The sequence below is a fragment of the Cupriavidus sp. IK-TO18 genome (assembly GCF_015549295.1).
GTDB lineage: Bacteria > Pseudomonadota > Gammaproteobacteria > Burkholderiales > Burkholderiaceae > Cupriavidus > Cupriavidus oxalaticus_A.
In genome coordinates, this window is the sequence record NZ_JADGMP010000036.1 from 112906 (window position 1) to 169103 (window position 56198).

The 56198-nt window shown below is 68.3% G+C and carries 50 protein-coding genes and 2 pseudogenes (2 of these 52 only partly in view); 28 read left to right on the forward strand and 24 right to left on the reverse strand.

The window, feature by feature from the left end; genetic code table 11:
- The 4 genes in view from fdhD to IPF36_RS29040 are tightly spaced (at most 42 nt apart) and all read right to left on the reverse strand, a layout consistent with a single transcriptional unit that may run on beyond the window.
- Window positions 1-654, reverse strand: partial view of a formate dehydrogenase accessory sulfurtransferase FdhD gene (gene fdhD / locus IPF36_RS29025; RefSeq protein ID WP_135704630.1) — the 5' portion only. It extends 219 nt beyond the left edge of the window; the window shows 654 of its 873 coding nt (coding positions 1-654); the start codon lies at window positions 652-654; the stop codon falls past the left edge of the window.
- A gap of 15 nt (window positions 655-669) precedes the next feature.
- Complete coding sequence (gene fdhF / locus IPF36_RS29030) at window positions 670-3561, reverse strand: formate dehydrogenase subunit alpha (protein ID WP_195431717.1); 2892 nt, start codon at window positions 3559-3561, stop codon at window positions 670-672.
- Between the two features lie 42 nt (window positions 3562-3603).
- Window positions 3604-5205, reverse strand: a complete 1602-nt coding sequence (locus tag IPF36_RS29035) for an NADH-quinone oxidoreductase subunit NuoF (protein ID WP_195431718.1) — start codon at window positions 5203-5205, stop codon at window positions 3604-3606.
- A complete protein-coding gene (locus IPF36_RS29040; protein WP_135704625.1) occupies window positions 5202-5717 on the reverse strand; it encodes a formate dehydrogenase subunit gamma in 516 nt (171 codons plus the stop codon). Before IPF36_RS29040 ends, IPF36_RS29035 begins: the two co-directional genes overlap by 4 nt.
- A gap of 159 nt (window positions 5718-5876) precedes the next feature.
- Here IPF36_RS29040 and IPF36_RS29045 point away from each other — a divergent pair, with 159 nt between their 5' ends.
- The gene (locus tag IPF36_RS29045) at window positions 5877-6971 is read left to right on the forward strand and encodes a substrate-binding domain-containing protein (RefSeq protein WP_133093874.1); all 1095 of its coding nucleotides are present in this window, start codon (window positions 5877-5879) and stop codon (window positions 6969-6971) included.
- Here IPF36_RS29045 and fdxA read toward each other — a convergent pair.
- The 3 genes from fdxA to IPF36_RS29060 form a co-directional block, all read right to left on the reverse strand.
- Entirely contained in the window at window positions 6968-7297 is a 330-nt protein-coding gene (gene fdxA, locus IPF36_RS29050) for a ferredoxin FdxA (RefSeq protein WP_133093873.1), read from the reverse strand. The genes IPF36_RS29045 and fdxA overlap by 4 nt on opposite strands.
- Window positions 7298-7527: 230 nt before the next feature.
- A complete protein-coding gene (locus IPF36_RS29055) occupies window positions 7528-7995 on the reverse strand; it encodes a hemerythrin domain-containing protein (protein ID WP_133093872.1) in 468 nt (155 codons plus the stop codon).
- A 435-nt stretch (window positions 7996-8430) separates the two neighbouring features.
- Complete coding sequence (locus IPF36_RS29060) at window positions 8431-8688, reverse strand: hypothetical protein (protein WP_135704619.1); 258 nt, start codon at window positions 8686-8688, stop codon at window positions 8431-8433.
- Window positions 8689-9024: 336 nt separating this feature from the next.
- On the opposite strand from IPF36_RS29060, the gene IPF36_RS29065 reads away from it, so the two are divergent.
- The 4 genes and pseudogenes from IPF36_RS29065 (at window position 9025) to IPF36_RS29080 (ending at window position 15622) form a co-directional block, all read left to right on the forward strand.
- Window positions 9025-9675 (forward strand): recombinase family protein, encoded by a 651-nt coding sequence (locus IPF36_RS29065; RefSeq protein WP_135704617.1) that lies wholly within the window; start codon window positions 9025-9027, stop codon window positions 9673-9675.
- 60 nt (window positions 9676-9735) lie between these two features.
- Window positions 9736-10704 carry a chemotaxis protein CheB gene (locus IPF36_RS29070; protein WP_195431719.1) on the forward strand — a complete coding sequence of 323 codons (969 nt, stop codon included), beginning with the start codon at window positions 9736-9738 and terminating at the stop codon, window positions 10702-10704.
- 39 nt (window positions 10705-10743) lie between these two features.
- Window positions 10744-14854, forward strand: a pseudogene (locus IPF36_RS29075) (CheR family methyltransferase).
- A gap of 264 nt (window positions 14855-15118) precedes the next feature.
- Window positions 15119-15622, forward strand: a complete 504-nt coding sequence (locus tag IPF36_RS29080; RefSeq protein WP_195431774.1) for a hypothetical protein — start codon at window positions 15119-15121, stop codon at window positions 15620-15622.
- Between the two features lie 20 nt (window positions 15623-15642).
- Here the strand turns inward: IPF36_RS29080 and IPF36_RS29085 are convergent.
- The 8 genes and pseudogenes from IPF36_RS29085 to IPF36_RS29120 form a co-directional block, all read right to left on the reverse strand.
- Window positions 15643-16589: pseudogene (locus IPF36_RS29085) on the reverse strand (glycosyltransferase).
- On the reverse strand, window positions 16582-17679 hold the full coding sequence (locus IPF36_RS29090) for a glycosyltransferase family 9 protein (protein WP_195431771.1): 1098 nt from the start codon (window positions 17677-17679) through the stop codon (window positions 16582-16584). Before IPF36_RS29090 ends, IPF36_RS29085 begins: the two are co-directional and overlap by 8 nt.
- A gap of 35 nt (window positions 17680-17714) precedes the next feature.
- The gene (locus tag IPF36_RS29095; RefSeq protein ID WP_195431720.1) at window positions 17715-18701 is read right to left on the reverse strand and encodes a glycosyltransferase family 2 protein; all 987 of its coding nucleotides are present in this window, start codon (window positions 18699-18701) and stop codon (window positions 17715-17717) included.
- The gene (locus IPF36_RS29100) at window positions 18688-20457 is read right to left on the reverse strand and encodes a carbamoyltransferase C-terminal domain-containing protein (RefSeq protein WP_195431721.1); all 1770 of its coding nucleotides are present in this window, start codon (window positions 20455-20457) and stop codon (window positions 18688-18690) included. The genes IPF36_RS29095 and IPF36_RS29100 overlap by 14 nt, the downstream gene beginning before the upstream one ends.
- The gene (locus tag IPF36_RS29105) at window positions 20438-21724 is read right to left on the reverse strand and encodes a glycosyltransferase family 9 protein (protein ID WP_195431722.1); all 1287 of its coding nucleotides are present in this window, start codon (window positions 21722-21724) and stop codon (window positions 20438-20440) included. Before IPF36_RS29105 ends, IPF36_RS29100 begins: the two co-directional genes overlap by 20 nt.
- On the reverse strand, window positions 21721-22350 hold the full coding sequence (locus tag IPF36_RS29110) for an HAD-IIIA family hydrolase (protein ID WP_195431723.1): 630 nt from the start codon (window positions 22348-22350) through the stop codon (window positions 21721-21723). The genes IPF36_RS29105 and IPF36_RS29110 overlap by 4 nt, the downstream gene beginning before the upstream one ends.
- Entirely contained in the window at window positions 22347-23120 is a 774-nt protein-coding gene (locus IPF36_RS29115; RefSeq protein ID WP_135704602.1) for an SDR family oxidoreductase, read from the reverse strand. The genes IPF36_RS29110 and IPF36_RS29115 overlap by 4 nt, the downstream gene beginning before the upstream one ends.
- A gap of 39 nt (window positions 23121-23159) precedes the next feature.
- Window positions 23160-23783 carry a hypothetical protein gene (locus IPF36_RS29120; protein ID WP_255519933.1) on the reverse strand — a complete coding sequence of 208 codons (624 nt, stop codon included), beginning with the start codon at window positions 23781-23783 and terminating at the stop codon, window positions 23160-23162.
- A gap of 391 nt (window positions 23784-24174) precedes the next feature.
- Here IPF36_RS29120 and IPF36_RS29125 point away from each other — a divergent pair, with 391 nt between their 5' ends.
- Genes IPF36_RS29125 through IPF36_RS29140 form a run of 4 tightly spaced genes read left to right on the forward strand, consistent with a single transcriptional unit; the run spans window position 24175 to window position 28226 of the window.
- Entirely contained in the window at window positions 24175-25446 is a 1272-nt protein-coding gene (locus tag IPF36_RS29125) for a glycosyltransferase (protein WP_133093860.1), read from the forward strand.
- Window positions 25447-25468: 22 nt separating this feature from the next.
- Complete coding sequence (locus IPF36_RS29130) at window positions 25469-26503, forward strand: UDP-glucuronic acid decarboxylase family protein (protein ID WP_195431724.1); 1035 nt, start codon at window positions 25469-25471, stop codon at window positions 26501-26503.
- 43 nt (window positions 26504-26546) lie between these two features.
- On the forward strand, window positions 26547-27302 hold the full coding sequence (locus tag IPF36_RS29135; RefSeq protein ID WP_135704595.1) for a PIG-L deacetylase family protein: 756 nt from the start codon (window positions 26547-26549) through the stop codon (window positions 27300-27302).
- Between the two features lie 30 nt (window positions 27303-27332).
- Window positions 27333-28226, forward strand: a complete 894-nt coding sequence (locus IPF36_RS29140; protein WP_195431726.1) for a glycosyltransferase family 2 protein — start codon at window positions 27333-27335, stop codon at window positions 28224-28226.
- Window positions 28227-28232: 6 nt separating this feature from the next.
- On the opposite strand, the gene IPF36_RS29145 is transcribed toward IPF36_RS29140, so the two are convergent.
- On the reverse strand, window positions 28233-30926 hold the full coding sequence (locus tag IPF36_RS29145) for an ABC transporter transmembrane domain-containing protein (RefSeq protein WP_195431728.1): 2694 nt from the start codon (window positions 30924-30926) through the stop codon (window positions 28233-28235).
- Between the two features lie 171 nt (window positions 30927-31097).
- Here IPF36_RS29145 and IPF36_RS29150 point away from each other — a divergent pair, with 171 nt between their 5' ends.
- Entirely contained in the window at window positions 31098-31703 is a 606-nt protein-coding gene (locus IPF36_RS29150) for a UdgX family uracil-DNA binding protein (protein ID WP_195431772.1), read from the forward strand.
- 6 nt (window positions 31704-31709) lie between these two features.
- Here IPF36_RS29150 and IPF36_RS29155 read toward each other — a convergent pair whose 3' ends face one another.
- Window positions 31710-32015: a hypothetical protein gene (locus IPF36_RS29155; RefSeq protein ID WP_135704590.1), complete on the reverse strand. Its 306-nt coding sequence runs from the start codon at window positions 32013-32015 to the stop codon at window positions 31710-31712.
- Window positions 32016-32278: 263 nt separating this feature from the next.
- Between IPF36_RS29155 and IPF36_RS29160 the strand changes: the two genes are divergently transcribed.
- Both IPF36_RS29160 and IPF36_RS29165 read left to right on the forward strand, forming a co-directional pair.
- Window positions 32279-32689, forward strand: coding sequence for a hypothetical protein (locus IPF36_RS29160; protein ID WP_195431730.1), 411 nt, complete (start codon window positions 32279-32281; stop codon window positions 32687-32689).
- A 96-nt stretch (window positions 32690-32785) separates the two neighbouring features.
- Complete coding sequence (locus tag IPF36_RS29165) at window positions 32786-33328, forward strand: DUF4142 domain-containing protein (protein WP_135704588.1); 543 nt, start codon at window positions 32786-32788, stop codon at window positions 33326-33328.
- Between the two features lie 86 nt (window positions 33329-33414).
- On the opposite strand, the gene sodB is transcribed toward IPF36_RS29165, so the two are convergent.
- Window positions 33415-33993, reverse strand: a complete 579-nt coding sequence (gene sodB, locus IPF36_RS29170) for a superoxide dismutase [Fe] (RefSeq protein ID WP_133093854.1) — start codon at window positions 33991-33993, stop codon at window positions 33415-33417.
- Between the two features lie 246 nt (window positions 33994-34239).
- Window positions 34240-35625 carry an exodeoxyribonuclease VII large subunit gene (xseA, locus tag IPF36_RS29175; RefSeq protein WP_135704586.1) on the reverse strand — a complete coding sequence of 462 codons (1386 nt, stop codon included), beginning with the start codon at window positions 35623-35625 and terminating at the stop codon, window positions 34240-34242.
- A gap of 1076 nt (window positions 35626-36701) precedes the next feature.
- Here xseA and IPF36_RS29180 point away from each other — a divergent pair.
- From IPF36_RS29180 to IPF36_RS29210, 7 genes are all read left to right on the forward strand, one after another.
- Window positions 36702-37322, forward strand: a complete 621-nt coding sequence (locus IPF36_RS29180; protein ID WP_133093852.1) for a MotA/TolQ/ExbB proton channel family protein — start codon at window positions 36702-36704, stop codon at window positions 37320-37322.
- Between the two features lie 18 nt (window positions 37323-37340).
- Entirely contained in the window at window positions 37341-37787 is a 447-nt protein-coding gene (locus tag IPF36_RS29185) for a biopolymer transporter ExbD (protein ID WP_133093851.1), read from the forward strand.
- 241 nt (window positions 37788-38028) lie between these two features.
- Window positions 38029-39138 carry a tetraacyldisaccharide 4'-kinase gene (gene lpxK, locus IPF36_RS29190; protein ID WP_133093850.1) on the forward strand — a complete coding sequence of 370 codons (1110 nt, stop codon included), beginning with the start codon at window positions 38029-38031 and terminating at the stop codon, window positions 39136-39138.
- Window positions 39119-39325 (forward strand): Trm112 family protein, encoded by a 207-nt coding sequence (locus tag IPF36_RS29195; protein WP_133093849.1) that lies wholly within the window; start codon window positions 39119-39121, stop codon window positions 39323-39325. Before lpxK ends, IPF36_RS29195 begins: the two co-directional genes overlap by 20 nt.
- Before the next feature lie 39 nt (window positions 39326-39364).
- On the forward strand, window positions 39365-40174 hold the full coding sequence (kdsB, locus tag IPF36_RS29200) for a 3-deoxy-manno-octulosonate cytidylyltransferase (protein ID WP_195431731.1): 810 nt from the start codon (window positions 39365-39367) through the stop codon (window positions 40172-40174).
- A gap of 394 nt (window positions 40175-40568) precedes the next feature.
- The gene (gene adk, locus IPF36_RS29205) at window positions 40569-41234 is read left to right on the forward strand and encodes an adenylate kinase (protein WP_133093847.1); all 666 of its coding nucleotides are present in this window, start codon (window positions 40569-40571) and stop codon (window positions 41232-41234) included.
- Between the two features lie 213 nt (window positions 41235-41447).
- On the forward strand, window positions 41448-42206 hold the full coding sequence (locus IPF36_RS29210) for a 3-hydroxyacyl-CoA dehydrogenase (RefSeq protein WP_133093846.1): 759 nt from the start codon (window positions 41448-41450) through the stop codon (window positions 42204-42206).
- Window positions 42207-42220: 14 nt separating this feature from the next.
- Here IPF36_RS29210 and IPF36_RS29215 read toward each other — a convergent pair whose 3' ends face one another.
- Window positions 42221-43138 carry a LysR family transcriptional regulator gene (locus IPF36_RS29215; RefSeq protein ID WP_133093845.1) on the reverse strand — a complete coding sequence of 306 codons (918 nt, stop codon included), beginning with the start codon at window positions 43136-43138 and terminating at the stop codon, window positions 42221-42223.
- A gap of 92 nt (window positions 43139-43230) precedes the next feature.
- Here IPF36_RS29215 and IPF36_RS29220 point away from each other — a divergent pair, with 92 nt between their 5' ends.
- Window positions 43231-44256, forward strand: coding sequence for a bile acid:sodium symporter family protein (locus IPF36_RS29220; RefSeq protein WP_133093844.1), 1026 nt, complete (start codon window positions 43231-43233; stop codon window positions 44254-44256).
- A gap of 56 nt (window positions 44257-44312) precedes the next feature.
- Here IPF36_RS29220 and IPF36_RS29225 read toward each other — a convergent pair whose 3' ends face one another.
- Both IPF36_RS29225 and tsaE read right to left on the reverse strand, forming a co-directional pair.
- A complete protein-coding gene (locus tag IPF36_RS29225) occupies window positions 44313-45812 on the reverse strand; it encodes an N-acetylmuramoyl-L-alanine amidase (RefSeq protein ID WP_133093843.1) in 1500 nt (499 codons plus the stop codon).
- Window positions 45806-46339, reverse strand: coding sequence for a tRNA (adenosine(37)-N6)-threonylcarbamoyltransferase complex ATPase subunit type 1 TsaE (tsaE, locus tag IPF36_RS29230; protein WP_195431740.1), 534 nt, complete (start codon window positions 46337-46339; stop codon window positions 45806-45808). The genes IPF36_RS29225 and tsaE overlap by 7 nt, the downstream gene beginning before the upstream one ends.
- A 16-nt stretch (window positions 46340-46355) precedes the next feature.
- Here tsaE and queG point away from each other — a divergent pair, with 16 nt between their 5' ends.
- Entirely contained in the window at window positions 46356-47582 is a 1227-nt protein-coding gene (gene queG, locus IPF36_RS29235) for a tRNA epoxyqueuosine(34) reductase QueG (RefSeq protein WP_255519934.1), read from the forward strand.
- On the opposite strand, the gene IPF36_RS29240 is transcribed toward queG, so the two are convergent.
- Window positions 47575-48468, reverse strand: a complete 894-nt coding sequence (locus IPF36_RS29240) for an AEC family transporter (protein ID WP_135704576.1) — start codon at window positions 48466-48468, stop codon at window positions 47575-47577. The two genes, queG and IPF36_RS29240, sit on opposite strands and share 8 nt — an antisense overlap.
- A gap of 308 nt (window positions 48469-48776) precedes the next feature.
- Here IPF36_RS29240 and IPF36_RS29245 point away from each other — a divergent pair, with 308 nt between their 5' ends.
- The 7 genes from IPF36_RS29245 to IPF36_RS29275 all read left to right on the forward strand — a co-directional run bounded on the left by IPF36_RS29245 (window position 48777) and on the right by IPF36_RS29275 (window position 55085).
- A complete protein-coding gene (locus IPF36_RS29245; protein WP_240745978.1) occupies window positions 48777-49331 on the forward strand; it encodes a chalcone isomerase family protein in 555 nt (184 codons plus the stop codon).
- Between the two features lie 134 nt (window positions 49332-49465).
- Window positions 49466-50434, forward strand: a complete 969-nt coding sequence (locus IPF36_RS29250; RefSeq protein ID WP_135704572.1) for a tripartite tricarboxylate transporter substrate binding protein BugE — start codon at window positions 49466-49468, stop codon at window positions 50432-50434.
- A 108-nt stretch (window positions 50435-50542) separates the two neighbouring features.
- Window positions 50543-51034, forward strand: a complete 492-nt coding sequence (locus IPF36_RS29255) for a methylated-DNA--[protein]-cysteine S-methyltransferase (RefSeq protein ID WP_195431745.1) — start codon at window positions 50543-50545, stop codon at window positions 51032-51034.
- A gap of 74 nt (window positions 51035-51108) precedes the next feature.
- Window positions 51109-51987, forward strand: a complete 879-nt coding sequence (gene xerD / locus IPF36_RS29260) for a site-specific tyrosine recombinase XerD (protein WP_255519940.1) — start codon at window positions 51109-51111, stop codon at window positions 51985-51987.
- A 34-nt stretch (window positions 51988-52021) separates the two neighbouring features.
- Complete coding sequence (locus IPF36_RS29265; protein WP_133093835.1) at window positions 52022-52513, forward strand: aminoacyl-tRNA deacylase; 492 nt, start codon at window positions 52022-52024, stop codon at window positions 52511-52513.
- 155 nt (window positions 52514-52668) lie between these two features.
- Complete coding sequence (plsY, locus tag IPF36_RS29270) at window positions 52669-53277, forward strand: glycerol-3-phosphate 1-O-acyltransferase PlsY (RefSeq protein WP_133094214.1); 609 nt, start codon at window positions 52669-52671, stop codon at window positions 53275-53277.
- A 155-nt stretch (window positions 53278-53432) separates the two neighbouring features.
- A complete protein-coding gene (locus IPF36_RS29275) occupies window positions 53433-55085 on the forward strand; it encodes an amidase (RefSeq protein ID WP_255519935.1) in 1653 nt (550 codons plus the stop codon).
- A 270-nt stretch (window positions 55086-55355) separates the two neighbouring features.
- Here the strand turns inward: IPF36_RS29275 and IPF36_RS29280 are convergent, their stop codons facing one another.
- A protein-coding gene (locus IPF36_RS29280) for an ATP-binding protein (RefSeq protein ID WP_133093834.1) crosses the window boundary here: on the reverse strand, window positions 55356-56198 show its 3' portion. It continues 429 nt past the right edge of the window; the window shows 843 of its 1272 coding nt (coding positions 430-1272); the start codon falls outside the window, past its right edge; it ends in the stop codon at window positions 55356-55358.

Here is a 56198-nt window from a genome sequence, read left to right on the forward strand (position 1 = left end):
CACGGCGCCCGTGGAGATGTCCTCGCCGCTGCGCGCCAGCGCGCCGGCCAGCTTGTCGAGGGCGTTGTGGCGGCCCACGTCTTCGCGCACCAGCGATACGTGGCCATCGGCGCGCAGCCACGCGGCGGCATGCGTGGCGCCGGTGTGGCGCTGCAGTGCCTGGCGCAGCTGGAGCTGCACGAACGCGGCCTGGATCACGTCGGTATGGAAGCTGCCGTCGCTGCGTACCGGTGCCGGGGTGCGCATCACCTGCTCCAGCGATTCCGTCCCGCACAGTCCGCAACCGGTGCGCCCCGCCAGCGAGCGGCGGCGCTCCTTCAGCTGCATGAACGCTTCCGAGGCAATTTCCAGCCGCACCGCGATGCCGTGCTCGCGCGTGTCGACTTCGATGTCATAGACATCGCGCGCCGTCGGCACGATGCCTTCGCTCAGGCTGAAACCGAGCGCGAAGTCTTCCAGGTCGGCCGGCGTGGCCAGCATCACCGCATGCGAGATGCCGTTGTATTCCAGCGCGACCGGTACCTCCTCGGCCACCTCGTCGGGGCTGAGCGAGATTTCGCCCTGCCGCCAGCGGCTGACGGCAAAGGTGCTGTGGGTCGGCATCTCGTCCAGCGCCACTGGATCGGCCTGCGGTGACTGCATGCAGCGCATCATGATGTCGCCCTCCGCTTAGTTCGCCGCCTGCGCCGCGGTTTGTGCCGGATCCGCGCTGGCGGCTTCCAGCAACTGCAGCTGCTGCGTGTTGAAGTCCTGGTACTGCTGCTGCCACGCCGACGGTTGCGCCACCGGCATCACCTGCACCGCGGTGACCTTGTATTCCGGGCAGTTGGTGGCCCAGTCCGAGTTGTCGGTGGTGATCACGTTGGCGCCGGATTCCGGGAAGTGGAAGGTGGTGTAGACCACGCCCGGCTGCATGCGCTCGCTGACGATGGCCCGCAGCACCGTATCGCCCGCGCGGCTCTGCACGCCGACCCAGTCGCCGTCCTTGATGCCGCGCTCTTCCGCGTCGTGCGGATGGATTTCCAGCCGGTCCTCGGCGTGCCAGTAGACGTTGTCGGTGCGCCGCGTCTGCGCGCCCACGTTGTACTGCGACAGGATGCGCCCGGTGGTCAGGATCAGCGGGAAGGCGCGCGTGATCTTCTCGGTGGTCGGCACGTACTTGGTGATGATGAACTTGCCCTTGCCGCGCACGAAGGCGTCGATGTGCATGGTCGGCGTGCCTTCCGGCGCGTCGGCGTTGCACGGCCACTGGATGCTGCCCAGCTCGTCGAGCCGCTTGTAGCTGACGCCGGAGAACGTCGGCGTCAGGCGCGCGATCTCGTCCATGATCTGCGACGGGTGGGTGTAGTCCATCGGGTAGCCGAGCGCGTTGGCCAGCAGGATGGTGGCTTCCCAGTCGGCGTAGCCGGCCTTGGGCGGCATCACCTTGCGCACGCGCGAGATGCGGCGTTCGGCATTGGTGAAGGTGCCGTCCTTCTCCAGGAACGACGAACCCGGCAGGAACACGTGCGCGTACTTGGCGGTCTCGTTCAGGAAGATGTCCTGCACCACGATGCATTCCATCGACGAGAGCGCCGCGGACACGTGCTGCGTGTTCGGATCCGACTGGACGATGTCCTCGCCCTGGCAGTAAAGGCCCTTGAAGCTGCCACCAAGCGCGGCCTCGAACATGTTGGGAATGCGCAGGCCCGGCTCGGGGCTGATCTCGACATTCCACGCGGCCTCGAACATGCCGCGCACGGTCGAGTCCGACACGTGGCGATAGCCAGGCAGCTCATGCGGGAACGAGCCGATATCGCACGAGCCCTGCACGTTGTTCTGCCCGCGCAGCGGATTCACGCCCACGCCCTCGCGGCCGATATTGCCGGTGGCCATGGCCAGGTTGGCGATGCCCATCACGGTGGTGGAACCCTGCGCATGCTCGGTGACGCCCAGGCCGTAATAGATCGCGGCGTTGCCGCCGGTGGCATACAGGCGCGCGGCAGCGCGCAGCTGGTCGGCTGGAATGCCGGTGACGGATTCCATCGCCTCGGGCGAGTTCTCCGGCAGCGCGACAAAGTCGCGCCATTGCCCGAAGGCACGATCCTCGCAGCGTTCGGCGATAAAGGCTTCGTTGAGCAGCCCTTCGGTGACGATCACGTGGGCCAGCGACGTCACCAGCGCGACGTTGGTTCCCGGACGCAGCTGCAGGTGGAAATCAGCGCGGATATGCGGCGAGTCGACCAGGTCGATCCGGCGCGGGTCGACCACGATCAGCTTGGCGCCGGCACGCAGGCGCTTCTTCATGCGCGACGCAAACACCGGGTGGCCGTCGGTCGGGTTGGCGCCGATCACCATGATCACGTCGGCCTTCTCCACCGACTTGAAGGTCTGCGTGCCCGCCGATTCGCCCAGCGTCTGCTTCAGGCCATAGCCGGTGGGCGAATGGCACACGCGCGCGCAGGTGTCGACGTTGTTGTTGCCGAAGGCGGCGCGCACCAGCTTCTGCACCAGGTAGCCCTCTTCGTTGGTGCAGCGCGACGATACGATGCCGCCGATCGAATCCTTGCCGTGCTGCGCCTGGATGCGCTTGAACTCGGAAGCCGCGTAGCCGATCGCCTCTTCCCACGACACTTCGCGCCACGGGTCGGTGATCTTCGCGCGGATCATCGGCTTGAGGATGCGGTCCTTGTGCGTGGCGTAGCCCCAGGCAAAGCGGCCCTTGACGCAGGCGTGGCCTTCGTTGGCCTTGCCGTCCTTGTACGGCACCATGCGCACGACCTCGTTGCCCTTCATCTCCGCCTTGAACGAGCAGCCCACGCCGCAGTAGGCGCAGGTGGTGACGGTGCTGTGCGAGGCCTGGCCCAGCTTGATGACCGAGGTCTCGGTCAGCGTCGCGGTCGGGCACGCCTGCACGCAGGCGCCGCACGAGACGCAGTCCGAGTCCATGAACGACTGGCTGGTGCCGGGCGACACGCGCGAGTCAAACCCGCGGCCGCTGATGGTCAGCGCGAAGGTGCCTTGCGTTTCCTCGCAAGCGCGCACGCAGCGGTTGCAGACGATGCACTTGGACGCGTCGTAGGTGAAGTACGGGTTGGACTCGTCCTTCTTCAAAGCCGTGTGCGTGGCAATCGGATTCGCCTCGGGGCCGCCGTCGTTGTAGCGCACCTCGCGCAGGCCCACCACGCCGGCCATGTCCTGCAGCTCGCAGTTGCCGTTGGTCGGGCAGGTCAGGCAGTCGAGCGGGTGGTCCGAGATATACAGCTCCATCACGCCGCGGCGCAGGTCGGCGAGCTTGTCGCTCTGCGTCTTCACCTTCATGCCGGCTTCCACCGGCGTGGTGCACGAGGCCGGGTAGCCGCGGCGCCCCTCGATCTCGACCAGGCACAGGCGGCACGAGCCGAAGGCCTTGAGGCTGTCGGTCGCGCACAGCTTGGGCACGGCGATCTCGGCTTCCATCGCTGCGCGCATCACCGACGTGCCGGCGGGCACGGTGACGCTGACGCCGTCGACTTCAAGGGTGACCATCTCGGTCGATTCGCTGGCGGGGGTACCGAAGTCGATTACATCGCGGCAGTCCATCTTTGTCTCCCGTGTTCTGTTCTGGCGTCAGACTGTGTCGGCTTATGCAGCCTTGGCCGCCGTCGTGGTCCGATTGGGGGCGAGGCCGAAGTCCTCGGGGAATTCATTCAGTGCGGACAGCACCGGGTACGGCGTCATGCCGCCCATGGCGCAGAGCGAGCCGTAAAGCATGGTGTCGCACAGGTCGCGCACCAGTTGCACGTGCCGGATGACGCTTTCCTGCGGTTGCTCGCCAGCGATGATGCGGTCCATCACCTCGACGCCGCGGGTCGAGCCGATCCGGCACGGCGTGCACTTGCCGCAGGATTCGATCGCGCAGAACTCCATCGCGTAGCGCGCCTGCTTTGCCATGTCGACGGTTTCGTCGAACACCACGATGCCGCCGTGGCCGACCACGCCGCCGAACGCGGCATAGGCCTCGTAGTCCAGCGGCACGTCGAAGCGCGTCTCCGGCAGGTAGGCGCCCAGCGGCCCGCCCACTTGCACCGCGCGGATGGCGCGGCCGCTGCGGGTGCCGCCGCCGTAGTCAACCAGCAGTTCGCGCAGCGTGACGCCGAACGCCTTTTCCACCAGCCCGCCTTGCTTGATATTGCCGGCCAGCTGGAACGGCAGCGTGCCGCGCGAACGGCCCATGCCGTAGTCGCGGTAGTACTGCGCGCCGCGCGCCAGGATCACCGGCACGGTGGCCAGCGAGATTACGTTGTTGATCACGGTGGGCTTGCCGAACAAGCCCTCCAGCGCCGGCAGCGGCGGCTTGGCGCGCACCACGCCGCGCTTGCCTTCCAGGCTTTCCAGCAGCGCGGTTTCCTCGCCACAGACATAGGCGCCGGCGCCCTTGCGCACTTCGAGGTGGAAGCGCTTGCCGCTGCCGCGCAGATCGTCTCCCAGCCAGCCGGCCGCGTTGGCGATGGCAATCGCGCTTTCCAGCACGGCGATGGCGTGGGGGTATTCGGAACGGCAGTAGATGTAGCCCTGCTCGGCGCCCACCGCGAGGCCGGCGATGGTCATGCCTTCGATCAGCATGAAGGGGTCGTCTTCCATCACCATGCGGTCGGAGAACGTGCCCGAGTCGCCTTCGTCGGCATTGCAGACGATGTATTTGATGGCCGACTGCGCGCCCAGCACCGTCTTCCACTTGATGCCGGTCGGGAAGGCGGCGCCGCCGCGGCCGCGCAGGCCGGAATCGGTGACCTCCTGCACGATCTCGGCGGGCGCCATCGACAACGCGCGCTCCAGGCCGGCAAAGCCTTCGTGCGCGCGGTAGTCGTCCAGCGACAGCGGGTCGGTGATGCCGATGCGTGCAAAGGTCAGGCGCTCCTGCTTCTTCAGGAACGGGATCTCTTCGGTCAGGCCGTGCGCCAGCGCATGCGCGCCGCCCTGCAGCAGGCCCGCGTCGAACAGCGCCGGCACGTCTGCCGCGCTGACCGGGCCATAGGCCACGCGCCCCGCTTCGGTCTGCACCTCGACCAGCGGCTCCAGCCAGAACATGCCGCGCGAGCCGTTGCGGACGATTCGCACGGCTTCGCCGCGGCGGGCCGCCTCGCGTTCGATCGCGCGGGCGACTTCATCGGCGCCGAGCGCCAGCGCGGTGGAATCGCGCGGCACGAAGATGGTGTTGACGGTGGGATTGACAGCGGCGCTCATGCCTGGACCTCCGCGGTTTCGTTGGCGGCCTGCGCTTCGCGCAGCGACCGCACCAGCGCATCGAAGCGCTTCGCATCGACATAGCCGTGCAGCCGCTCGCCGACCATCACGGCCGGGCCGCACGCGCACTGGCCCAGGCAGTACACCGGCTCCAGCGTGACCGCGCCGTCGGCGGTGGTTTCATGGAAGTCGCAGCCAAGCGCCCGCCTGGCATGCTCGGCCAGCGCCTCGGCGCCGACCGCCTGGCACGCTTCGGCGCGGCACACCTGGATCACGTGGCGGCCGGCCGGCTGCTGGCGAAAGTGGTGGTAGAAGGTAATGACGCCATGCACCTCGGCGCGCGACAGGTTCAGCGCGCGGGCGATTACCGGGACAGCGGCGTCCGGTATATGGCCCTGCGTGTCCTGGATCTCGTGCAGGATCGGCAGCAATGCGCCCGGCATGTCTTGCCGCGCGGCCACGATGGCGTCAATCGTGGCCGCGCAGGCCTGGGCGTTGGGAGTATCTGGCATGGCGTCTCCTGTGGGGTCGCTTGGGGGCTCGCAGCATGGCCGCCAGGATCCCTCTATATGCTATTTTTTTCCTATTTACGGGCCTCCATCCCTGCCGTTGGGCCCGTGGATGCAATATATGAGAGTGACAACGGTCCATCAATAAGCTATTTTTTTCATATGCTTCGCATCTCGATCCTCCCCCACCTGCAAATCCGCGACGACGGCACCCCCGGCGCCGAGGCCCTCGACGTGTCGCGGCTGGTCGCCCTGCTAAGCCATGTCGGGGAATCGGGCAGCATCAGTCACTCCGCGCAGGCGGTGTCGCTGTCTTACCGCTACGCCTGGGGCATCCTGCGCGATGCCGAGGCCCTGTTCGGCGGCCCGCTGATCGACAAGACCCGCGGGCGCGGCAGCGCGCTGACGCCGCTGGCGCAGCAACTGGTGTGGGCCAGCAAGCGCATCGGCGCGCGGCTGTCGCCGACGCTGGACAGCCTGGCCTCCGAGCTGGAAATCGAACTGAAGAAGCTGATGGAGCAGTCCGAGGCGGCAGTGCGGCTGCATGCCAGCCACGGCTTCGCGGTGGCGGCACTGCGCGACTTCCTCGACGAGCAGCACGTGCGGCACGACCTGAAGTACTGCGGCAGCGTCGAGGCGGTGGCGGCACTGGCCGAGGGCGCATGCGATATCGCCGGCTTCCATGTGCCGGTGGGCGAGTTCGAGCACGGCATGTGGCGCCACTTCACCACCTGGCTCAAGCCCGACACGCACTGCCTGGTGCACCTGGCGGTGCGCAGCCAGGGACTGTTCGTGCGGCCGGGCAACCCCCTCGGGATCCGCACGCTGGAAGACCTGACCCGGCGCGAGGTGCGCTTCGTCAACCGGCAGGTGGGCTCGGGCACGCGGCTGCTGCTCGACCTGATGCTGGCCGCGCGCAACATCGACCCGGCACGGATCGAGGGCTACAGCAACGGCGAGTTCACCCACGCCGCGGTGGCGGCGTACATCGGCAGCGGCATGGCGGATGTGGGCTTCGGCGTGGAAACCGCGGCGCGGCGCTTCGGGCTGGAATTCGAGCCGGTGATCAAGGAGCGCTACTTCTTCGCCATCGAGAAATCGATGCTGCGCAGCGCAGCGCTGTCGGGCGCGGTCGGCGCGCTGACCAGCGAGGCGTTCCGCCAGCGCGTCAATGCGCTGCCGGGCTATGACGGCGCGCTGACCGGCAGCGTGCTGACGCTGGACGAAGCGTTTCCCGACTACGCCGGCACGCGCTAGCGCACCAGCAGCCCCAGGCGGTCAGGATGGTCCGCCCATTGCTCGTGGCCGGCGATCGGGCCCTTGGCCTGCAGCAGCGGCGGCCAGTCGGGCCGGCGCGACAGTTCGGCGTTCAGGGCGATGAAATGGCGCTTGTCGTCGGGCAGGTCATGCTCGGAATAGATCGCGCCCACGGGGCACATCGGCACGCACATCGAGCAGTCGATGCACTGGTCGGGATCGATGGCGAGGAAGTTGGGCCCTTCATGGAAGCAGGTCATCGGGCAGACTTCGACGCAATCGGTATGGCGGCACTGGATGCAGGCATCCGTCACGACAAAGGTCATGGGCAGGACAGTACGGCGGTACGGCTGTGAAGACCGCGCCATATTAGCCGCGTGCCGGCCGCGACGGGACGCGCTGCCTTGTGCGACTCTTTCAAATCGACTGATGTCCGCCCCTTTCGGGTCTGCTCCGGAGCGAGCATTGACGGGACCGGTGGGAGTCGTCTGGCGGTTAACGAACGCGAGCGGTGGCAGTTCACCAGCCACCGCTCGCGACCGGCGCGGGAAGCCGATCAGGCGGTTTCCTGCATCAGTTCTTCCTTGCGCGCCGCCAGGGCCCGTGCCACGTCGCGCAGGTTGATTTTCTCCCTGATCACGTTCTTGAACAGTTCGCCTTCCTCCTCCTCGATATGGTGGGCGACATACTCCGAGAGCACCGTGAAGCTGGCTACGAGCATATCGCCGGCCGGGTCTTGCTCGATCGCCGCGATCAGGTCCTTGGCGACCTGGTGCTCGACCTGGGCTTCGTCCAGCATGTCGTCGATGTCATCGCTGGCGCCGCGCAGCGCCGGGTAGAAAATCTCTTCCTCGATTGTGGCATGCACGGTCAGCTGGTGACAGGCTTCGAGCGCGATCGATTCCTTTTCATCGCGGTCCTCGGTGTCCTTGAACGCCTTGAACAGCTTCTTGACCGCGCGATGATCGTCCATCAAGGCGCCGAGGGCCTCGGCCTGGTCTGCGGGGATCTTCGACTTGTCCACGATTACCTCCTGGGAGCTTGAGGGGGAAGCCGGTCGCACCCGGCTTTGCCCCCCGTCAGCAGGTTCTGTGCCCAGCCAGCGCACCGCCGGGCCGTGGCAAGGGCGGGCACGGACCCGGCACGCGTGCGCGGCAAACATTGCAATTCCTGCGCGAAAGGGTTGTTATTCGTGCCCGCCAAGGCGCGCGCCGCCGCGGCCGGGCTAAAGCGCGTGGCGCCAGGTGCGCGCAGGTGCCGACGGCGCTGCACGCGCAGGACAGGAAGACCGGAAACACTGGAACGCCGGATGGCGCGGGCGTTGGCCGCCAAGGCGCGGCCGACGCTCGAGGCACTGCCTTCGAGCTGGCCGGGATCATGACGCCAGAGGTATCGCCCTGGCTTGCGGATCAGGCTCGCGGATCAGGCTTGCTGACGATGTGTATCACCCTGGCCACGGCTACGTTCTCGCCGCGGCAGGCTTGCGCGCGCCGGCACGCACGTCGGTGTAGCCACGCACTCGCATGTCGACCCAGACCTTGCCCCAGGCTATGCCTTCGGCAATGGCACGCTCGCGCGTCGGGTGGCAGCCCAGCGGCCCGGAGCTGTTCACCGGCGCACCGTCGTGCTCGACCAGACCGGACGCTTCAAACAGCCCGTTGGCGCCCGCGTGTGCCGTGCCGTGAACGAGATAGCCGAAATAATGCTGCGCTGTCATCGCCAACTCCTTGCCGCGGAGATACCGCTGGTCATCGCGATTGCCGTCGGTGTGGGCGCAGGGCACGCCGGGCACCAGGCATCCGGCGCAGGCCCAGCTCGCACTTATTGAACATCCTAGCCGAGGCGGGCATGTCACAGAGCGCCCAATTCAGGTACGTAAAACTTGCTTTACGTACATGTGAAGAATGCACACATCAGCACGTTAACCGTCACTATCTTGCCGCCCCCGCTGCTGGGACGAGTTTTGCTAATCAGAAGAAACAGGTCGCCTGCCGGATGCCGGGAGGGACGCCCGCCGCGCGACCGGAGACGAAAACCAGAACGAGGAATCCTCATGACGTCTACCTTCATCTACTCGAACCGCGCCCGTGACCTCGAAACGATGGAAGACGAATTGCGCATAGCCGACCGGGCCGGCTATACCGTCGACCTGCGCCGCGCCTTCTGGGAGTGCGAGCCGGCCTCGGTGCCCGCGGCCGAACGGCCGCGGCTGCTGTCGCTGCTGCAACGGGTGCGGGCCGGCGATACGCTGGTGACGATGCAGCTGAGCTGCCTGGGCTGGAGCGTGCAGGAAGTGCTGGGCACGATCCGCAGGTTCCGCCTGCTCGGGGTGGCGCTGCATTGCGTGCAGCTCAGCCGCGCCAACCTGGCCAGCGCCGCGCCGCCGGAGGCAGTCATGGTGCTGCGCGCAGTGGCCGCGCTGGAGGGCAGCACGCGCAGCGCGCGCGTGCGCGACAGCCTGGCGGCGGCCAAGGCCATGGGCCGTGCGGTCGGCCGCCCGCCCAAGCACAAGCCCGACGAGCGCGATGCCATCCTGCGCTCGCTGGCGGACGGCCAGTCGGTCAGCGAAACCGCGCGGCGCTTCAACACCTCGCGCCAGACCGTGCTGCGGATACGCGCCGCGGCGCCGGCCATCGTGCAGCCATCCGACACCGGCGCCGCTGCCGCGCCCGAAGCGCCGGCAGAGGTATCCACCGCGGAATAGACCAGCAGCCTGCCGATCCCCCTTGCTGCGGGCAGCGGCCTGAAACCAACCCGAGATCCCATGAAGCGCGACACCATAGTCCTGGGCACCTCTACCGGCGGCGTCGACGCGCTGCGGGAAATCGCCGCCGGATTGCCGCCGGACCTGGATGCGGCCGTACTGGCCGTGCTGCACATCGGCGCCAACCAGAGCATGCTGCCCGACATGCTGGCCAGCGCCGGGCCGCTGCCGGCCCGCCATGCCCGCGATGGCGAACCGCTGCGGCCCGGGGCGATCTATGTGGCGCCGCCCGACCAACACCTGATGATCGTCGACGAGCATGCGCAACTGGTGCGCGGGCCCAAGGAGAACTTCGCGCGGCCGGCGATCGACCCGCTGTTCCGCAGCGCGGCCGTGGCGCGCGGCAACCGTGTAGTGGCGGCACTGCTCACCGGCCAGCTCGACGACGGCGCGGCCGGCCTGCGCGAGGTGCGCCAGTGCGGAGGCGTGACCATCGTGCAGGATCCCGACAGCGCTTTCGCCGCCGACATGCCGCGCAACGCCATCCGCGCCTCGCCGCCCGACTACGTGCTGCCGCTGGCGGCGATCGCGCCCAAGCTGGTGGAACTGGCCGGCTCCGCGGCAGGTCCGCCCGCCGACCCGCCCGAATCGCTGCGCATCGAGCACGGCGTAGCGCTGGGCCCCTCCTCGATCGAGGCCGTGGAAAAGATTGCGCTCCCGTCGGCGCTGACGTGCCCGGAATGCGGCGGCACCCTATGGCAAGTGCGCGACAGCATGCCGCCGCGCTTCCGCTGCCACACCGGCCATGCCTTCGGCATTTCAACACTGCGCCACGCCGCCAATGGCGCACTCGAACACACCCTCTTCGAGGCCTTGCGCGCGCTGCACGAACAGCGCGAGCTTTACACGCAGATTGCGGCGTATCATACGCAAGTCGGCGAAACTGGCGAATCACGCCGGTATACCGAGGCAGCGGGCCGCGCTGCAGCGTCCGCGAAGCGCATCGAAGGCTGGCTTCGCGAGGGATAGCGCCGCATCCGGCCGGCGCACTAACTTATCCACGCAGCGATGGCCAAGAATCGTGAACGCCCCCTGCCCAGCCAGCTCGCCTTTCCCGTAGTCGGGATGGGCGCGTCGGCCGGGGGTATTGAAGCCCTGATCCAGGTGTTCGATGGACTGCCCGCCAGCACCGGCGCAGCCTTTGTCCTGGTCGTCCATCTCTCTCCCGACCACGCCAGCAACCTGGCGCCCGTGCTGCAGGCACGCACCACCATGCCGGTACGGCAGGTCACCGACACCACGCGCATCGAAGCCAACCACGTCTACGTGATTGCGCCCAACCATAGCCTGACCATGATCGACGGCTACCTGCGCGTGGGCCCGCAGGAACGCCGCGACGTCCGCAGCGCGGCCATCGACCTGTTCTTCCGCTCGCTGGCCGATGCCCATCGCCAGCGCGCCGTGTGCGTGGTGTTATCCGGCGCCGGCTCCGACGGCTCGGTCGGCCTGACCCGCATCAAGGAGCTGGGCGGCATCGCCATCGCCCAGGAGCCGGAGGAAGCCGAATACTCGAGCATGCCGCGCTCAGCCATCAGCACCGGCCTGGTCGACTTTGTGATGCCGGCCAACGAGATCCCGCAGCGCCTGCTCGACCTGTGGAATACCGCCAGCCATATCCAGCTGCCCAAGCCGCCCGAGGACGAGGACGCGCCCGAGCCCGCGCCGCAATCGGAAAGCAACGAGCGCGCGCTGCGCGAGGTGATGGTGATCCTGCGCACCCGCACCTCGCATGATTTCCGCCACTACAAGCGCGCCACGGTGCTGCGCCGCATCGAGCGCCGGCTGCAGGTCAATGGCCTGACGAACCTGCAGCAATACCGCGACTACCTGCACCTGCATCCGGAAGAAACGGCACCGCTGCTTCAGGACATGCTGATCATGCGTGACCAACTTCTTCCGCGACAAGGAAGCGTTCGACGTGCTGCGCGCCGACGTGCTGCCGCGCCTGTTCCAGGACCGTCCCGACAGCGACTCGATCCGCGTGTGGGCGCCTGGCTGCGCCACCGGCGAAGAAGCGTATTCGCTGGCCATGCTGCTGCAGGAAGCTTCGTCGCAGACACCCTACCAGCTGCCCTTCCAGGTCTTTGCCACCGATATCGACGAGCGCGCCGTGGCGATCGCGCGCAACGGGCTGTACCCGGAACCGATCATCGCCGACGTCGAGCCGGCGCGGGTACGGCAGTTCTTCACCAAGGACGGCACGCACTACCGCGTGCGCAAGGAACTGCGCGAGCGCGTGCTCTTCGCACTGCACAACGTGCTCAGCGATCCGCCGTTCTCGCGGCTGGACCTGATCTGCTGCCGTAACCTGCTGATCTACCTGGACCGCGACGCGCAGGCCGAGATCCTGCGCACCTTCCATTTCGCGCTGCGCCCGGGCGGCTACCTGTTCCTGGGCAGCTCCGAAGCCGCCGACAGCGTCAGCAACCTGTTTTCGGTGGTCGACAAGAAGGCCCGCGTCTACCGCGCCAACGTCGCGGTGCGCGCCGAAACTCCGTTGCCGCTGTCGGCCGGCATGCTCAATGCGCGCTCGCCGGTGGCGGTGCTGCAGCCGTCCGGCAAGCGCAAGTTCTCCTTCGGCGACCTCCACCAGCGGCTGATCGAGCAGCACGCGCCGCCGAGCGTGCTGGTCAGCCGCGATTCCGAGATCGTGCACCTGTCGGACCGCGCCGGGCGCTTCCTGCAGTACGCCGGAGGCATGCCGTCGCACAACATCATCGGCGCGGTGCGCCAGGAACTGCGGCTGGAACTGCGTACCGCGATCTACCAGGCGCTGCAGAGCAATCACAGCGTCGAGGCCAGGCGCGTGCAGCTCGAACGCGACGGCAGGCATTTCTTCGTCAACATGACCGCGCGCCCGGTACACGACGCCGAAGCCAATGGCGACTTCGTGCTGGTGCTGTTCGACGAGGTCGAGGACAGCATGAGCGCAGCGCCGCGCGGCCAGGCCCCCGACGAGCGCGACCCGATGATCGCGCAGCTCGAACGCGAACTGCATCGCACCAGGGAACAGCTGCAGGTCACCATCGAGCAGTCCGAGACCTCGACCGAGGAGCTGAAGGCCTCCAACGAAGAACTACAGGCGATCAACGAGGAACTGCGCTCGACCACGGAGGAGCTGGAGACCAGCAAGGAAGAACTGCAGTCGATCAACGAAGAGCTGACCACCGTCAACGCCGAGCTCAAGTCCAAGGTCGAGGAAACCGGCAAGATCAACGACGACCTGCAGAACCTGATCATGGCCAACGATATCGGCACGGTCTTCGTCGATCGCAACCTGTGCATCAAGCGCTACACCCCGCGTGCCACCGACGTCTTCAGCATCATCCCGTCGGACATCGGCCGGTCGCTGCTCGATATCACCCACCGGCTCGACTACGACAAGCTTGCCGACGATGCCGGCGAAGCCTTCGACTCCCTGCGCCTGATCGAGCGCGAAGTCAAGAGCAACGACGGCCGCTGGTACCTCGCGCGCTTCCTGCCGTACCGCACCACCGAGGACCGCATCGAGGGCGCGGTGCTGTCGTTCATCGACATCACGTCGCGCCGCGCCGCCGAAGAGCGCCTGAGCGAAGGCGAGAAGCGCATGAATATCGTGGCGGAAAGCACCCGCGACTACGCCATCATCACCTACGACGACGAAGGCCACGTCACCAGCTGGAACACCGGCGCGGAACGCATCTTCGGCTATACCGAGGCGGAGATGCTCGGACAGGAGGCGGAAGCCCTGTACACGCCCGAAGACCGCGCCGCCCGCGTCGCACAGGAAGAAATGGCGCAGGCGCGCCTGTACGGCCGCGTTGAAGAAGACCGCTGGCACCAGCGCAAGGACGGCAGCCGCTTCCGCGCCAGCGGCGTGCTGTCGCGCCTGGACAAGGGCGGTTTCAGCGGCTTTGCCAAGATCATGCGCAATCTCGACGAAGTGGCGCTGACGCGGCTGGCCACGCGCACGGGGCGCGGGGTGGGCGACGAGCCCGTCGACGCGCGCGCCGGCGAACGCGCCGACGCGCGTGCCGAGCGCGTGCGCGACGAGTTCCTGGCGGTGGTGTCGCACGAACTGAAGCATCCGCTCAACCTGATCAGCGCCAGCGCCGAGCTGATCAGCCGTTCGCCCGAAGCGCGCGGCAACCCGGTGATCCAGCGCGCCGCCGGCACCATCCGGCGCACCGTGATCGGCCAGGCGCACATCATCGACGACCTGCTCGACATGTCGCGCCTGCGCACCGGCAAGCTGTCGATCGCGCGCGCGCCGGTCGACTGGGGCGAAGTGGTCGACCGCGTCTGCCGCGCCATCGAGGAAGAGGCCGGGCGCAAGGACATCGCGCTGGAGCGCAGCTTACCGGCCCGCCCGCTGATGATCGACGCCGACCTGACCCGGGTCGAGCAAGTGGTCTGGAACCTGGTCAGCAATGCGCTCAAATACACCAGCGCCGGCGGCAAGATCACGGTCTCGCTATCCAGAGCGGGCGGCGACGGCGTGCTGGAGGTGCGCGACACCGGCGTTGGCATCGACGCGCAGAACCTGCCGCATATCTTTGACATGTTCCGCCAGGGCACTGTGCCGAGCGCGCGGCAGGGCGGCCTAGGCATTGGCCTGTCGCTGGTACGCGAACTGGTGACCATGCAGAACGGCACGGTGCGCGCGAATTCCGACGGGATCGGCAAGGGCTCGGTGTTCACGGTAACGCTGCCGCTGCGCGAAGAAATCGCTACCGACACCGCGCCGGCGCCGGCGCCCTCGCTGCCGCTGAATGGCACCGAGATCCTGCTGGTCGACGACGATTCCGGCACGGTCGAGACGTTCAAGCTGCTGCTCGAAATGGAAGGCGCCAGCGTGTCGGTCGCCACCAGCGGGCAAGAGGCACTGGACCGTCTCGGCGAGCATTGCCCCGACCTGCTGCTGTCCGACATCGGCATGCCCGGCATGTCGGGACTGGATTTCATTCGCGCCATCCGCCGCCAGCCGCACCTCCACAAGCTGACCGCGATTGCATTGAGCGGCTATGGCCGGCCGGACGATATCCGCGAGTCGATGCAGGCAGGCTTCGACGCCCACCTGACCAAGCCGGTCTCGCTGGAGGCCTTGCTGAACGCCATCCGGGAATTGCGCGTTGCCTGAAGCACCGCGGCGTACGTTTTGCGTGCGTTTTTTTTGCGTTTCGCCGGGTGCGCCAACGAACGTAGCGCCGGATTTACGCGCAACGTTGCAATAATCCCTGCAGGCCAGGCGCCGCCCTCACCGGCGCCCCGCCTGCCGTCACGATGGCGCGTTGGAACGCTCCTTGCAGCGCTACCAGTGAGCGCGCAAGCGCAACAGACCCCGGCACCGCGGCCCGACTTCATGCTTCGCATAAGTGGCAGACGCGGGCGCCGCCCCACCGCCATGACCTTCTTCCTGCATCACGACGCGCCTGCGGAGACCGAGTCCGCGACTGGCGTCACTTCCGCGCGATCCCCCGGCTTACAGCCCCACGCCAGACGCCCCGCGCGGCCCACAATATTCCTCGAAGCCCTGCTGGCGACGCGCCTGGAACTGCTGAGCCGCGACCGCGTGTGGCCCGCGCATACCATGGCGCAACGAGAGCGGGTTCTATTGACGCTCTGGGCGCAACGGCCCGAAGACCTTTTCGAGCAGCATGGCACCGCCGACAGCATCGAGCATTGCTTGCACGAGGCGTTTGCCAGCGCCGAAGCGGGCTCGAAAGTGCAGGCCGCGATGGCGTTGAAACGCGCGTACTACCTGGTTTGCTGCACGGTCTCGGCCAGTACATCGGTGCGCGGAGGCGCAAGCGCGGCGCCGGACGGCGATGGCAATGGCAATGGCAATGGCAATGGCAATGGCAATGGCAGCGCCAACGGCAGTGGCCGTACCCACGACAAGCGCTGAACGGATGCGCTGCCTCCGGCTTATCCCGCCACCGTACGCAGGGCCTCATCCCATTCCGCAACGAAGCGCCCGATGCCGAAGCGCTCGCGCGCCAGCCGGCAGCCACGCTCGCCCCATGCGCGCGCCAGCTCCGGATCGTCGAGCAGCTCGCGCATCACGCTGACCAGCACGTCCAGGCGCGTGTCGACGTAGCCGTTGCTGCCGCTCTGGATCACCGTGGCGAGTTCCGCGGTCGCCAGCCCCACCACCGGTACGCCCAGCGTCATGGCCTCCACCACGGCCAGCCCCAGGCTGGTATAGCGGATCGGATTGAAGAAGAAGCGGTAGCGCGCGACAAAGGCGGCCAGTTGCGGATTGGGTATTTCACCGAGCCCTCCCGCCTGCTGCGCCGCCATGCCGACCAGGTCCAGCGGCACCAGCTCCCGCACCTGCGCAAACACGTCCGCGCCCAGCCGGCGGCCCCGGCTCTGCAGGTTGTTGACGACGCTGATCCGCGCGCCAGCTCGCCGCTGTATTGCACCTGGCTGTCGACGATCACGCCGTGCTCGATCACGCGCCACGGCGTCACGCCGCTGTCCCACATCAGCGCATTGAACGGTGTCACATGGACCAGCAGCACCGATGCATCCTGGACCGGATGCAGCGTATTGGTGGGATGTTCCTGCGGCGGGTCGTGCTCGAGGTAGATTGCCGGCAGCGCGCGCTGCGCGTCGCTCAGCAGTTCCACGCGATCGCGCAGGTAATGGTGCCGGTGCTGGTACAGCACGCAGTCGAACCGCCCTTGCGGCACTCTCTGGTACGGCACCTCGCGCACGTTGTTGCCCCATGGCAGCGCGCCGCCGGCGCCGGCATAGCCGGGCGTGCCGTCGTCGCGCGTCACCAGGTACAGGTCGTGCGGAATCTGCGACAGGTAGTACAGGTAGTTGCCATGGACGTGCCAGGTCAGGATGCGCAGGCGCCTAGGCATGGTCATACTCCCGCGCCGCCAGTTCCAGCGCGGTATCGACCACGCGCTTTACGCTGATGCCGGCGGCGCACGGGTGGCCGGCGACCGGGCATTGCTGGTGCATGCAGGGACGGCACGGCGGATGCTCGGCCAGCACGCGGTGCAGCGAGGCATCGAGCGGCGCCCAGCGCGCGCTGTCGCTGCCGCAGGACACCACCACGCTGGGCGTATCCATGGCCGCGGCGATATGCGAGGCGCCGGTGTCGTTGCACAGCAGCAGGCGCGCATGGCCGATCAGCGCGGCCAGCGTGCCCAGCGAAGTCTGTCCGCACAGGTTGACCACCGGCTTGCCGATGCGCCGCGCGAGCTGATCGATAAGCGCCGCTTCGTCGCGGCTGCCGGTCAGTACCACCTTCCAGTGGCGGCGCAGCGCCCTGCCGGCTTCGGCGAAGCGCTCCAGCGGCCAGCGCCGCGACAGCATGCGCGCGCCGGCGTGGATGCAGACATAGCCGGCCGGGCCGAGCCCATGCTCTTCGGCCAGCAGGCGCCAGCTGGCATGATCGAGCGGGCGCAGCGGGAACTCCAGGTGGGGATCGGCGGCGGGATAGCCCAGCGCCTGCATCAGTGACAGCAGCCGCACGACTTCATTGCCTTGCGGCCACGGTAGCAGCATGCCTTCGCGCGTGCTGCGCACGCCCGTGGTATGGGCAGCGTCATGGTCGGCTGCGTCGGAGCAGAATCCTGCCGTGCGGCGCGCACCCAGTCGCCGCACCACCGCATTGCTGAGCGAGCCGCTGCCATGCAGCTGGATCGCCAGGTCGAAGCGCGCCGCGCGCGCGGCCGCGTAGAACGGTGCGGCGGCCGCCTCGGCGTAGGACTGCTCCGGCATGCCGGGCGCACCCGGGAAGACCATCAGCGCATCCACCAGCGCGCCGAAGCGCGAGACGAACTCCTGCGCCCACGGCAGCCCGATCAGCGTGATGTGCGCATCGGGCTCGCCTTCGCGCAGCGCACGCAGCGCCGGCACCGCGCACAGCATGTCGCCCAGCTGCAGCGCGCGGAACACCGCGATGCGGCGCGCCGGCGCATGCGGCTTGCGCCGCGCGGGCATCAGCGGCAGGTTCAAAGGGGAAATGGTTGCGCTTGTCATAGGAACACCACCCGGAATGCCAGTGCGCCGCGCAGGCGCCAGAACAGCGACAGCGGCGGGATCAATACGGAAGTGAGCGCCATCTCGGCCACATGCGCGGGCGTCAGCGCCGCGCCGCGCAGCCGGCGCAGGCAGAACGACACCGTCAGCGCCAGCCACAGCAGGCCGGCGCCGGCGGCAACACGCGGCGCCCCGGCCAGCAACGCCACCGGCGCGGCCAGCAGCGCCAGCACCGCCACGTAGTAATGCCACGGCGGCGTGCGGCGGATGCGCTGCCGGTACAGGCGCGGATGCTTCTTGTACAGCAGCGCGTCGTAATACACCTTGGCCTGCGCGGCGATACTGCTGCCCCATGCCGCCGGCCGCACCGGATGCACGACGACCGCGCGCGGCGCGCGGCCGACCGGGCAGACCTCGTTCATCAGCCGGAACTGCAGGTCCGAGTCCTCGCGCCACGCGCGCGTGAAGCGTTCGTCGAAGCCGCCGATGCGCCGCAGCGCTTCACGCCGCACGAAGCAGTTGGCGGTAACGAACTCCGCCTGCGCCAGTCCGCCGGTATCGCGCTCATGATCGGTCGGCCGCGGCGGCAGCGGCACCTCGACGGCGCCGGCCACGGCGCAGCATTCGGGCTGGCGCGCCAGCGCCGCGCAGCCTTCGCGCAACCAGTGCGGATCCGGCACGGTATCGTCGTCGGTGAATGCGATCACCGCGCTCGCAGCGCGGCGCCAGCCGGCATTGCGCGCCCCGGACGGACCCTGTGTGCCGGACACGGCCACGTAGCGCAGCGCATGCGCGGGATGCCGGGACGCCATCAGCGCCACCAGCCGTTCGATGCGCGCCTCGCAGCCGTCGTCGGCGACGATGATCTCGTACGACTGCGGCGGCAGCCGTTGCGCGCACAGCGCCTGCAGGCAGCGCGCCAGCAGCGCCGGGCGCCGCCAGGTGGGAACCACCACCGAGACCAGCGGCTCAGTCCTGTGCATGGGGTCCTCCCCGGCTGCCCGCCGCGGGCTTTTCCAGCAGGAACGAGCCGATCACCAGGGCATCCAGCGGCGAGGTCCAGAAGCACTCGACCGCATCGCGCGGCGTGCAGACGATGGGCTCGCCGCGCGTATTGAACGAGGTGTTGACCAGCACCGGCACGCCGGTGCGGCGCTCGAACGCGGCCAGCAGGTCGTAGTAGGCGGGATTCTGCTCGCGCCGCACCGTTTGCACGCGCGCGGTGCCGTCGACGTGGCAAACCGCCGGAATGCGCGGCGCCTGTTCCGGGCGCACGTCGTAGATGAACAGCATGAACGGCGCCTCGCCGCGGCCCGGCCTGGCCGCGGTGAACCAGTCGGCGGCGCGCTCCTGCATCACCACCGGCGCCACCGGGCGGAAGTCCTCGCGGTCCTTGATCTCGTTGAGCCGCTGCTGCATGCCGGCGTCGATCGGCGAGGCCAGGATCGAGCGCGCGCCCAGCGCGCGCGGGCCGAATTCCATGCGCCCCTGGAACCAGCCGATGATCTGGTTCTGCGCCAGCAGCTCGGCGGTCTGCGCGGCGATATCGTCAAGCCGGCGGTACGGCAGGTGCGCCCAGTCGAGGAACGCGGCGATCTCGTCGTCGGTATAGGCCGGGCCGAGGTAGGCGTGGTCCATCGACCACTGCCGCGCCGGCCGGCCGCGCTGCAGGAAGTCGACCCACAGCGCCGCGCCCAGCGCGGTGCCGGCATCGCCCGCGGCCGGCTGCACCCAGACTTCGTCAAAGGGGCTGCGGTCGCGCACGCGCGCGTTCATCACGCAGTTCAGCGCGACGCCGCCCGCCATCGACAGGTGGCGCTCGCCGGTCGCTTCGGCCAGCCACGTGGTCATGCCGACCACGGTTTCCTCCAGCACCTCCTGCAGCGAACGCGCGATATCGAGATGCCGGGGCCCGAACGCCTCGCCGCGCTGCCGCGGCGGTCCCAGCAGCACCGTCAGGTCCGCTTGCGCCACGCGGTAACCGCCTTCTGCATCGCGGCTCACCATGCCGCGGAAGGCATCGAGGCAGGCCGGCTTGCCGTACGAGGCCAGCGCCATCACCTTGTACTCGTCCGACGAATGCAGGAAGCCGAGGTGCCTGGTCACCCGCTCGTACAGCAGTCCGAGCGAGTCGGGCAGGTCGATCTGCTTGATGCGGCGGTATTCCTTGCCGTCGAACACGCCGTAGCTGGTAGTGGCGCGCTCGCCGCGTCCGTCCATGGTCAGCACCGCGCAGCGCGTGAACGGCGCCGCGAGGAAGGCGCTGGCCTCGTGCGCCATGTGGTGCTCGACGAAATGCCAGCGGAACGGGCCGTCATGGGTAACGCCGCGGAAGCGCGCGGCCAGGTGGTGCGGCGCGCCGCTGGCCAGCTGGCGCGGCGCGTTGACCACGTACGTCAGGAACAGCGGGTCCCATGGCGATGCGTTGCCGGCGGGTGCGCCCTGCTTCGATGGCTCCAGCGGCAGCGTCACGGTGGCATCGTGCGTGCGCGCGCCCGGCATCAGCGCTGGGTCGAACGAGTAGGCCACGTGGTCGACGTCGCGCAGCGTGATGCCGGCTTCGGCCAGGCAATAGTCGATCGCGTGGAACGGCAGCTCCCACGCGGTGAACGGCACCGGGCGCTTGCCATGCTTGATGTGGGTGAAGCGCTCGTCTTCCGCGGCGGCGATCACCGCGCCGTCGTGCACGAGGCAGGCGGCGGAGTCATGGTACGCGGCGTTAATGCCAAGGGTGAACATGGGCAACCTCGTCGGGGCTCGGTGGATCGGCAGCCGGCACGGCCGGGGCGGCGCGTGCCGCGCCAAGGGCGGAAATGGCGGCGGGGACAAAGGGGGCAGCCGGGACAAAGCCCGCCGCCGGTTCGGTCAATGGAGCATCGGCGCCAAGCCACGGCAGCGGCTGCGCCGGCGGCGCGTCCGCATCGCCGGCAAGCAGCGCCAGCGCGGCCTGCACGGCGTGTGCGGCCGGCACGTCCTCCAGGCAGCGATGGTGGCCCTGCGGGCAGGTGCTCTTGTAGCAGTAGCGGCACGGCACGTCGGCGAACAAGGTGCGGTGCGGCACCTGCCACGGCGTGTGCTGCGGGTTGGTCAGCGCGTACAGGTCGACCACCGGCGTGCCAAGCGCGGCGGCAAGATGGACCGGACCAGTGTTGTTCGACACCAGCAGGTCGGCTGCCTCCAGCAGCGCGCCCATCTCGCCCAGCGTCAGCGCGCCCGCCAGCGGCACCACGCACGCATGGTGTGCAGCGGCGCAGACCGCCTGCACGGTTTCGCGCTCGCTGTCGGCGCCGGTCACCAGCACGTGCGCGCCGGCCTGCGTGGCGAGCGCGTGCGCGACCTCGGCAAAGCGCGCCGCAGGCCAGCGGCGCGAGGCCGCGCTGGCGCCCGGATGCACCACCACCAGCGGGCCGCTGCGGCCGCGGCGCCAGCCCGCGATGCGGGCGGCGAGCGCGGCACGGTCGGCCGCCAGCACGCGGAAGCGCAGCCGGGTATCGCGCGCGCTGGCGCCAACCTGAGCGACCAGGTCGAGCTGCCGCCGGGTCTCGTGGCGCGGGCGCTGGCCGGGCTGCATCGCAGGCTCGCGCTCGGGCACCCAGTCGGTCAGCAATGCATAGGGATTCTCGCGGCAGCAGGCGAGCCGCAGCGGGATGCCCGCCAGCGCGCACAGCATCGCGGCCGGCAACGGGCTCTGGCTGTAGACCGTGAAGATCACCGCGGCATCGAAGCGGTAGCGCGCCAGCCAGCGCGCGCAGCGCAGCATCGCAGGACCGGGCGCGACTGGCGCAGCTTCATCGTGGCGCGCCCACGGCGCATCCCACGCCAGCACGCGCCTGACCATCGGCAAATGCGGCGCGAGCGAGGCGGCGGCATTCGAGGTCAGCAGCGTCAGCCGGCGGCCGGGCATCGACTCGGCCAGCGCCTGCATCGCGGGCGTGCTCATCAGCACGTCGCCCATGTTGTCGAGCCGTACGCATAGTACCTGCCGCGCCGTCTGCCAGGTCGTCATGGCGCCACCGTTTGCATGGCGGGGACGGTGCCGCAGGCGCGCATGCGGGCGGCCACGATGCGCGCGGCAGCGTCGAGCGTGGGCACCACATAGTGCGCCTGGCGCGCTGGCGAAAGCTGCCACTCGGTCTCGTTGCCGCAATCGACCAGCACGGTGCCGCAGCCGGCACGACGCCCGGCTTCGACATCGTTGAGGATGTCACCGACCATCCAGGACCGGCCCAGCGCGAAACGCAGCGCACTGGCGGCCTGCACCAGCAAGCCCGGCATCGGCTTGCGGCAAAGGCAGGCGCGCGTGTAGGCGGGGACCGTGCCCTGGGGGTGGTGCGGGCAGTAATAGAAGCCCGCGAGCGTGGCGCCGTGTTCGGCGAACATCGCCGCCAGCCGCTCGCGCACCGGCACGAGGTCGGCCTCGGCGTGATAGCCGTGCGCGACGCCCGGCTGGTTGGTCACCACCACCAGCGGCACGCCGAGGCTGCCCAGGTCGCGCAGAGCCGCCGCGGCGCCGCGCGCGAGCCGCATCCGGCCGGGATCGACGTTGTACGGCACGTCGTCGAGCAGCGTGCCGTCCTTGTCGAGCAGCACCGCGCCGGGCAATACGCACGCGTTTTGAACCGGGTCGCTCATGGCCAGGAGGTTTCCTTCATCGGCAGCACCATGACCTCGGGGATCACGGTCTCATCCGGCTGCGTCAGCACGAAGCGCACGGCGTTGGCCACGTTGGCGGGATCCTGCAGGTTGCCCTGGTCGATGTCGGGGAAACGGTCGAGCAGGAACGGCGTGCGCATGCCGCCGGCGACGATCGCCGATACCTTGATGCCATGCGGGCGCAGCTCCGCATGCAGCGCATGCGAGAAGCCGAGCAGCCCCCACTTGGTGGCGTGATAGGCCGACGCATTGGGCCAGGCGCGCTTGGATGCGGTCGACGCGATATTGACGATGTGCCCGCCGCCCTGCGCCTTCATCAGCGGCACGGCCGCATGCGACATCAGGTAGGGACCGTACAGATTGACCATCAGCACCTTGCGCCAGGTCTCGGCATCGACTTCCTCGACCGGCAGCGTGACGTCGATGGCCGCGTTGTTGACAATGCCGTCGAGCCGCTGCACCCGTTCGCGCACGGCATCGAAGGCGGCACGCACCGAACCCGGCTCCGCCACATCGAGTCGCAGCGGCCACGCCTGGCCGCCGGCTTCGGTCAAGGTCTCGGCGCTGTCGCGGGCCAGCTTGTCGTCGATATCGGCAACGATCACGCCCGCACCGGCCTGGACCAGCGTGCGGCACACGGCGGCCCCAAGGCCACGTCCGCCGCCGGTCACGAGGTAATGACGGTCCTGCAGCGGCAGCGCCGCCGCGGTGTTTGGATCGGGACGTTGCGAAGGTTGCGGAGTCTGCATGGTGAATCCTCGTGCAAAGGTGAGCGGTTGCCGCGGCGCTCACGGCGTCCGCAGATTCGGACAGCCGGAATCGGACAGCGGGTCGGACAGCCGGTCGGCCCGGCCGGGAATCACGCCGCAGCGAAATATGTGCCAAGCCCCGGCCTGCGCGCGATGGCAGCACTCCTGCGCGACCCCACGCAACAGCGCCGCCACGCAGCCAGCGAAGGCTTCGTCGTACCAGGCATTGGCACCGCTTACCGCGACCACGATGCCGTCGAACACGGCCGCGCCGCCGAGCAGCGTGTCGTCGCTGCGCAACCGGTGCGGTGCGCAGTGGACCACCGCGGCGCTGGCCATGCCGGTGCGCCACGACAGGCTGGCCTTGGCGCGCGCGTACAGGCTGTAGTCCGCATCCCACGCCTCGCGCGAAGGCAGCGAATGCTCGTACAGGATGGCTTCCTCGAAGGTGCAGTCGCCGGGTTGCAGCGTCGGATCCATCACGACTACGTGCATGCATCCGCTCTCGCCGACGGCCTTGTCGCGCAGCGATGCCTCCAGCATCGGCAGCGCCAGTTCGACGGCTCGCCTCGCCGCGGCGCGATCGCTGAAGCGGCTGGCGCCGGCATGCGAGGCGCGCGGGGAAGGCTCGGCACCAGGACGTGCGTTGTCGCTCGGATTCATGGGCAGCTCCATGGTGGGTGGCATGTTTTGCGCCTTCGACGCTGCAAGCATCGCGCCCGATCCGGTATGCGCCCGGGCGTGTTGCAAGCGTTCCAAGGCTCATGCCTGAATGGAAAAACTCGTAAGCGCAAATTACAACCGGCGGCGTAAGAATGACTCAATGCGGTAGCAATGCCGCAAGGCGCCTGCTTCGATACGCACAAAGCGATCTGTGATCGAGAAGCGCCGAGAATCGCTATAACGCTTCTCGGTCGGTTCCCTTCCGTCCGTCCTTTTCAACGCCTTTCGCAGTCGCGCGATCACGCCAGCGCACTGGCACGCTAGCTGCTGAGGCCAGCCCCTGTCCGAGTCGCCCGAATCCGCGGGCGGAGCGGCAACCAGGGAGACCGCCATGCGCAAGATCGCGCTTATCAGTGAACACGCTTCGCCGCTGGCCAGTGTCGGCAGCACCGATTGCGGCGGCCAGAATATCTACGTGGCACACCTGGCGCGCCAGCTTGGCACGCGCGGCTACCTGGTCGACGTGTTCACCCGCCGCGACAAGGCGCTGCTGCCCGAGGTGGTCGCCTTTGCGCCCAATGTACACGTGATCCACGTGCCCGCCGGACCACCGGTGCAGGTGCCCAAGGAGCAATTGCTGCCCTACATGGACGCCTTCGGCGAGTTCCTGGTGGAGTTCATCCGGCACGATCCGGTGGGCTACGACGTGCTGCACGCGAACTTCTTCATGTCGGGGCTGGCCGCGCTGCAGGCACGCCGGGCGCTGGGCATTCCGCTGGTGATGACCTTCCATGCGCTGGGCAAGGTGCGGCGCCTGCACCAGGGCAGCACCGACGGCTTTCCCGATGCGCGCTTCGACATCGAAGACACGCTGGTGCGCGTGTCCGACTGCGTGGTGGCGGAATGTCCGCAGGACCTGGACGACCTGGTCAGCCTGTACGGCGCCGATCCCGGCCGCATCAGCACGGTGCCATGCGGGTTCGACGGCGCCGAGTTTGCCCCGGTAGCGCGACACGCGGCGCGGCGCGAGCTGGGCTGGCAGCGCGATGCCTTCAGCGTGCTGCAGCTGGGCCGGCTGGTGCCGCGCAAGGGCATCGACAACGTCATCCGCGCGCTCGGCTGCCTGCGCCGCGACCACGGCATGCGCGCCGCGCTGTACGTGGTGGGCGGCAATGCCGAGCAGCCCAGCGTGCAGGCCACGCCCGAAATCGGCCGGCTGCAGGGCGTGGCCAAGGAAGAAGGCGTGGCCGACAGCGTGGTGTTCGTCGGCCGGCGCGGACGCGACACACTGCGCCTGTTCTACAGCGCCGCCGACGTGTTCGTCACCACGCCCTGGTACGAGCCCTTCGGCATCACGCCGGTCGAGGCGATGGCCTGCGGCGCGCCGGTGATCGGCGCCGACGTGGGCGGCATCCGTTCCACCGTGGTCGACGGGCAGACCGGCTACCTGGTGCCGCCGAAGGCGCCGGCCGCGCTGGCGGCGCGGCTGGCGACGCTGGCCACGGACCCCGCGCATGCGCGCCAGCTCGGCGAAGCGGGACGGCGCCGCGCGCAGCGCCATTTCACCTGGGCCGGCGTGGCGCAGCAGATGGAAGCCGTGTATGCCGGCGTGTGCGCCGGCGCCTGCCCCATCACGGCCGGCGCGCGCCGGGCCGCGGCGTGATCCCGGCCGAAGGAGAACAGAGATGAAGGAAAGCGACCGCAAGCGAATCCTGATCACGGGCGGCGCGGGGTTCCTTGGCTCGCACCTGTGCGAACGGCTGGTGCGGGCCGGGGAGGACGTGCTGTGCGTTGACAACTTCTATACCGGCACCAAGGAGAACATCGCGCACCTGCTCGGCAGGCCGAACTTCGAGCTGCTGCGCCACGACATTACCTTTCCGCTGTACGTCGAGGTGGACGAGATCTACAACCTCGCCTGCCCGGCCTCGCCCGTGCACTACCAGCACGACCCGGTGCAGACCACCAAGACCAGCGTCAACGGCGCGATCAACATGCTGGGGCTGGCCAAGCGGCTCAAGGCGCGCATCCTGCAGGCATCGACCAGCGAAATCTACGGCGATCCCGAGATGCATCCGCAGCAGGAGGCATACTGGGGCCACGTCAATCCCGTCGGCATCCGCTCCTGCTATGACGAGGGCAAGCGCTGCGCCGAGACGCTGTTCATGGATTACCACCGGCAGCACCGGCTCGATGTCCGGATCGCGCGAATTTTCAACACGTATGGGCCGCGCATGCATCCCGCGGACGGCCGCGTCGTGTCCAACTTCATCACCCAAGCGTTGGCCGGAGCGCCCCTGACCGTCTATGGCGACGGCGCGCAGACGCGCGCCTTCTGCTATGTCGACGACCTGGTGGACGCGCTGGTGCTGCTGATGGAAGCACCCGCTTCCGGCATGCCGGTCAATCTCGGCAATCCGCGCGAGACGACTATGCTGGAGATTGCGCAGGAAGTGCTGCGCGCCACCGGCTCGCATTCGCCGGTCGAGATGCGCCCCCTGCCCGCCGACGACCCGCACCAGCGCTGCCCCGACATCTCGCTGGCGCAAAGCCTGCTGGGCTGGGCGCCGCGCACGTCGCTTGAAGACGGCCTGCGCCACACGGTCGATTACTTCGCGGCGCGGCTGGCGGCACAGGCGCATGCGCAGGGCGCGCCGGGCAACGTGGTGCCGGTATCCGCCACGGCACGAGAAGTCCGCGCCGTGGTGCTTAACAAATAGCGCGCGACACGAACCTGCCAGTGGCGATGGCAAGGGTGATTCGATGGTGACTGACATAGCCGGCCCGGTGACGGTGATTGCACCGCACCTGGACGATGCGGTGTTCAGCTGCGGCGGCCTGATCGCCGCGGCACGGGGCGCGCGCGTGGTGACGGTCTTCGCCGGCGTCCCGCCCGCCGATGTGCCGGCACCGGACTGGGACCGCGCCGCGGGCTTCGACAGCGCCGAGCAGGCAGTGCGCGCGCGCCGGCGCGAGGACAACCGCGCCCTTGGCATGCTGGGCGCGCAGCCGGTCTGGCTCGATTTCTGGGACAGCCAGTATGGCCGCCGTCATACGCCGCGCGAGATCGCGGACAGCCTGCAGCCCGTGCTGCTGGCGCAGACCGACGGCATGGTGGTTGCGCCGCTCGGCCTGTTCCATTCCGACCACGTGCTGGCGCATGAAGCCTGCCGCCTGCTGATGCAGGCGGCGCAGGTGCGCGCCGCGGCGTGGGCCGCGCTGCTGGTGCCATCGCGAGGGCCGGCGGGATCGGCGCTGCCGGTGCAGTGGCTGTACTACGAGGACGTGATCTACCGCCGGCTGCCCGGGGTGCTGCAGCAACGGCTGGCCGAATGCCTGGGTGCAGGACTGCAAGCGACCCCGGTCAACCTGCCGGTCAGCCAGTACCTCGCGCAGAAGAGCTACGCAGTCAATGCCTACCAGAGCCAGGTGCAGATGTTCGGCGAAGAGCAGCTGTGCGACCTGTGCGCGCCTGAGCGCTACTGGTCGCTGTCCGCCGGCGAGTCTGCGCAACGCTGATTCCCCTTCGCGATACCGATAGCGATAGCGATGCCTGCCGACCAAGCCTTGCATGCCGCGCCGCCGGGCGCCTCGCTCGACATCAGCGTGGTGGTGCTGACGCACAACCGGCGCGACACCGTGCGCCACGCGCTGCGCCAGCTCAGCGCGCTGCCGGAGCGCCCGCCCCTCGTGGTCGTCGACAACGCCTCCGACGACGGCACCAGCGCGATGGTCCGTGACGAGTTCCCGCATGCCACGCTGCTGCGCTGCCAGCGCAACCTCGGCGCCGCGGGGCGCAACCTCGGCGCAAGATGGGCGCGCACGCCCTATGTCGCCTTCTGCGACGACGATTGCTGGTGGACGCCGGGCTCGCTCGCCACCGCCTGTGCCATGTTCCGCGACCATCCGCGCGTGGCCGCGCTGACCGCACGCATCCTCGTCGGCGAATGCGCACGCGAGGATCCCGCCTGCGCGCGCATGGCCGACAGCCCGCTGCCGTCGGCCATGCTGCCTGGGCGCGCCATCCTCGGCCTGATGGCTGGCGCCACCGCGTTCCGCACCGAAGCATTCCGCCAGGCCGGCGGCTATCATCCGCGCTTCTTTATCGGCGGCGAAGAAACCTTGCTGGCGCTGGACCTCGCGGCGAGCGGCTGGCACCTGGTCTACGCGCCGCAACTGGTGGTGCACCACCATCCCAGCCCGCTGCGCGACGGCGGCCGGCGCCGCTCGCTGCTGGCGCGCAATGCGGTGTGGGCGGCCTGGCTGCGGCTGCCGTGGCGCATGGCGCTGGAGGAAACGGCGGCTGAGTTGCCGGGCCTGCTGCGTTCGCAGGGGTGGCGCGGCATTGCGGAGGTGCTGAAGGGGATGGCGTGGGTGATGCGCGAGCGGCGGGTGATACCGCGGGAATTGGCCGCGTTGAGGCGGGATTTGCGGGGGCGGTGAAAGCCCTCATCCAGGCTCCTGCTCCGCCCGCGTCGCCAGCGACCTCAGCGCCGCCACCAGCTCGCCGATCCGCACCGGCTTTGACAGATGCAGCTGGAACCCCGCCATCATCGCGCGCATGCGGTCCTGCGGCTCGGCGTGTCCCGATAGCGCGATGGCCGTCATGCGCCGCCCCAGCGGCACCTGCATCTGCGCTTCCAGCCGGCGCACGCGGCGCAGCACGGTGTAGCCGTCTTCCTCGCCGAGCGCCAGGTCGCACAGCAGCACCTGCGGCCACTCGGCCTGCGGCGTCGCCGCCAGCAACCCGATCACTTCGTCGCCGCGCTCCTGCGCGATCGCATGCGCGCCGTAGTCTTCAAGCGCGGCGCTCAGCACCTCGCGCGTGGTTTCGTCGTCGTCCAGCAGCAGCACGCGCATGCCCTTGAGCGCTTGCGTGTCGGGCACTTCGAGCGCCTCGGGCGTGCCGGGCGCCGGGGCGCGCCGCGGCTCCGGCTCCTGCACCGCGCGCATCGGCATCAGCAACTGGCACGCATGAGCGCCGGGATCGGCGGTCAGCGTCACGCCGTGCTCGCCCAGCCATTCGCGTAGTCCCTCCACGTCGTCCAGCGGCCCCTGCTGCGGCGACGCCGACACGCGCAGCCCGGCCTGCCCGTCGTGCCGTTCCAGACGCAGCTCCAGCCGCCCGCCCGGTTCCGTGGTGGCAATCATCTGCTGGCAGAGTTCCCAGATGGCCTTCTGCAGCACGCCGGGATCGCCGGTCACGCGCAGCTCGGCTTCGCTCTGCACCGTGAACAGGTTGACGTGGCGCTCGGCGATGGTCTCACGCAGGCCATCGACCACGCTGGCCACCAGCGTCTCCAGCCGCACCGGCTGCAGCGCCAGGCGCCGCTCGGCGCGCTCCAGTTCGCGCTGCTGCTGCTGCAGCTGCCACATCTGCGTGTAGATGCCGCCGCGCGCCAGCAGCGTGGCGTGCGAGCCCTGCTCGACGATGCGGCCGTGCTCCATCACCAGGATCTGGTCGGCATCGACGATGGTGGAAAGCCGGTGCGCGATGATCAGCGCGGTGCGGCCGCGAGCCACCGCCGACAGCTCCTGCTGGATCGCGCGCTCCGAGCGCGTGTCCAGCGCCGAGGTGGCCTCGTCGAACACCACCAGTGGCGGGCGCTTGAGCATCGCGCGCGCGATCGCCACGCGCTGCCGCTCGCCCCCGGACAGGCGCACGCCGCGCTCGCCGACCTGGGTTTCGTAGCCGTCGGGCAGGCGATCGATAAAGGCATCGAGCTGCGCCGCGCGCGCCGCCGCGACGATATCGGCCCGGGTCGCGCCTTCGCGGCCGTAGCCGATGTTGTAGGCGATGGTGTCGTTGAACAGGATGGTGTCCTGCGGCACGATGCCGATCATCTCGCGCAGGCTGCGCTGCGTCACCAGCCGCAGGTCCTGCCCGTCGATGCCGATGCTGCCGCTATCGGGCTGGTACAGGCGGAACAGCAGCCGCGCCAGCGTCGACTTGCCCGAGCCGCTGCCGCCGACCACCGCCACGGTCTGCCCCGCCTGCGCGCGGAAGCTGACCTCCCACAGGGTCTGGTGGCTGGGGTCGTAGCTGAAGTTGACGCGGTCGAACACGATCTCGCCGCGCGTCACGCGCAGCGGCCGCGCCCCCGGCGCGTCGTCGTCCTCGCCGGGCCTGCCGCGCGCGTCGAGCAACGCGAACAGGCGCTCGACGTTGGTCATGGCGTCGTTCGACTCGCGGAAGATAAAACCCAGCGTATTGAGCGGCAGCACCACCTGGATGATGTAGGCATTGATCAGCACCAGGTCGCCCACCGACAGTGAACCCTGGATCACGCGCTGCGTGGCCAGCAGCATCACCGCCGCCACGCCGAGCGCAATGCATACGCTCTGGCCGATATGCAGCGTCGACAGCGCGTACTGGTTCTCGACGCTGATGCCGACCCAGCGCCGCAATATGTCGGACAGCCGCCGTGTCTCGAACGACTCGCGCGCGAAGAACTTGACCGTGTCGTAGTTGAGCAGGCTGTCGACCACCTTGCTGTTGGTGGTGGCCTCCACCGCATTGACCTTGCGCTGCACGCGCATGCGCCGCTGCGTGTAGTACCAGGTAAAGGCCGAGTACAGCACGAACACGCCCAGGATGATCGCGGCGAACGCGCCGCCATAGGCGCCGATCATGATGGCCAGTACGGAGACGATTTCCATCAGCGTCGGCACGATGGTGAAGACTGCCACGCCCAGCAGGAAGCCGATCGCCGCTGTGCCCTTCTCCAGGTCGCGGATCACGCTGCCGGTGGCGCGCCTGGCATGGAAGCGCGCGCCCAGCGCGTGCAGGTGCGCGAAGGTGCGCTCCATGAACGCTGCCACTGTGCTTTGCGTGACATAGGCGAAGACCACGTCGCGCAGTTCGCTGAAGGCATTGCCCATCAGCCGCAGGATCGCGTAGGCCAGCACCAGGAACACGGGCATGGCCACCAGCCCGAGCCGCGCCGCATCGGTGCCGGCCGCGGCCGGCGCGACTTCGTCGACCACGAGCTTGAGCAGCAGCGGCACCGCCACCGCGCAGGCCTTGGCCAGCAGCAACAGCGATACCGCCACCACCACGCGCAGGCGGAAACGCCATATCGCGCGGAACAGTTCGGCGGCAATGCGGCGGCGGGACGGGGGCGCGATCGGTTGCTGGGGCATGCGTGCTGGGAATCGGCGTTCAGGTCAACGGAGGAAGCGGCGGGACCGGCCGCCTCCGAGGTGTTGGGGCGAGGCAAATTCCGTACCGGTGCGTAGCGCCCGCGGCGCATGGCGCGGAACCTGCTGCGCACCGGCTAGCGGCGCCATGCGTCCCACTGCCAGACATCGATGATGCCCGAGCGCAAGAAGCCACCAGTCAGCCGTGCCGAACTGAACGAATGCCGGCGTTGCCCGCTATGGCGCAATGCCACTCAAGGCGTGCCCGGTGCCGGCGCGGCGCACGCGCGCATCATGCTGGTGGGCGAGCAGCCCGGCTCGCAGGAAGACCTGCAGGGCTCGCCGTTCGTGGGTCCCGCGGGACAGCTGCTGGACGATGCGCTGGGGCGTGCCGGACTGGACCGCGACAAGCTGTTCATGACCAATGCGGTCAAGCATTTCAAGTTCGAATTGCGCGGCAAGCGGCGGCTGCACAAGTCGCCGGGCCAGCTGGAGATCGAAGCGTGCCACCTGTGGCTCGAGCGCGAGCTCAAGCAGGTGGATCCGCGGATCATCGTCGCGCTGGGCGCCACCGCCGCGCGCGCGGTGCTGGGCCGCAAGAGTGTGACGCTGGGCACGATGATGGACACGCCGGTCGAGCACGAGGGCCGGCTCGTCATCGCCACCTATCATCCGTCGTTTGCGCTGCGCCAGCGTTCCGACGACGCGCGCGCGGCCGCATTCGATCGCATCGTGCGCAGCCTGCAAGCAGCCGCGCGGCTGGCGCGCGGCGAAGGCTAGGCGGCCTCAGGAACGGTTCACCGTGGGCGGCGCATCGGGATCGCGGCTGCCCGGGTCGAGCAGGTCGCGCTTGCCGACGCCGGGCGGGAATTCGCCGCGGCCGGGCTTCTCTTCGCTGCGCGGCGCGCGTGGGCTCGAGGATGGGTCCGCGGCCTTATCCTTTCGATGCGAAGCCGCATGCTCCCAGTCCGCAGCGGCGCGTTCGCGCGCACGCTGGTTTTCCGCCGCGTTCTCCCGCAGTTCGCGGTCATCCAGCCCCTGCCGCTTGTCGAGCGAGGGGTTGCCCGACGTGTCGTGCTTGCTTTGCTTCATGGCGCCTCCTGAGCATCAGGCCGCGGCGCGGCCACTCCAGCATGGCGCGCAACTTTCATTCCACGGCGGCACTGCTGCAGCGGGCCGGACACATGCATGCGCCGCGGCACCGCACGCCGCGGGTGACGCCTGTAAGAAGCGCCAGTGCTTGTAGAAAGTGCGATGCAGCGGGTGGCCACGGCGACACGGGCCGTCGTCGTATCCGTGGCCCGGCAAATGCTTTGCACAACAACAGCAGGACAACATCACTCCAGGAGAAACCAATGCGCATCCGCCTTGCGTCCGCTTTGACATCCACTTCCCGCTTTGCCGCGGCCGCCGCGCTGCTGTCGCTGCTGGCCGGCGGCGCGCTGGCCCAGAAGACAGACAGCACCGGTGTGCGCACCGACAAAGGGCCCATCGGCAGCCAGACCATTCCGCCGCCGGGCGCCGCGGTGGCGCCATCCAGCACGCCGGGTGCCACGCCGACCAATCCAGGCGGGCTCGCGCGCGAGCTGGGCGACGTGCCGAAGGAACCGCATACGGCTGGCGGCCTGCCCGGCCGCGACAAGCCCAAGCCGGCATCGGAAAGCGCCGGCAAGGCCGACCGCGATGGCTTGCACGGCAAGCCGCGCACCGGCAGCGGCGGCGCCAGCATCGACCAGACCCGCGTGCCCGATTCCAAGGGACGCTGACATCGATTCGAGCTCGCGGCGGCCTTTTCCGCAGACATCACGACGGCGGGCTGATGGCGTAGAACGGACAACCCAGACAGGATTGAGGAGGCCATCATGACGCGACCGGTCTATAAGACGATGCTGGCGGCGATTGCGCTGCTGCTTGCCACCGGCGCCCATGCGGCGCCGTTGTCGGACAAGCCGGGTACCGCGATGGCGCCGGACAAGGATGCGCTGTTCCTGCGCGACGCGGCCGAGGCCGGCGCGCTGGAGATCGAGGCCAGCAAGCTGGCGCAGACACGCGCAAGCGGCGAAGCGGTCAAGACGTTTGCCGCGCAGATGATCCGCGACCATCAAGCCGCGGACGAGAAGCTGCGTCAGCTGGCGAGGAAACTCGGCATCCAGCTGCCGGCGTCGCCGCCCGAGGTAAAGAAGCAGGAACTGGAAAAACTCGGCAGGCTCAGCGGCGGCGCGTTCGATAGCGCCTACGCCCGCCAGTTCGGCGTCGATGCCCATCAGGAGGCGGTGGCGCTGTTCCGCAATGCCGCTGACGAAGCCAAGGACGACAGCGTCAAGGCATTCGCGCGGCAGACGCTGCCGACGCTGAACCACCACCTCGAGATGGCGCGGCAGCTGGCATCGCAGGCGAAGCAGTGAGCGGCGAAACACACGCGTCAATCAAACGCCAAACAAAAAGCCCCGGAATTTCCGGGGCTTTTTGCTGCTGCAAGGATGACCGGGGCTCAGGCGAAGTTCTTGCCGGCGAAGTCCCAGTTCACGACGTTCCAGAATGCCTCGACGTACTTCGGACGGGCATTGCGGTAGTCGATGTAGTAGGCGTGTTCCCACACGTCGCAGGTCAGCAGCGGCTTGGCATCGGTGGTCAGCGGCGTCGCGGCGTTGGAGGTGGACACCAGGTCCAGCGAGCCGTCGGCCTTCTTCACCAGCCAGGCCCAGCCCGAACCGAAGGTGCCGACGGCAACCTTGGTGAATTCTTCCTTGAACTTGTCGAACGAGCCCCACTTGGCGTTGATGGCATCAGCCAGCGCGCCGGTCGGCTGGCCGCCGCCGTTGGGCTTCAGCGAATCCCAGTAGAAGGTGTGGTTCCACACCTGGGCAGCGTTGTTGAAGATGCCGCCCGACGACTTCTTGACGATCTCTTCCAGGGTCGCGTTCTCGAACTCGGTGCCCTTGATGAGGTTGTTCAGGTTGGTGACGTAGGTCTGGTGGTGCTTGTCATGATGGAACTCCAGCGTCTCCTTGGAGATGTGCGGAGCCAGGGCATCATGCGCGTACGGAAGCGGGGGGAGCTTGTGTTCCATTGTTCTGTCTCTATGGGTTGGGGTTGTAGGGTCCGGAATTGCCGATTGTAGGGGACTTGGAATACCCGCGCAAACCGCAGGCCTATGCCCCTGCTTCGATGTTAGTTTGTCTGGCGGCGGGTTTCCGGGGCGATTGAGAAAGGCGCCGGTTTGCTCCCGTCTCCCGCTGAGGGGAGAGGGAGAACACCTTGCCTGGGCAAGCTCGGGCCGCTCGGGAGCACCCAAGACCACGCTTTTCTTCGTGCCTCAGAAATCGCCCAGCTTCGCCTGCACGCCGGCAATCGACAGGTCGGCCACGCCCTCGGCCAGATGCGCCTCGACCACGCTGCCCGGGCGGATCTCGGTGGGCGAGCGCAGCGCACGGCCGCGCTGGTCGAGCAGCACCGCGTAGCCGCGCTCGAGCGTGCGCTGCGGTGCCAGCAGCTCCAGCGCACCGGCGGCGCGCGCCAGGCGCTGTCCGGCGCGCTCGTGGCCGCGAGTGGCGGCGGCCTGCAGCCGCTGCCATAGCCGTGCCAGGTCCGCTTGTGCCGCGGCGGTGTCGGGGCGGCATGCGCTCCAGCGCATCGCCAGCACCTGCTGGCGATGCCGCTGCGACACCACGGTGTCGCGCAATGCCGACCGCAAGTGTCGGGCCAGATTGTCGACGCGCGCGCGGCGTTCCTGCAGCTGCGCCTGCGGGCTGCGCACGCGCCGCGCCAGCCAGTCCAGGTGCTGGGCGCGCAGGTCAAGCGCGCGGCGCATCGCCTGCGCCAGCGCGTCGCGGCCGCGCAGGGTCTGCGCCAGCAGGTGCGAGCGGTCGGGGCTGACCAGCTCGGCCGCGCCGGTCGGCGTGGGCGCGCGCACGTCGGCGACGAAATCGGCAATAGTGAAGTCGGTCTCGTGGCCGACGCCGGAAATCAGCGGCAGTGCGCAACGCGCGATCGCATGCGCCACCACCTCTTCATTGAACGACCACAGGTCCTCGATGCTGCCCCCGCCGCGGCACAGGATCAGCACATCGCAGTCGCGGCGCGCATCGGCCAGGTCGATCGCGTCGGCGATCTTCTGGGCCGCCCCGGCCCCCTGCACCGGTACCGGATAGACCACCACCGGCACATGCGGCGCGCGCCGGCGCAGCGTGGTCAGCACATCGCGCAAGGCGGCTGCCTGCAGCGAAGTGATAACGCCGATGGTGCGCGGGTGCGATGGCACCGCCCGCTTGCGCTCCGGTGCGAACAGGCCGGCCTGCGCCAGCTTTTCCTTCAGCCGCAGGAAGGCTTCGTAAAGGTTGCCCAGGCCGGCGCGGCGCATCGCCTCCACGCCGAGCTGCAGTTCGCCGCGCGCCTCGTACATCGTGACCACGGCGCGCACCTCGACCGCCTCGCCCTCGCGCGGCTGGAAGTCGACATGCTGGTTGCGGCCGCGGAACATCACGCAGCGGATCTGGGCACGCGCATCCTTGAGCGAGAAATACCAGTGGCCGCTGGCCGCGCGGGTGAAGTTGGAGATTTCTCCGCGTACCCAGGCCAGCGGGAAGCTGCGCTCCAGCAATCGGGCGATAGTGTGGTTTAGCTCACCGACAGGAATGACTTCGCGGCCACCGCGGGGGCTGGTGGAGGAAGCGTCACGCGAAAAGCTGGTCAGGTCGGGCATGGCGCACGCCGGTCAAGCGGCGTTGATGGGACATGTCCACAGCATAACTGGTCTGTCAAGGGGGTAGCAGTGATGGGCCGATGCTGCCCGGCGAGCCGCATCACTTCGTACAACTCTTTGATTTCTATGAGATTTATGATTGAAATAAAAATTAGGCAATATAACCAATTCTCTTTTGCATCAACCACTTAGCGGGCGCCAATGGGGCTTGTTCACAAAGTTATCCACAGGATCTCTGGATAAAACGCGCCGTTTACCCGACTTTTTCGCTGATTATTACCTCAAGCGTGGCCGGCATCACGCTGCGGGGCGGCGTAGGCGGCATGTCAAGCCATGCGCCCGCACTGCACCATGTGGAACGTCGAATAGCGAGGCGCCGCCTATTTTTTAGGCAGTGAGCAACGACCCTAATGAAATCAATGGGTTAGCCCACCTCTCCAGACTTTATCCACAGGCCATCCACAATTCTCTCCCTGCCGGGTGTGGAAAAGCTCGGGTATACCCATGCATCGCACCATCGGGCGGTCGTGCAGCACATCAGGAAGCATTTGCCTATTTTTTCAGCAATCACATGCCAGGCTTTTAAAATCAAGGACTTAGGTGGATTCTCCGACACCTGTCCACAACCGCTCCACAATTCTGTCCCGCAATGGTGTGGATGACCGCGTCACATCGTGCGCGATCGCACCGACAAGGGATGCAGCAGCAGCAAACACGCCTTTCTCCGGTGTGCGGCAAGCGTCGCGAGCGCCCGGGACGGACCTGCTTAATTTTTAAGCAGATCCACGCTTCCTTTTGCGAATCAAGCACTTGCATCGCTTGTCCGGCGGCTTTCCACAATCGATCCACAATTCTGTCCCTGCGCCCTGTGGAAAGTCGCCGCCAACATCGGCCGGCACCGATGCGCGCCCGAGACAGCCGGCCCGGCCGTCGCTTGCCGCGCGGCAGGCCGCGGGGTAGAGTTGCGCCTGATTTTTCAGAGCAATGCCGGAGTGCGCTGCCTGCTGACGCGCCTCAAGGCATGCCGACCAGCTGGTTGGGGTTTCTTTATTGGGTTGTCGATCCCGGGGGTCCAATTGTTTTCCATCATTCAAGCGGCCGGCTGGCCGATCTGGCCGCTGTTGCTGGCCTCGGTCCTCGCGCTGGCGCTGGTCGTCGAACGCTTCCTGTCGCTCAAGCGCAGCAAGGTGCTGCCGCCGCGGCTCTATGACGAAGCGCTGGCCGCTGCGCAGCAGCGCCGCGCCACGCCGGAAGTGGTCAACACGATCGAACAGAATTCGCCGCTCGGCCGCGTGCTGGCCGCCGGCCTGCGCCACGTGGTGCTGCAGCCGCACACCTCGCGCGACGCCGCCAAGGATGTGGTCGAGGAAGCCGGCCGTGCGGTCGCGCATGAGCTGGAGCGCTACCTGAACGCACTCGGCACGATCGCCTCGGTGGCGCCGCTGATGGGGCTGCTGGGCACCGTGATCGGCATGATCGAGATCTTCGGCAGCCAGGGCGGCACCGGCGCCAACCCGGAGCAGCTGGCGCACGGCATCTCGGTGGCGCTGTACAACACCGCCTTCGGCCTGATCGTGGCGATCCCGGCGCTGATCTTCTGGCGCTACTTCCGCCGCCGCGTTGACGACTACGTGGCCGAGCTGGAATTCCGCGCCACCGCGTTCCTGGACGCGATCCTGCCGCAGCGCCGTAGCTGATCACGGACCCGCCACGCCATGCGATTCCGTTCCCGCCAGCGGCGCGAAGAGCCGGAGATCAACCTGATCCCGCTGATCGACGTGCTGCTCGTGATCCTGATCTTCCTGATGATCACGACCACGTACTCGCGCTATACCGAGCTGCAGATTCAGCTGCCCACCGCCGACGCCGAGCGCGCCCAGCAGCGGCCGCAGGAAATCGTGGTGTCGGTGTCGTCGCGCGGGGTCTACTCGATCAACAAGAAAGTGCTGGAGCAGAAAGACGTTACCAGCCTCGCCGACCAGCTGCGCGCCGCGTCCGGCCCCGCCGGCGCCGGGGGATCCGGCAATGGCCAGCCGCCGGTGGTGATCGTCAACGCCGACGCGCAGGCCAGCCACCAGGCGGTGGTCAACGTGATGGAAGCCGCGCGGCTGGCCGGGCTGTCGCGCCTGACCTTCGCCACGCAGAGCTCGCAGCCGCGCTGAGCTCCGGCATCGTCGTTGCCCCGCGGAAGCGGGGAACGGCGGCCTTGCCTGCGGGCGCGAAGCCAGCCTGGCCGGGCTTGCCCCATGCGCTGCGCAGTGCCCATAATGGGTGAATCCGCCGGTCCTTGCCGATCCTCCCTTTCGGTCCCTTCCAGTCCCTTTGGGTCCCTTTTCGGGGGCGCGGGATCCCGGGCGCACTACAATCCCATCCCATCCACGACCTGAACGACTCGCCGCGTCCATGCCCGCTCCCCGCCATGCCCTCGCCGACTTCGTGACCGCCCAGTGGCAGCGCCGCGGCTGGTTTGCCTGGGTCATGCTGCCGTTCTCGCTGCTGTTCGGGCTGGTCGCCCGCGTGCGCCGGCACGGCTACCGGCGTGGCTGGTTCAAGTCCACGCGGCTGCCGATGCCGGTGGTGGTGGTGGGCAACGTGACCGTGGGCGGCACCGGCAAGACGCCGGCGGTGATCGCGCTGGCCCACGCGCTGACCGAGGCCGGCCTGCGTCCCGGCGTGGTGTCGCGCGGCTATGGCGTCGAGCTCAAGCATCCGCGCCGGGTCAAGCCGACCTCGCAGGCCAGCGACGTCGGCGACGAGCCGCTGCTGATCGCGCGCGCCACCGACGTGCCGGTGTGGGTGTTCCCGGACCGCGCGCTGTGCGCGCAGACCATGCTGGTGTCGCACCCCGGCGTCAACGTGCTGCTGCTCGACGACGGCCTGCAGCACTACAAGCTGCAGCGCGATTTCGAGATCGTGATGTTCGACACGCGCATGGGCGGCAACGGCCTGATGCTGCCGGCCGGCCCGCTGCGCGAGCCGCTGACGCGCCCGCGCGACGCCACGCTGATCAATGATCCCAACTTCCGCGCCACGCCCGACCGCCCCGGCGTCTACGGCATGCGGCTGGAGCTGGAAGACGCCTGGCAGCTGAACGACCCGACCATGGCGCGGCCCGTTGCCGCCTTTGCCGGGCGGCGCGTGCTGGCCGCGGCCGGCATCGGCAACCCCGAGCGCTTCTTCGCCAGCCTGCGCGGCGCCGGTCTGTCGCCGAAGACGCTGCCGCTGCCCGACCACTATGACTTTGCCGAAGACCCGTTCACCGGCAACGCCGACGCGCTCGATGCCGACGTGATCCTGATCACCGAGAAGGATGCCGTAAAATGCGAGCGCTTCGACGACCCGCGCATCTGGGTCGTGCCTACCAGGCCGGTGATCGACGCTGGCCTGATCGACAAAATCCGCAGCGCCGTGCTGGCGCATATCAACACCGCACCGACCGCGCAGTCGGCGGCGGCCACGTCCGGCGGCGCCGGGCGCAACGAGGAACACCGAGATGGACAACCGGCTGCTTGAAATCCTGGTCTGCCCGCTGTGCAAGGGCAAGCTGGAATACGACCGCGCCGCGCAGGAACTGATCTGCCACGCCGACAAGCTCGCATACCCGATCCGCGACGGCATCCCGGTGATGCTCGCCGACGAAGCGCGCCAGTCGGTGCCGGGCCGTGCCATCGACCCCGACGCGCCGGTGAATGGCAACTGAGCGCCACCGCGGGCAACTGAAGCTAACCAAGCCAGCACCATGACCGTTCCGGCCTTCACCGTCGTCATCCCCGCGCGGCTCGCTTCGACCCGCCTGCCCGACAAGCCGCTGGCCGAAATCGGCGGGCGCCCGATGGTCGTGCGCGTGGCCGAACGCGCCCATGCCTCGTCCGCCCGGCGCACCGTGGTCGCCACCGACGCCCCGTCCGTGGCGCAGGTCTGCGCGGACCACGGCATCGAAGCCGTGCTGACCCGCGCCGACCACCCCACCGGCACCGACCGCCTGGCCGAAGTGGCAACGCAACTCGGCCTGCCCGACGACGCCATCGTGGTCAACGTGCAAGGCGACGAGCCGCTGATCGACCCCACGCTGATCGACGAGGTGGCGCTGCACCTGTCGCGCCACGCCGACTGCGCCATCGCCACCGCGGCCCACCCGCTGCACGATATCGCCGAGGTCTTCAATCCCAACGTGGTCAAGGTCGTGTGCGACGCCGCCGGACGCGCGCTGTATTTCTCGCGCGCGCCGATCCCGTGGGCGCGCGACGCGTGGGCGGGTGTGCCGGCCGTGCCCGCCGCGATGGCTCTGGTCCCGCTGCCGGCCATGCCGGTGCTGCGCCATATCGGCCTGTACGCCTATCGCGCCGGCTTCCTGCGGCGCTTCCCGACCCTGGCCGCCGCGCCGCTCGAGCAGACCGAGGCGCTGGAGCAACTGCGCGCAATGTGGCATGGCGAGCGCATCGCCGTGGTGGAAACCGCTGCCGCCCCGGCGCCCGGCGTCGACACCCCGGCCGACCTGGAGCGCGTGCGCGCGCTGTGGGCCGAGTCGATGGCGCAGGACGGGCCCTGATCGCCACCCCACCCTGATCGACAACCTGGGCGCCAGCCACTCCGGCCAGCCGCCCGCTCAGGTTCAAACTGCTGCAACCTGAACCGGGGGGCGGATTTCAGGCCGAATCGGCGCCGCCTCATGGCATAATGCTTGCCGATACAGAGCCGCCCCGGCTGTGCGCCAACGCGCCGCCGGCCAAGGCTCGGTGGGGAGATAAAGATAGAGCCCGACTGGTGCGCCGCGCCGCCATCCCCCTGGCAGCCGCCGCCGGACGTCCGCGTGGGCATGATGTGCCTGCGCCAAATGCCGTCAGTATCCGAACAAGACAGCTAGTAAGTCTTGCGTCAAGTTGCGGCATTACCCTCCTTCTGATCTCCCGCCACACCAGATTCAAAACTCTGAGGACCCGTAAATGCGTTTGATCCTGTTGGGCGCACCCGGCGCCGGCAAAGGCACGCAAGCCAAGTTCATCTGCGAGAAGTTCGCCATTCCGCAAATTTCCACCGGCGACATGCTGCGCGCGGCGGTGAAGGCCGGCACCCCCCTGGGCGTGGAAGCCAAGAAGGTCATGGACGCGGGCGGACTGGTGTCGGATGACATCATCATCGGCCTGGTGAAAGACCGGCTGAAGCAGGACGACTGCAAGAACGGCTACCTGTTCGACGGCTTCCCGCGCACCATCCCGCAGGCCGAAGCCATGAAGGAAGCCGGCGTGGCAATCGACTACGTGCTGGAAATCGACGTCCCGTTCGATGCCATCATCGAGCGCATGAGCGGCCGGCGCGTCCACGTGGCCTCGGGCCGCACCTACCACGTCAAGTACAACCCGCCGAAGGCCGAAGGCATCGACGACGAAACCGGCGAAGCGCTGATCCAGCGCGACGACGACAAGGAAGAGACGGTCAAGAAGCGCCTGGACGTCTACTCCCAGCAAACCCGCCCGCTGGTCGACTACTACTCGGACTGGGCCGCCAAGGGCGACCCCAGCGCCAAGGTAGCGCCGCCGAAGTACCGCAAGATCTCCGGCGTCGGCAACGTCGACGAGATCACCGCGCAAGTGTTTGACGCACTGAAGTAAGCCAGACAATACAACGCAAAAAGCGGCCCAAGGGCCGCTTTTTCTTTGGGGCTGCGCGCTGCGCAGCCGCAGGCGTTCCTACATTGAACCGTGCATATCAAATATCCACCAGATATCAGCACGGGCCAAACCCCCTTGCACAACAACCTCCACCCCGTACAATAGTTGACGTTTACGTAAACGGAAATCAACCCCAAAAGGAGACACCGCAAAATGCAAATCAAAGACAACGTCTTCATCATCACCGGCGGCGCCTCCGGCCTGGGCGCCGGCACGGCAAAAATGCTGGCTGAAGCCGGCGCCAAAGTCATCATCGCGGACCTCAACGAGCAAACCGGCCAATCCCTCGCCACCGAACTGAACGGCCAGTTCATCCGCTGCGACGTCACCTCCGAAGCCGACGGCCAGGCCGTGGTCGCCGCCGCCCAGGCACTGGGCCGCCTGTCGGGCCTGATCAACTGCGCCGGCATCGCCACCGCCAACAAGACGGTAGGCAAGAACGGCCCGCATCCGCTGGATGCCTTCGACAAGACCATCCGCATCAACCTGATCGGCACCTTCAACATGATCCGCCTGGCCGCCGCCGCCATGGTCCAGAACACTCCCGACAGCGAAGGCGAGCGCGGCGTGATCATCAACACCGCCTCGGTGGCGGCCTTCGACGGCCAGATCGGCCAGGCCGCCTATGCCGCCTCCAAGGGCGGCGTGGTCGCCATGACCCTGGCCATCGCCCGCGACCTGTCCCGCGACGGTGTCCGCTGCATGACCATCGCCCCGGGCATCTTTGAAACGCCCATGCTGCTCGGCATGCCGCAGGAAGTGCAGGACGCCCTCGGCAGGATGGTTCCGTTCCCCCCGCGCCTGGGCCGTCCGGCGGAGTACGCCAAGCTGGCCCGCGCGATCATCGAAAACACGATGCTGAACGGCGAAGTGATCCGTCTCGACGGCGCGATCCGGATGCAGCCGAAGTAATCAAGCGCCGGCGCTCAGGCCGCTGCGCCCATCGCGGGCGCCTCGACGCGCAGCGTCAGGCGCCGCACCAGCGCCCACACCGCCGCCGCGGCGGGCGACAGCGAGCGGTCCTCGCGCCGGACCATGACGATGCTGCGCTCCTCGCGCGGCACCAGCGGCCGCCACACCAGCGGCGATGCGGCGGGCAGCGGCAGCGAGAAAGAGGGCAGCACGGAGGCGCCAATGCCGGCCTCGACCATGCCGAACACGCTGGCCGAGTGCCCGAGTTCCTGCACCACCTGCGGCGCCACGCCGTGGCGGCCGAAGATGCGGTCGATCAGCGGCCGGCTGCCCGAGGCAAAGTCCAGCAGCACCAGCCGCATGCCATGCAGCGCCGACCACGGCACCGTGGCCGACTGCGCCAGCGGATGGTCGCGCCGGCAGACAAAGCAGAACGGGTCGGTTGCCACCGGCTCCACCGCCAGCCCTTCGCGCACCAGCGGATCGATCAGCACGCCGAAATCGACTGCGCCGGCGCGGACCTGCTCGAGGCCGTCGGCCTGTACGTTGTCGCGCACAATCAGCCGGATATCGGGGTATTGCGCGGCGCAGGCGGCGACATACATCGGCATCAGCCGCGCGGAAATGGTTGGAGCTCCAGCTATTACGACACGGCCGCGATAGCGTTCGCCTAACTGCCTCGTTTCTTCGAGGGTGTCGTCGAGCTGCCCCAGCAGCCGCTCCAGCGCCGGCACCAGCGCATGGCCGGCATCGGTCAGCACCACCTCACGCGTAGTGCGGTCGAGCAGCTTGACGCCAAGTGCCTCTTCCAGCTCTGCGACGCCGCGGCTGACCGCCGGCTGGGTCAGTCCCACCACCTCCGCGGCGCGGCTGAAACCGCCGCTGCCGGCCACCGCGAGGAAGACGCGCAGCTGGCGCAGTGTGTAATTCATGCAACGACCGGATAAATAGATTCTATAAATGAATTTGCATTCTAGACCCGGCTGGCGTCCAATACTAGGCAAAACCCTAACCAACCGCAGTCATGTCTCGTCTTTTTGCCAAGCTCAAGAAACTTTATGACCTGATCGACGGCTTCGTCCTCGTCATGCTGACCGCCATCGCCATCGCCCTGGCGGCCCCGGAGATCGGCACCGGCAAGGGCCCGCTGCACTTGGGCCTGGTCACCAGCGTGGGCGTGGCACTGGTCTTCTTCCTGCATGGCGCGGCACTGTCGCGCGACAAGCTGGTGTCTGGCGCCAAGAACTGGCGCCTGCATGTGTTCGTGCAGTCGTTCACCTACGTGGTCTTTCCGGTGGTCGGCGCGCTGCTGATGCTGGCCCTGCACAACACGCTGCCGGCGGACCTGCTGCTGGGTGTGTTCTTCCTGTGCGCGCTGCCTTCGACGGTGTCGTCGTCGGTGGCCATGACCTCGATGGCGCGCGGCAACGTGTCGGGCGCGATCTTCAATGCCACCATCTCGGGCCTGATCGGCATGCTGGTCACGCCGGTGCTGATGGGGCTGGTGATCAGCGCCAGCGGCGCCTCGATGCCGCTGGGCAAGGCGCTCACCGGCGTGGCGCTGCAGCTGCTGCTGCCGTTCGCGCTGGGCCAGCTGCTGCGCCCGCTGATCGGCAACTGGCTGGCGAAGAAGAAGCAGATCACCACCAAGATCGACCGCGGCGTGATCGTGCTGATCGTCTATTCATCGTTCTGCGATGCCACCGCACAGGGCCTGTGGCACCAGTATGAGTGGCAGACCATTGGCGCGGTGATGCTGATCGCCGCGGTGCTGCTGTTCGTGGTGCTGGGCTTCACCACGCTGACCGCCCGCCGCATGGGTTTCTCGGTCGAGGACGAGATCACCGCGGTGTTCTGCGGCTCGAAGAAGAGCCTGGCCAACGGCATCCCGATGGCAAAGATCCTGTTTGCCGGGCATCCCGCGCTGGGGCTGCTGGTGCTGCCGCTGATGGTCTATCACCAGCTGCAGCTCATTGTCTGCTCGGTGATCGCGGCGCGCTACGCCAACCGGGATGCGCTGCTGGAGGATCGCGCGGCGGCGCGGGCGTAAGATGGCGCAGTCGTAAAAAAACCGGGGCATGCCCCGGTTTTCTTCGTCCATCCCGGTCACACCGACGGGTTCTTCGACAACGGCGGATTCTTCGCGAAGTAGGCCTTGATCCCGCGCAGGATGGCATTGGCCAGCTGTTCCTGGTGCGCGCTGTCGTTGAGCTTGCGCTCCTCCGCCGGGTTGCTGATAAACGCGGTTTCGATCAGGATCGACGGGATGTCCGGCGCCTTCAGCACCGCAAACCCGGCCTGTTCCACGTGCGCCTTGTGCAGCCGGTTGATGCCGCCGATCTCGCCCAGCACGGACTTGCCGACCTGCAGGCTGTCGTTGATCTGCGCGGTGGTGGACAGGTCCAGCAGCACGCGCGCGACCTGCGCATCCTTGTTGCCCATGTTGGCGCCGCCGATCAGGTCGGAGGCGTTTTCCTTGTTGGCCAGCCAGCGCGCCGCGGTGCTGGAGGCGCCGCGCTCGGACAGCGCGAATACCGAAGCACCATTGGCTTCCGGCGACAGGAAGGCATCGGCGTGGATCGACACGAACAGGTCGGCCTGCACCCGGCGCGCCTTCTGCACGCGCACGTTCAGCGGCACGAAGAAATCGGCATCGCGCGTCATCATCGCGCGCATATTGGGCTGGGCGTCGATCTTGGCGCGCAGCCGGTGCGCGATCTGCAGGACCACGTCCTTCTCGCGCGAACCAGCGGCGCCGATCGCGCCGGGGTCTTCGCCGCCGTGGCCCGGATCGAGCGCCACCGTCAGCAGGCGGCGCATCTTGAACGGGCGCTCGGCAGTCGGGTTGTCGCGCGCGACGGGCGGCACCACGGGGGCATCGGGCTTCGGCACCACCGGCGCAGACGGCTTGGGTCGGGTGGCAACCACCGGCGGCGGCGGCGCGGTGGTGGCCGGCACTTCGCCCTTCTCGTCGAACTTGCGCACCAGCGCGCCGATGGCATCTTCCTCGGCACCGGCCGGGGCGCCGGCGATGCTGTCCGGACCCGGGGCCGGGTCCGAGGTGGCGAAGCGGCGCTGCTTGTCCTCGGTGTCGCGCACCAGTTTCCACAGCGGGTCGGGCGGGTTGACCGGGTACAGGTCGAACACCAGCCGGTTGCGGTAGCTGCCGATCGGCAGCAACGTGAACACCTGGGGCGCCACGTTCTCCTTCAGGTCGAACACCATCCGCACCACGCGCGGGCGGTTCTGGCCGACGCGCACGGTCTGGATATACGGGTCGTTGGGCGTGATCTTGGCCACCAGCTCGCGCAGCGTGGGCGACAGGTCCAGGCCATCGATATCCACCACCAGCCTGTCCGGATCGCGAATCATCTGGTGCACCGCGGACAGCGGCGCGTCGGATTCGATGGTGACGCGGGTGTAGTCCTCGGCCGGCCATACGCGCACCGCGACGATGCCGGCGCCGAACGCGATCTGCGGACCGGCAAGCGTCAGCACGGCAGTGCCCGCGCCCAGCTTCAGCGCCTGCGCCATCCATTTGCGGCGCGCCTGCAGCAGGCCGTCGGGTCCATCGGGGCGGTCGGTGGCTAGTCGCTTGATCAGCATGCGTTCAGCAGGGTAAGTCCAGTGGGAGTATAGGCGCGCAAGGTCGCGATGCGCCGCTCGCCGGCGTCGCCGGCGAGCATTTCGCTGTCGGCCGGCCGTGCCGTGTCCGATTGGAGCAACACGTGCAGGTCGGGTTCCCCCAGCAGGCGCCCCGCCTTCTCCGGCCATTCGACCAGGTTAAAGGCCAGTTCGGCGAAACAGTCGCGGAAACCCGCATCGATCCACTCCTCCGGATCGGCGAAGCGGTACAGGTCGAAGTGGTAGACCGTCAGCGGCGACCCGTCGGCGCGGGCCACCTCGTAGGGCTCGCACAGCGTGTAGGTGGGGCTGCGGACCTTGCCGGCATGGCCGAGCGCGCGCAGCACCGCGCGCGACAGCGTGGTCTTGCCGGCGCCGAGGTCGCCGGACAGCTGCACATGCACCGCGCGCGGCGGCATGGCCTGCACGGTGGCGGCCAGCGCGGCGCCCAGGCGCGCGGTGGCGGCTTCGTCGGGCAGCGTCAGGGTGCGTTCTTCGAGCAAGGGCATTGCGTACAATTCAGGGATGATCGACCCAGCAGTCAAGCCGCCGGCCAGCGCGCCAGGCGCGCACAGTGTTCCCTCAAACGCTCCAGGGCAATCCGGCCAGGCCGGGCACGCCAACCCTGAGGAGCTGGCGGCGCTTGCGGAGTCCATCCGCGCATGGGGCGCCGCGCTGGGTTTTGCGTCGGTGCGCATCGCCGACGTCGATCTTGGCCACGCCGAGCCGGGGCTTCTGGCATGGCTGGAGCAGGGTTATCACGGCGACATGGATTATATGGCGAACCACGGCTTGCGGCGCGCCCGTCCGGCCGAACTGGTGCCGGGCACGGTACGCGCCATCGTGGCGCGCATGCCCTATGTCCCCGCCAGCGAGACCCCGCCGGGCGCGCCCGACTGGCGCCGGCGCGAACTGGCGCGGCTGGGCGATCCGGCCACCGCGGTGGTGTCGCTGTACGCGCGCGGCCGCGACTATCACAAGGTCCTGCGCAGCCGTCTCCAGCAGCTCGCCAGCCGGATCGAGGCCGAAATCGGCAAGTTCGGCTACCGCGTCTTTACCGATTCCGCGCCGGTGATGGAAGTGGCGCTGGCCAGCCAGGGGGGACTCGGCTGGCGCGGCAAGCATACGCTGCTGCTCGACCGCGACGGCGGCTCGATGTTCTTCCTGGGCGAGATCCTGGTCGATATCCCGCTGCCGGCCGATGCGCCCGAAACGGACCACTGCGGCAATTGCCACCGCTGCCTCGACATCTGCCCCACGCGCGCGATCGTCGCGCCCTACCGGCTCGATGCGCGCCGCTGCATCTCCTATCTGACCATCGAGCACAAGGGCCCGATCCCGGTCGAATTCCGCGCGCCGATGGGCAACCGTGTCTACGGCTGCGACGACTGCCAGCTGGCCTGCCCGTGGAACAAGTTCGCGCACGTGGCCAGCGTGCCGGATTTCGACGTGCGCAATGGCCTGGACGCGCCCGACATGGTGGCGCTGTTCCAGTGGACCGAAGACGAGTTCAACCAGCGCCTGGAGGGCAGCCCGATCCGCCGCATCGGCCATGAGCGCTGGCTGCGCAACCTGGCGGTGGGGCTTGGCAACAGCCTGCGCGCCGCGCTTTCCGGCACGCGCGCGGAAGACGCCGCCCTGGCCGCGCGCATCCGCGAAGCGTTGCAGGCGCGGCGCGATTCCGCTTCGCCGCTGGTGCAGGAGCATATCGACTGGGCACTCGCGCAGGGCGAGCCCGCACGCACTAGCTGACCAGGGCCAGCCACAGCGGCGTGGTAACGATGGCACCCACCGTCATCACCGATATCGTGGCCGCCACCATGGGTCCGTTGCCGCCCATGCGCACCGCCAGGATATAGGCGCTCGACGCGGTCGGCAGCGAGGCATACAGCACCACGATCTGGTACTGCAACGCGGTCAGCGGCAAGTACCGGCCCACCAGCCACGCCGTGCACGGCATCGCCAGCAGCTTGACCCCGGTCCACCACGCCACCGGCCCCGCCGTTCCGGTCGCCCCGCTCATCTGCAACCCGGCGCCCACCGTCATCAGCCCCAGCGCGGTCGAGGCCGAGCCAAGCCGGTTCAGCGTCATCGCCACCACCTCGGGCGGGTGCAAGCCCAGCAGGTTGGTCACGAGGCCGCCTGCGGTGGCCAGGATCAGCGGGTTGCGCGCCAGTTCCTTCCACAGCGCGGTCTCGCCGTGCCGGGCCAGCGCCCACACCGCCGCCACGTTGCACAGCGGCACGGTACAGCCGACGATCACCGCCATCAGCGCGAGCCCTTCGCTGCCGCCCAGGCGCGACGCCAGCGCCAGGCCGATGTAAGAGTTGAAGCGAAAGGCGGTCTGCAGGCCCGAGGCAAAGCTCAGCGCATCGGGCTTCAGCACCCACTTGACGGCGTAGCCGCCGGCCATGCCGACGGCCATCGCCAGCAGCGCCAGGCCCAGCATCGCCGAGGTCGAGGAAAAATCAAAGACCGCGGCATTGGTCGACTGGAGCAGCAGCGCCGGGAACAGCACAAAGTAGACCAGCCGCTCCACCCCGCCCCAGAAGGCGCGGTCGAACGGGGAATAGCGCACCAGCAGCCAGCCGATCAGGATCAGGCTGAAGTCAGGCACCAGCAGGAGAGCAGGAGACATTGTCGTTGTTGTTGTAATGGCGAGGGCACGGCGCGGTAACTGCCCGGCGTCCCGTCGCGATCCCGGCCGCATGGGGGATGCAAATAACGGCTGGCGATCTGGAATGTGCAGACTAGGGCAGATACGGATAGGTATTTTTCCAGATTTAGGTCAGCATGGCATGCCAAGTTGTACGCCCTGCCGCCATGTTGTCCCGCATCCGTTCCGCGCCGCCGGGCCCGGACACCCGCCTTCGCTCCCGTTCACGCCCTGGCCTGCCAAGCGGCCTGACCAGCCGCCTGCGCTCGCGCGCGGCCGCCCTGCTGGTGATGCTGTGCACCACCACCGCGGCCGTTGCCATGCCGGCGCGCGCGGTCGAGATGGAGGGAATCCGCTTCGATGACGCCGCGCGCGTGGGCGGCAAGGAACTGCAGCTCAACGGCGCCGCGCTGCGCGCGGGCTTCCTGACCAAGGGCTACGTGGCCGCGCTGTACCTGCAGGAAAAGGCCCGCAATGCGACCGTGGTACTCGGCACGCCCGGCGCCAAGCGGCTACAGTTGCGCATGCTGCGCGAGGCCGAACCGCCCGCCTTTGCCCGCGCCATCCGCCAGGGCATCCGCGACAACCACAGCGAAGCGCAGGTGCAGGGCCTGGCCGCGCGGCTGGTGCAGTTCGAGCGCACCCTGGGCGAGGTCGGCAACGCGCACAAGGGCGACGTGATCAACCTGGACTTTACCCCGCAGGCGGGCACCGTCGTCGCCATCAACGGCACGCCGCGCGGCCGCCCGATCCCTGGCGAAGACTTCTACCAGGCCGTGCTGCGGGTGTTCCTGGGCGACCGTCCGGTCGACCAGGACGTCAAGCGCGGACTGCTCGGCGGATAACGCGGCAGCCCTCCTTTACGCTGCGGCCGCCCTCATTTACGCTGCCGCCGCCGTGCCTGTACCTGTGGCACCGCGACGGTTTCTTTGCTTCCGGGCAGCACCCTGCCCGGACTTCTGACGGGAGACATGATCTCATGCAAGCTGGCAAACTCGCTCTGACCCTGGCCCTGGCCGCGGCCGCCACCACGGCGCACGCCCAGAGCTTTCCGACCAAGCCGATCCGCCTGATTATTCCGTTCGCACCGGGCGGCACCACCGACATCGTCGGCCGCGGCGCCGCTGACCAGATGAGCCGCATCCTGGGCCAGCCGGTGGTCGTGGAAAACCGCGCCGGCGGGGGCGGCTCGATCGGTGCGGACGCGATCGCCAAGGCGGCGCCGGACGGCTACACCATCGGCATCTCGACGGTGTCGACCATGGCCGTGAACCCGGCCTGCAACCCCAAGCTGTCGTACGACCCGATCAAGGACTTCAAGCCCATCACCAACCTGGCCAACGTGGCCAACGTGATCGCGGTGAACCCGAACTTCCCGGCCAAGACCTACAAGGAATTCCTGGCCGTGCTGAAAGCCAACCCGGGCAAGTACTCTTACGCGTCATCGGGCACCTGCGGCTTCGGCCACATGCTGGGCGAGCAGTTCAAGGTCTCGACCAAGACCTTCATGGTCCATATCCCGTACCGCGGCGCGGGCCCGGCGCTGAACGACGTGCTGGCCGGCCAGGTACCGATCATGGTGGACAACCTGCCGTCGTCGATGCCCTACATCAAGGCCGGCAAGCTGCGCCCGCTGGTGGTGGCCTGGAACAAGCGCCTGGACTCGCTGCCGGACGTGCCGACCTTCGGCGAAATGGGCCTGAAGGAGCCGAACGACCCGGCCTGGTACGGCCTGGTGGCGCCTGCCGGCACGCCTGACGACGTCATCAAGAAGCTGAACGAGGCCGCGGTCAAGGCCCTGCAGGACAAGGGCTTCCAGGAGCGCCTGCGCACCGCCGGCGCCGAGCCGTCGGGCAATACGCCGGCGCAGCACGCGGCCGAGATCAAGAAGGAATTCGACAAGATGAAGAACCTGGTGAAGGTGCAGAACATCAAGCTGGAGCAGTAATCCGGCCGCAGCATCGCATTCGCCACTGAAGGCCGCCAGCCAGGGCGGCCTTTTTTCTTGCCGGCGCAAAAAGCACTAGAATCCAGCATCCGCCCCAGCCAGACCGCCATGCCCGCCATATACGATGCCATCCTCCCTGCCCCGTTCGGCAAGGTCGGCGTGCGCACGGACGGCACACGCATCCGGGCCATCGTGTACCTGCCCGGGCACGTCGAGGCACGCGCGCCGGCCGATGCGCAGGCGCGGGAACTCGTGGCCCGGCTCGAAGCGCAGCTCGAGGCCTACTACGCCAACCCCGACGCGCGCTTCGACCTGCCGCTGGCACCGGCGGGCAGCGATTTCCAGCAGCGCGTCTGGCAGGCCATCGCCGCCGTGCCGCGCGGCGCCACCACCACCTACGGCACTATTGCCGGGGCCATCGGCGCGATGCCGCGCGCGGTGGGCCAGGCCTGCGGCCAGAACCCGTTCCCGATCGTGATTCCCTGCCATCGCGTGGTCTCGGCCCGCGGCATCGGCGGCTTCTCCCATCATGCCGAAGATGGTTTCTACCTCGACGTCAAACGCTGGCTGCTGCGCCATGAGGGCGCCATGCTGATATGAGCCCCGTGACACGCACGGCAGCGGCGGACGCACCGCCCGACCTCGCCGCGTCTCCCAGCGATGCCGACGCGGCGCTGGTCGGCCGCTTCTGCGATGCGCTGTGGCTGGAAGACGGCCTGTCGCAGAACACCATCGACGCCTACCGGCGCGACCTGACCCTGCTGGCGCGCTGGCTGCGCCACGAAGGCTGCGGCGAGCTGCCGGCCGTGGACGACAGCGTGCTGTCGGCCTACTTCAACGCGCGCCACACGCAGACGCGCGCGTCGTCGGCCAACCGCCGGCTCGCGGTGTTCCGGCGCTTCTACCAGTGGGCGCTGCGCGAGCACGTCGTCGAGGCCGATCCCTGCCTGCTGCTGCGCCCCGCCAAGCAGCCGCCGCGCTACCCCAAGACCCTGACCGAGGCGCAGGTCGACGCGCTGCTGGAAGCGCCCGACACCGGCACGCCGCTGGGCCTGCGCGACCGCACCATGCTGGAGCTGATGTACGCCAGCGGCCTGCGCGTGTCCGAGCTGACGCAGATGAAGACCATCGAGATCGGCCTGAACGAGGGCGTGGCGCGCGTGGTTGGCGGCAAGGGCGACAAGGAACGGCTGGTCCCGTTCGGCCAGCAGGCTGCCGACTGGCTGCGCAGCTACCTCGCCAGCGCGCGTCCCGCGCTGCTGGCCGGGCGCGCCTGCGACGCGCTGTTCGTCACGCAGCGCGGCGAGGGCATGACGCGGCAGGCGTTCTGGCACCTGATCAAGCGCCACGCGCGCGATGCCGGCGTGCACGCGCCGCTGTCGCCGCACACGCTGCGGCACGCCTTTGCCACGCACCTGCTCAACCACGGCGCCGACCTGCGCGTGGTGCAGCTGCTGCTCGGCCATGCCGATATCTCCACCACGCAGATCTACACCCACGTCGCGCGCGAGCGCCTGCGCGAGCTGCACCAGCAGCACCATCCGCGTGGGTGAGTGAAACTTAGCGACACTTAGCGGCACCATCGCCATGAGCAAGAACAAGCACGTCTCCGAAACCCCCGCCACCCAGTTCCTGCGCAAGCAAGGCGTGGCCTTCGGCGAACACCCCTATGAATACGTCGAGCATGGCGGCACCGGAGAATCGGCGCGCCAGCTCGGCGTTCCCGAGCACGACGTGGTCAAGACCCTGATCATGGAAGACGAGCGCGCGCAGCCGCTGGTGGTGCTGATGCACGGCGACTGCTCGGTCTCGACCAAGAACCTGGCGCGCCAGACCGGGCGCAAGAGCGTGCAGCCGTGCAAGCCGGAAGTGGCGCAGCGCCACAGCGGCTACATGGTCGGCGGCACCTCGCCGTTCGGCACGCGCAAGCGCATGCCGGTGTATGTGGAGGCCACGGTGCTGGAGCTGGAACGCATCTACATCAACGGTGGGCGGCGCGGCTACCTCGTCAGCCTGGACCCGAAGCTGCTGCGGGGACTGGTCGATGCACAACCGGTCCAATGCGCGCTGCCTGACTGAGGCACTGGCCAGGCGCCCCAGTCGCCACCTGGGCGACACCTGGCGACACGCGCATGGCGGCCGCGCATGCCAATCCGGGAAGTCACGGACGTGGTGAAGGCGCCGCCGCGCTACAATCCCGCCAGCTTGAAAACACCCCACTGCACATGGCTAACCTGCCTAACCTGATATTCGCCCTCGCCGCCTACCTGATCGGCTCGATTTCCTTTGCCGTTGTCGTCAGCAAGCTGATGGGGCTGCCGGATCCGCATTCATACGGCTCGGGCAACCCGGGGGCGACCAATGTGCTGCGCACCGGCAACAAGAAGGCCGCGATCCTGACGCTGATCGGCGATGCGCTGAAGGGCTGGCTGGCGGTGTGGCTGGCGGCGCGCTTCGGCCCGGCCTACGGGTTGAACGAGACCGGCCTGGCCATGGTGGCGCTGGCGGTGTTTCTCGGCCACCTGTTCCCGGTGTACCACCGCTTTGCCGGCGGCAAGGGCGTGGCCACGGCGGCCGGCATCCTGCTGGCGGTCGACCCGATCCTGGGGCTGGGCACGCTGGCCACCTGGCTGATCATTGCGTTCTTCTTCCGCTATTCGTCGCTGGCGGCACTGGTGTCTGCCATCTTCGCGCCGTTCTTTTATGTGCTGATGAATGGCGTGGATGTGATGACTGGTGCCATCTTCGTGATCAGCGTGCTGCTGATCGCGCGGCACCGGCAGAATATTGCCAAGCTGCTGGCCGGCAAGGAAAGCCGGATCGGGGACAAGAAGAAGGTCTGAGCATTACACTGCCAGCGCCGGCGTCCGGCGCGCGCTTTCCGCGGCCGGGCCCTGCCACGGCGGGTCTTTCCCGCTGATCCACGGCGGCGGGCCTGTCTCCGCCGTCCCATCGCGGCCGGCCACGTAACCGGCCCGTGCCAGGAGAATGCAAGCCGATGAGCGAAGCGCTTTGCTTTCTTTCCGCTGCCGAGCTGCAGGCCGGCATCCGCGGCAAGGACATCTCCCCGGTCGAACTGATGGACGCCGTGCTGGCCCGTGCCGCACGGCTGCAGCCCGGGCTCAACTGCTTCATCACGCTATGCGCCGACGAGGCCATGGCCGCCGCCCGCGCCGCCGAGCAGGACGTGATGGCTGGCCGGCCGCTCGCTCCGCTGCATGGCAGCCCGTTCACCGTCAAGGACATCGTCAACACGCGCGGCGTGCGCACAACCTTTGGCGCCGTACCGATGCGCGGCAATGTGCCGGGCGAAGACGCTGTCGCAGTGGCCCGTCTACGCGCGCAGGGAGCCATCCTCGTCGGCAAGACCACTACCCCGGAGTTCGGCCCCAAGTGCCTGACCGATTCGCCGCTGTTTGGCCGCACGCGCAATGCCTGGCACGCGCAGCGCACCAGCGGCGGCGCCGCGGTGGCAGTCGCGAGCGGCATCGCACCGCTGGCGGTAGCGACCGATGGCGGCGGCTCGACCCGCATCCCGGCGGCCTGCAACGGTGTGGTCGGCATCAAGCAGAGCCAGGGCGTGATCCCGCACAGCCAGGCGCAGGACCTGTTCGGCAACCAGACCTATGTCACGCCGACCACGCGCACGGTGATGGACACCGCGCTGATGATGCAGGCGATGGCCGGCGAGCATCCTTGCGACCCCTGGTCGCTGGGCGTGCCGGCCGCCGATTATGTGGCAGCCGCACAGCCCCACGGCGACCTGCGCGGCGTACGCATCCGCTATTGCCTGGCGCCGCCGGGCCACGCGGTGGCCACAGATGTGGCGGCGGCGTTCGAGGCCAGCCTGGAGCGGCTGCGCGAACTGGGCGCCGTGCTGGAGCCGTTTTCCGGCGACGGCTTTGAAGTCGAGCCGATCTGGCGCGCCATCAACCATACGGTCTGGCGCACCCGCTTCGCGCCGATCGTGGCACAGCATCGCGAGGCCCTCAGCGCAACCTTCGTGCGCCAGGTGGAATCCGCCGCGCACGTGACCGGCATGGAATACCAGCAGGCCATGTTCGAGCGCTCGAAGCTGTTCCTGCGCGTGCAAGGCCTGCTGGCGGATGCCGAACTGCTGGCGATGCCCACGCTCACGCGCACGGCCCTGCCGCTTGACCAGGACCTGTTCGGCCAGATCGAGATCGACGGCCAGCTCTACGACAATGTGCGCGCGAGCTGGTTTCCTTGGACCATGCCGTTCAACATGACCGGCCATCCGGCGATCAGCCTGCCCTGGCAAGACGGTGTTCATCGGGCCATCGCCGCTGTTCACGATCTTTCCGCTGACCTACAAGAAGCTCGGCTACGACGCCGACAAGCCTCTCGCTCTTCGCTGCGGCGGGCATCTGGTAGCTATTTGATATGCCCTGGTTTCGCCCCTGAAGGGGCGAGTCACTTTTGCCCGAGCGGCAAAAGTAACCAAAAACGCGTTTACGGCCCTGCGGGCGGCCACTCTTATCGTAGTGGGCTACGGCTTTCGTACGGGGCTTGGCTTCGTTGCAGGGCAGGACTGCCTGACGCCCTGGTGCGCCACGGTGGCTCGGGATTGACGCCATTGTTGAACGAGCCCAGAGCTGTTGGGTGGCCCCTGCTGCTAGCGGCAACGTAGGAACGCCTACGGCTGCGCTGCGCGCCGGCAGCATCTCAGGTCAGGGGCTCTGGCGCGGAACGCGTCGCTGCGCTCGCCTGGCGCTATCGCCGATGAGCCCACAGGCCTGTCCTTGCCCGTTGTTTGCTCCCCTCTCCCGCTTGCGGGAGGGGGCAGGGGTGAGGGCCGGAGCCTCCACGAAGTGCATCCGGTCAATTCCGTCAGACCGGGCGGAGGGCGGAACCGGGCATATCAAATTCCACCAGATGCCAAGTCGCAGCAAAACCGAACTTAAGCCCCCACCGCCCCAAACACCATCTCGACCCTAAACCCGCCCCCGTCGGCATTGACGAGATTGAGCTTCCCCCCAGCCTGCCGCACCAGCCGATCCACAATCGCCAACCCCAACCCGGAATGCGCATTCCCGCCCCGGGCCGGATCGAGGCGCACAAACGGCAGCGTGACGCGTTCCTTGTCCTCTTCGGGAATCCCGGCCCCCTGGTCTTCGACCACCAGCACATAACCATCAGCCGTACGCGTCGTAGCAATGCAAACCGGCGGCTTGCCGTAGGCATAAGCATTGTCAACAAGATTCCCGATAATCCGATCCAGCTGCGTAGCGATCATCCGGAACCCATCCCCCGCCCCCAGCGACAACACCACCTGCCGCTCCTGCTCGGCCAGCGAAGCCGCCAGTTCATTGACCCGCCGGTCCACCGGCACTGGCCGCGCCGTCGATTCACTGGTCTGTGCAAAGCTCAGGAACTGCTCAACGATCGCCTGCATCGAATCCACGTCGCGCGTAACCCCCGCCGCGGCCTTGGGATCGGACAGCATTTCGGCACGCAGCCGCAGCCGCGCCAGCGGCGTCTTCAGGTCATGCGCGATCCCGGCCAGCATCGTATTGCGCTCCTGGTCGATCCGCGCCAGGTCGGCCACCATGCGATTGAAGCGCTCGATCAGCTGGCGCAGCTCATGCGGCCCGCGTTCGCGCAAGGGCGGCACCGCGCGCTGGCGCGACAGCAGCTCGGCCGCGTTGGCCATGTCCCGCACCGGCCGCTGCAGCTGCCACGCGATCAGCAGCGCGAACACGATGGCCACGCCCACCACCAGCATCACGCCCGGCACCAGCCG

What these genes read in the sequence shown, in the direction of transcription:
- fdhF (WP_195431717.1), bottom strand. Translation starts at nt 3,561, where the DNA reads ATGGACTGCCGCGATGTAATCGACTTCGGTACCCCCGCCAGCGAATCG.
- IPF36_RS29035 (WP_195431718.1), bottom strand. Translation starts at nt 5,205, where the DNA reads ATGAGCGCCGCTGTCAATCCCACCGTCAACACCATCTTCGTGCCGCGC.
- IPF36_RS29040 (WP_135704625.1), bottom strand. Translation starts at nt 5,717, where the DNA reads ATGCCAGATACTCCCAACGCCCAGGCCTGCGCGGCCACGATTGACGCC.
- IPF36_RS29045 (WP_133093874.1), top strand. Translation starts at nt 5,877, where the DNA reads ATGCTTCGCATCTCGATCCTCCCCCACCTGCAAATCCGCGACGACGGC.
- fdxA (WP_133093873.1), bottom strand. Translation starts at nt 7,297, where the DNA reads ATGACCTTTGTCGTGACGGATGCCTGCATCCAGTGCCGCCATACCGAT.
- IPF36_RS29060 (WP_135704619.1), bottom strand. Translation starts at nt 8,688, where the DNA reads ATGACAGCGCAGCATTATTTCGGCTATCTCGTTCACGGCACGGCACAC.
- IPF36_RS29065 (WP_135704617.1), top strand. Translation starts at nt 9,025, where the DNA reads ATGACGTCTACCTTCATCTACTCGAACCGCGCCCGTGACCTCGAAACG.
- IPF36_RS29070 (WP_195431719.1), top strand. Translation starts at nt 9,736, where the DNA reads ATGAAGCGCGACACCATAGTCCTGGGCACCTCTACCGGCGGCGTCGAC.
- IPF36_RS29080 (WP_195431774.1), top strand. Translation starts at nt 15,119, where the DNA reads ATGACCTTCTTCCTGCATCACGACGCGCCTGCGGAGACCGAGTCCGCG.
- IPF36_RS29090 (WP_195431771.1), bottom strand. Translation starts at nt 17,679, where the DNA reads ATGCCCGCGCGGCGCAAGCCGCATGCGCCGGCGCGCCGCATCGCGGTG.
- IPF36_RS29095 (WP_195431720.1), bottom strand. Translation starts at nt 18,701, where the DNA reads ATGCACAGGACTGAGCCGCTGGTCTCGGTGGTGGTTCCCACCTGGCGG.
- IPF36_RS29100 (WP_195431721.1), bottom strand. Translation starts at nt 20,457, where the DNA reads ATGTTCACCCTTGGCATTAACGCCGCGTACCATGACTCCGCCGCCTGC.
- IPF36_RS29105 (WP_195431722.1), bottom strand. Translation starts at nt 21,724, where the DNA reads ATGACGACCTGGCAGACGGCGCGGCAGGTACTATGCGTACGGCTCGAC.
- IPF36_RS29110 (WP_195431723.1), bottom strand. Translation starts at nt 22,350, where the DNA reads ATGAGCGACCCGGTTCAAAACGCGTGCGTATTGCCCGGCGCGGTGCTG.
- IPF36_RS29115 (WP_135704602.1), bottom strand. Translation starts at nt 23,120, where the DNA reads ATGCAGACTCCGCAACCTTCGCAACGTCCCGATCCAAACACCGCGGCG.
- IPF36_RS29120 (WP_255519933.1), bottom strand. Translation starts at nt 23,783, where the DNA reads ATGAATCCGAGCGACAACGCACGTCCTGGTGCCGAGCCTTCCCCGCGC.
- IPF36_RS29125 (WP_133093860.1), top strand. Translation starts at nt 24,175, where the DNA reads ATGCGCAAGATCGCGCTTATCAGTGAACACGCTTCGCCGCTGGCCAGT.
- IPF36_RS29130 (WP_195431724.1), top strand. Translation starts at nt 25,469, where the DNA reads ATGAAGGAAAGCGACCGCAAGCGAATCCTGATCACGGGCGGCGCGGGG.
- IPF36_RS29135 (WP_135704595.1), top strand. Translation starts at nt 26,547, where the DNA reads ATGGTGACTGACATAGCCGGCCCGGTGACGGTGATTGCACCGCACCTG.
- IPF36_RS29140 (WP_195431726.1), top strand. Translation starts at nt 27,333, where the DNA reads ATGCCTGCCGACCAAGCCTTGCATGCCGCGCCGCCGGGCGCCTCGCTC.
- IPF36_RS29145 (WP_195431728.1), bottom strand. Translation starts at nt 30,926, where the DNA reads ATGCCCCAGCAACCGATCGCGCCCCCGTCCCGCCGCCGCATTGCCGCC.
- IPF36_RS29150 (WP_195431772.1), top strand. Translation starts at nt 31,098, where the DNA reads ATGCCCGAGCGCAAGAAGCCACCAGTCAGCCGTGCCGAACTGAACGAA.
- IPF36_RS29155 (WP_135704590.1), bottom strand. Translation starts at nt 32,015, where the DNA reads ATGAAGCAAAGCAAGCACGACACGTCGGGCAACCCCTCGCTCGACAAG.
- IPF36_RS29160 (WP_195431730.1), top strand. Translation starts at nt 32,279, where the DNA reads ATGCGCATCCGCCTTGCGTCCGCTTTGACATCCACTTCCCGCTTTGCC.
- IPF36_RS29165 (WP_135704588.1), top strand. Translation starts at nt 32,786, where the DNA reads ATGACGCGACCGGTCTATAAGACGATGCTGGCGGCGATTGCGCTGCTG.
- sodB (WP_133093854.1), bottom strand. Translation starts at nt 33,993, where the DNA reads ATGGAACACAAGCTCCCCCCGCTTCCGTACGCGCATGATGCCCTGGCT.
- xseA (WP_135704586.1), bottom strand. Translation starts at nt 35,625, where the DNA reads ATGCCCGACCTGACCAGCTTTTCGCGTGACGCTTCCTCCACCAGCCCC.
- IPF36_RS29185 (WP_133093851.1), top strand. Translation starts at nt 37,341, where the DNA reads ATGCGATTCCGTTCCCGCCAGCGGCGCGAAGAGCCGGAGATCAACCTG.
- lpxK (WP_133093850.1), top strand. Translation starts at nt 38,029, where the DNA reads ATGCCCGCTCCCCGCCATGCCCTCGCCGACTTCGTGACCGCCCAGTGG.
- IPF36_RS29195 (WP_133093849.1), top strand. Translation starts at nt 39,119, where the DNA reads ATGGACAACCGGCTGCTTGAAATCCTGGTCTGCCCGCTGTGCAAGGGC.
- kdsB (WP_195431731.1), top strand. Translation starts at nt 39,365, where the DNA reads ATGACCGTTCCGGCCTTCACCGTCGTCATCCCCGCGCGGCTCGCTTCG.
- adk (WP_133093847.1), top strand. Translation starts at nt 40,569, where the DNA reads ATGCGTTTGATCCTGTTGGGCGCACCCGGCGCCGGCAAAGGCACGCAA.
- IPF36_RS29210 (WP_133093846.1), top strand. Translation starts at nt 41,448, where the DNA reads ATGCAAATCAAAGACAACGTCTTCATCATCACCGGCGGCGCCTCCGGC.
- IPF36_RS29215 (WP_133093845.1), bottom strand. Translation starts at nt 43,138, where the DNA reads ATGAATTACACACTGCGCCAGCTGCGCGTCTTCCTCGCGGTGGCCGGC.
- IPF36_RS29220 (WP_133093844.1), top strand. Translation starts at nt 43,231, where the DNA reads ATGTCTCGTCTTTTTGCCAAGCTCAAGAAACTTTATGACCTGATCGAC.
- IPF36_RS29225 (WP_133093843.1), bottom strand. Translation starts at nt 45,812, where the DNA reads ATGCTGATCAAGCGACTAGCCACCGACCGCCCCGATGGACCCGACGGC.
- tsaE (WP_195431740.1), bottom strand. Translation starts at nt 46,339, where the DNA reads ATGCCCTTGCTCGAAGAACGCACCCTGACGCTGCCCGACGAAGCCGCC.
- queG (WP_255519934.1), top strand. Translation starts at nt 46,356, where the DNA reads ATGATCGACCCAGCAGTCAAGCCGCCGGCCAGCGCGCCAGGCGCGCAC.
- IPF36_RS29240 (WP_135704576.1), bottom strand. Translation starts at nt 48,468, where the DNA reads ATGTCTCCTGCTCTCCTGCTGGTGCCTGACTTCAGCCTGATCCTGATC.
- IPF36_RS29245 (WP_240745978.1), top strand. Translation starts at nt 48,777, where the DNA reads ATGCTGTGCACCACCACCGCGGCCGTTGCCATGCCGGCGCGCGCGGTC.
- IPF36_RS29250 (WP_135704572.1), top strand. Translation starts at nt 49,466, where the DNA reads ATGCAAGCTGGCAAACTCGCTCTGACCCTGGCCCTGGCCGCGGCCGCC.
- IPF36_RS29255 (WP_195431745.1), top strand. Translation starts at nt 50,543, where the DNA reads ATGCCCGCCATATACGATGCCATCCTCCCTGCCCCGTTCGGCAAGGTC.
- IPF36_RS29265 (WP_133093835.1), top strand. Translation starts at nt 52,022, where the DNA reads ATGAGCAAGAACAAGCACGTCTCCGAAACCCCCGCCACCCAGTTCCTG.
- IPF36_RS29275 (WP_255519935.1), top strand. Translation starts at nt 53,433, where the DNA reads ATGAGCGAAGCGCTTTGCTTTCTTTCCGCTGCCGAGCTGCAGGCCGGC.